Genomic DNA, 57,671 nt, shown 5'->3' on the forward strand with positions numbered 1-57,671 from the left:
GTCCGCTGCCGCTGCCTTTTGCTTCGCTATATCCGTTTCATCTTCCGCATCCGCACTTTCAGCTTTCGCCTGTTTTCGGGCCAAAGCTACAGCCTTCGCCTTGGCAGCTGCCGCTGCCTTTTGCTTCGCTAAGTCTTCCTTTTCACTCATCTATATCACCCGCTTTCCGGTTTTCGCCTCGTAACGGATTTTTTCTTTTAACTTATTGATTCCATAAATAAGTGCAGCTGGGTTTGGGGGACAACCCGGTATATATACATCGACAGGTACAATTTGATCTACCCCTTTGACCACTGAGTATGAGTGAACATAAGGCCCACCAGCAGTTGCACAGGATCCCATTGCAATTACCCATTTAGGTTCTGGCATTTGTTCATATAATCTGCTTATTATTGGAGCCATTTTTTTCGTTACAGTTCCTGAAACAATCATGACATCCGATTGTCTGGGTGATGTCCGAAAAAATGATCCAAATCGGTCCAAATCATAATGAGAGGAGCCGACACCCATCATTTCAATTGCACAGCATGCCAAACCGAAAGTCATTGGCCAGAGTGAGTTACTTCTAGCCCAGCCTTTTATTTGTTCAAGTGTGGATAAAAAAATACTGTGTCGCATTTCTTCCATTTCTGCAGGGGTAAGTTCATCTAATTTCAATTCCACTTTAACACCTTCTTTTTCCAAGCGTAGATTAGCCCTAGCATAAGGATCAGGACAAAAAACAGCATTTCAATCAATGCAAACAGTCCGAGTTCATCATAAGCGACCGCCCATGGGTAAAGAAAAACCGTTTCTACGTCAAATATGACGAACATCAATCCGAATAGATAATACCTGACATTGAATTGAACCCGTGAATCCTGAAAAGGATCGATTCCACTTTCATAAGTCGTATATTTCATATCTGTCGGTTTATAAGGCCTTAGCAGTCTACCAAGAAATAAAGCGATCACAGGCAATAAAATGCCGAGACAAAGGAAAACAAATACAATTAAATAATTATTTTGGTAAATATGCAGCTGTCCCATGTTCATCTCCCTTTATGGATAAATCATGTTAAATGGGTTAAATTTAGATTTGCTTGTCTTCTTTTTGGATACCTTTTAAATATTATGCAGGGTGACATTCTTTTAGAAGCAACGTGAAAGGAGGGGGTATGAAGCAATAATTGTAAGCGTATACATTATAACATTAGGCTAAAAGCATGTCGACGAGTTAAGGATTAAAATGGAAAATACTTTACTCTACAATTCGACTTTTTTTTCATTCTACAACCTTTTTTATTAAATATTACTATCCTCAAAAACCTTTTGGTTAAAAAAAACACCTAATCTTACCACAAATGGCTCGATCAGGTGTTTTCATCAATTAAAGTTATCGCATTTCTGCAATTTGGATTCGGTTGATGGCACGTTTAAGCGCTAAATTAGCTCTTTTGGCATCATTTGATCCATCATTGTTCTGCAATCTTTGTTCAGCACGGGCTTTTGCTGCTTGAGCACGTGCAAGATCGATAGTTTCAGCTCTTTCAGCAGATTGAGCTAAAATGGTTACCACATCAGGGCGAACTTCTAAGAAGCCACCATTTACAGCTACATAGTCTGTGTTGCTTCCATTTTTAAGACGGACAGCACCAATGGTAAGCGGGGCTACAGTTGGAACGTGTCCAGCCATGATTCCCAGCTCACCGCTTTTAGCTTTAGTGCTTACCATTTCAACTTCTGCATCATATACTGGGCCATCGGGAGTAACAACATTGACTTTAATGGTCTTCATTTCATTCCCTCCTAGGTCCCTTTAATTAAGCCATTTCTTTTGCTTTAGCAACAACTTCTTCGATGCGGCCAACTAGACGGAAAGCATCTTCAGGAAGTTCGTCATATTTTCCAGCTAGGATATCTTTGAATCCTTGGACTGTTTCTTTAACTGGTACATAAGATCCTTTTTGACCAGTAAATTGTTCAGCCACGTGGAAGTTTTGTGACAAGAAGTTTTGAATTCTACGGGCACGGCCAACGATTACTTTTTCGTCTTCGCTTAACTCGTCCATACCCAAGATCGCAATAATATCTTGAAGTTCTTTATATTTCTGTAAAGTTGATTGAACTTGACGAGCTACTTTATAGTGCTCAGCTCCAACTACTTCTGGGCTAAGAGCACGAGAAGAAGAAGCCAATGGATCAACTGCTGGGTAGATACCCATTTCAGAAAGTTTACGCTCAAGGTTAGTTGTTGCATCTAAGTGAGCGAAAGTTGTAGCTGGAGCCGGATCCGTATAGTCATCGGCAGGTACATAGATCGCTTGAATAGACGTAACAGAACCTTTATTAGTTGATGTGATACGTTCTTGTAATTGACCCATTTCTGTAGCAAGGGTTGGTTGGTAACCTACCGCTGAAGGCATACGGCCTAGAAGGGCAGAAACCTCTGAACCTGCTTGAGTGAAACGGAAGATGTTATCGATGAAGAAAAGAACGTCTTGTCCTTGTTCGTCACGGAAATATTCAGCCATTGTCAAACCACTTAGAGCTACACGCATACGTGCACCTGGTGGCTCGTTCATTTGTCCAAATACCATCGCTGTTTTCTTAATAACACCAGAATCAGTCATCTCGTAGAAAAGGTCATTTCCTTCACGAGTACGCTCACCTACACCTGCGAATACAGAGATACCGCCGTGCTCTTGTGCGATGTTATTAATAAGTTCTTGGATAAGTACAGTTTTACCAACACCGGCACCACCGAAGAGACCGATTTTACCACCTTTGATGTAAGGTGCAAGTAAATCTACTACTTTAATACCAGTTTCAAGAATTTCAACAGTTGTTGATAAGTCCTCAAAAGTTGGTGCTTGTCTGTGAATTGGATCACGACGTACTTCTGCTGTAAGTGGTTCAAATAGGTCAATGTTTTCCCCTAATACGTTGAAAACGCGGCCTAGAGTTACTTCACCTACAGGAACGGAAATTGGAGCTCCTGTATCAACAGTCTCTGCACCACGAGTTAAACCATCCGTGGAAGACATTGCTACAGTACGAACTGTATTATCACCTAGTTGAAGGGCTACTTCAAGAGTTAGTCCTGTACCAGACGCTGTATTTTCGATTCTTAACGCGTTATAGATCTTAGGAAGTTGTCCGTCTTCGAATTTCACGTCAACAACCGGACCCATAACTTGAGTAACGCGTCCTATATTCATCGTTTTCCCTCCTAACGTTGCTTATAACGACAATCAAGTTTATGGAACGGCCAAGCATCGTCCGAGCCGACCGTCCCTTTAATAATTTTATTCTAAAGCTGCTGCACCGCCAACAATTTCCGTGATTTCTTGAGTAATTGCGGCCTGACGTGCACGGTTATATTGCAATGAAAGTGAATCAATCAATTCTTTCGCATTATCGGTTGCATTTTTCATTGCAGTCATACGTGCAGAGTGCTCACTTGCTTTACCATCTAACAAAGCACCATAAATTAAACTTTCTGCGTACTGAGGTAGTAATACCTCAAGAATTTCTTCTGCATTCGGTTCAAATTCATAAGAAGTCAATGCTGTATTGGAAGTATTAAAGTCAGCTAACGGAAGGACTTGCTTTTCCGTTACTTCCTGCTGGATTGGGCTGACATAATGGTTATAGTACATATAAAGCTCATCACACAGTTCATTTAGATACAAATTAACTGTTGATTTTGCAAGGGAGCTAATGTCAGCGAAAGACGGCTGATCAGGAACCCCAATTACTTCAAGCTCTACGTGCATATTACGGCTGACAAAGAAATCACGGCCAACCCTTCCGATTGCGATAATGACGAACTCATCATTGGATTTATGGCGTTCAAGAATAGTTTTATGAACGTGGCGAAGGATACTGCTGTTGTATGCTCCTGCCAATCCGCGGTCCGATGTGATTACCAGGTAACCGGTTTTCTTCACTGGACGTGAAACAAGCATTGGATGAGATGCATCCGTGCTTCCGTTCGCAATACTTGATACTACTTCTTGAATTTTTTCCATATATGGAACATATGCTTTTGCATTAGCTTCAGCACGGTTCATTTTAGAAGCAGATACCATCTGCATCGCTTTTGTAATTTGACTCGTCTTTTTCGTTGAAGTAATCCGAGACTTAATATCGCGTAAAGAGGCCATTCATTCTCACCACCCTTTATAAATTAGTTAGACCTTATTATTCAGAAATAACGAAGTTCTTTTTGAACTCGTTAATTGCAGCAACGATAGCAGCGTCTTCAGGAAGACCTTTAGTTGTGCGAATGTGATCTAATAATTCTGGATGAGAACGATCTAGGAACACATAGTATTCTTCTTCAAAACGAAGGATATCCGATACTGGAATATCATCTAAATGACCTTTAGTTAATGCATAGAAAATCATGACTTGTTTTTCAACTTTAATTGGTTTATTTAGATCTTGCTTAAGAACTTCAACTGTACGAGCACCACGGTTAAGTTTTGCTTGAGTAGCAGCATCAAGATCAGAACCGAATTGAGAGAATGCTTCCAATTCACGATAAGAAGCTAAGTCTAGACGTAATGTACCAGCAACTTTTTTCATCGCTTTAATTTGTGCAGATCCACCAACACGGGATACGGAAAGACCAGCGTTAATCGCAGGACGTACACCTGAGAAGAACAAATCAGATTGTAAGAAGATTTGTCCATCTGTGATGGAAATAACGTTTGTTGGAATGTAAGCAGAGATATCGCCTGCTTGTGTTTCAACAAATGGAAGCGCAGTGATTGAACCGGCACCTAAAGTGTCATTCAATTTAGCTGCACGCTCAAGTAAGCGGGAGTGCAAGTAGAATACATCCCCTGGGAATGCTTCACGACCTGGAGGACGGCGAAGAAGCAAGGAAAGTTCACGATATGCTGATGCTTGTTTAGAAAGATCATCATATACCACTAAAACGTGCTTGCCAGCGAACATAAACTCTTCACCAATAGTCACACCAGCATATGGAGCTAGGTATAAAAGTGGTGCTGGTTGAGAAGCTGATGCAGATACAACAATTGTGTAATCTAGTGCACCATTTTTACGTAGTGTCTCAACTGTTCCACGAACTGTTGATTCTTTTTGACCAATAGCAACATAAATACAGATCATGTCTTGGTCAGCTTGGTTAAGGATTGTATCGATCGCAACTGATGTTTTACCAGTTTGACGGTCACCAATGATTAACTCACGTTGTCCACGTCCGATTGGCACTAAAGCATCGATAGCTTTAATCCCTGTTTGTAATGGTTCATGAACAGATTTACGGTCCATAACACCTGTAGCAGGGCTTTCGATTGGACGAGTTTTTGTTGTAGCGATTGGACCAAGACCATCCAAAGGCTGTCCTAGCGGATTCACGACACGTCCGATTAATTCTTCTCCAACTGGTACTTCCATGATTCTTCCTGTACGGCGTACTTCACTGCCTTCTTGAATGTCTCTGAATGGTCCAAGAATAACAACACCTACGTTATTTTGCTCAAGGTTTTGTGCCAATCCCATTGAACCATTAGAAAATTCTAAGAGCTCCCCAGCCATTGCATTATCTAAACCATGAACGCGTGCGATACCATCACCAACAGTGATAACCGTACCAACATCGCTTACTTTAATTTCCGACTGATAGTTTTCAATCTGCTTTTTAATCAGCGCACTGATTTCTTCAGCTTTGATGCTCATGAATTTCACCCCTATCTGTGAATATTAACCTAATAGTTGTTTGCTAAGGCGATCTAACTTACCGCTAATCGTCCCGTCATAAATGCGGTTACCGATTTGTAATTTGATGCCGCCAAGGATATTGCTATCCGTAATATTAGTAATGCGTAAATTTCTTTTGCCGATTTTCGCTGCAAAAGATGAAGACACAGCTTCCACTTCCGTTTCAGTCAATGGACGTACTGTATAGACCGTTGCATCAGCTACTGAGTTTTCTTCATTCGCAAGTTCAATGAACTCTTGTGCCATTGCTGTCACTTCATCTGTACGATGACGCTCCACCATCAACATCACAGTGTTTTGAACGGAAGAAGAAAGGCTTGCAAATGCATTTGCAATCAAAGCTGCTTTTGCATCTTTAGTCATTTTAGGATGAGCCAGAAAGCTTAATAGCTCATTATCATTTGTAAAAACTTCATTCACTATGCGAAGCTCTTCTTCAAGTTGGTTAATGAGATTTTGCTCTTTCGCAATTTGGAAAAGGGCAACGGCATAACGCTTTGCTACTGTTATATCGCTCATTTCCCTTCTCCTGCCTCTTGAATGTAGTCATTAATCAATTGCTCTTGATCTGCTTCGGATAATTCTTTTTCTATTACTTTAGAAGCAATAAGTACGGATAAAGATGCCACTTGCTCGCGTAATGCCGTAATGGCTTTTTCTTTTTCCTGTACGATTTCACGCTTAGCTGTTTCTTTGACGCGTTCAGCTTCAAGACGTGCTTGATTCACGATCTCTTCACGCTGTGCTTCACCTTGAAGTTTCGCGTTTTCTATAAGTTGTCCCGCTTCAGTGCGAGATTGTTTTACGATTTCACGTTGTTCTTCTAAATATTTAAGTGCTTCTTGTCTGCTAGCTTCAGCTGCTTGAATTTCATTTGCAACATGTTCTTCACGTTGAGTCATGATGCCCATTAGAGGACCCCATGCAAATTTCTTCAGCAACGCTAACAAAATGATAAACATTACTAATTGGTATAACATGTCTCCGCCATTAAAGCCATGAGACGTTGACCCAAGTACAAAGCTGCTTGTTAACACGCTTGGTTCACTCCCTTCACGAGTTTCACTTCTTAAAGCGTTCATTATATATGAACTTTAGAAAACTATGCTCTTAAACTGTATAAAAACAGGATTGTGGACATAAAGGAAAGGCGAAGGTTCACATGGAACGAACTTCGCCATTTTTGAACTTTTTAAAGGTTCTATTAACCACCATATACCATAAACGCAATTACTACCGCGATGATAGGCATCGCCTCAACTAAACCTACCCCGATGAACATTGTTGTTTGAAGCATACCGCGAGCTTCTGGTTGACGAGCGATACCTTCTACTGTTCTTGAAACGATAAGACCATTACCAATACCTGCACCTAGTGCTGCTAAACCAATTGCAATTGCTGCTGCAAGAAGACCTACTGAACCTGTCATTATAAATATCCTCCTTAGATTGTATCAAAATTTATTATTTTTTTAGTTCTAAATGAACTTATAATTAATGGTCGTCACTGACTTTATGAGACAGATAAACCATTGTTAACGTGACAAAGATAAACGCTTGGATGCTACCGACGAAAATACTATAGCCTTGCCATACTAATGTAGGCACAATTGCACCAATAAATCCGGCAGCTCCACTAAATGCTAGAGATCCCGCTAATAGACTCAGCAAAACTTCACCAGCATAAATGTTACCATATAGACGCAGACCAAGTGTCAAGGAGTTTGTAAATTCCTCTACAAGTGTCATTGGGTTTTTATAAGCTTTAAAGTAACCCTTGGCGCCTTTCATTTTTATAGCATAATAATGCGTTAAACCTAAAACCATGACTGCAAGAGTCAATGTGATAACTGGGTCGGCTGTTGGTGATTTCCACCAAAGCACACCATCGTAACTAATTGCAAACGGAAGACCTAGCATATTGGACACAAAAATGTACATCAGCAAAGTCATACCAAGCAGTTGAAACTGACCACCTGTTCTCCAGTCCATGTTACTATTAATAATACCCTTAACGAAATCCATAATCCATTCCATGAAGTTCTGCATGCCAGTTGGCTTCATTGCAAGCTTACGTGTACCAAGCACAGCAAGTATGAACACAACTAGGCTGGCAACTGTAATCATTAGGACGTTACTCAAGTTAAAGGTAAGACCCATAAATTCTTGTAAGGGTGCTTCATGATTCAACTATATTCACCTCTCTTCCCCGCTATCGACGTATTAATTGGATGAAAAAATCTATAAAAATGACAATATAAGCTGTCATTAATCCCCATACAACACTTATCAGATGAAAATGCTCCGGAAATTCCAATGCAATGAGTACCGCTAGACCTGCGGATGCCATTCGAGTCATCGTCCCAAGAGATTTTGTTTTCTTTCCTTCATCGAGCGCCTGACTGAACTTTTTCATTTTCTGATTGATCAGCCATAAATTGTATAAACTCAAACTCGTACCCAGTATAAGCCCAGCAAAAACGGCTTGATAACTCGTAAGTCCCCATCCAACAACATAAACCGCCAGAAGAAAAATTATATATTTACTCTGCCTGTTGAACATGATTTTCATTTCTGGCATTTTTCATTTAATCTCCTGAGAAATATTTTCGTACTGAATGAAGCATTGCTTGTAAACCTAGCAAGTCCACAAAGAAGGCCAATTACTAATAGCAGCGGTTCGAATCTTAGGTTCTGGCAAGTAAATGAAGATACCGAACAAAACTGATCCGACTATTTGAGAAAGAATCGCTGACATCAAAGTCATAGCCATTTTAGACGGCAAATCATTTGACGCAAGTTGCATCCTCGCGGTTGAATTTGGTGGAGGATAGAAAACATTTCATGCTGTAAAAATCTGCATGCCGGGCTACTGAAAACCCTCTCATTTTACATCCTTTGTTAGCATACAATAGGCTAGAATCAATGTCAATGAGTGGTTAGTGAAATTTGTCACAGGTTTGTAATTATTAACGAATTGTTCACAAATTATCTTTTTTCTTCTATTGACATCCGTTTTATTTTACTTATTGTCATCTGTTCACTCAATAAGTAACGTCTTTTCTATCCGATCTTCCCTTCCGCCCCTTCTCGCAAATATTATCGCTTTATACACTCCTTTAGGCGGCAAGTCCTTTTTCAATACATCTTTTTTGATCAAACCGGAAGGTGCCGATTTCGACCAATCCAAATATCCAGCGAATTTCAAGCTATCTTCCTCATAAAGGGCAATACCGAATTCCTCAGCCCCCCGCGGAAGGTACATTTCGTATCGATATGTGCCAGCCCGGTCCCCTTGGCCAAAATCAAATCCCATTACCCTTGGATAATCAGGCTCTTCTTTTACATATAAATAAGGAAGTGATATTCTTTTGGTTCCTTCCATTATTATGAGGTATCCATCAAAGACTCCTTTTTTAAGCTCGGCTGGGTTGACCTGCAGTCCCACTTTAATCTGTTTCTTTTCCTTTGGATTCAATGTAAGGGATTTCGGCAATTCCCAAGTGAGCCCCGTCTCTTTTAATGGGACCATAAAAGAGTACTTCCTCATTTTCGTTCCGGTATTTTCTATGACTATCGTTTCATGATGCTCTTCAATTCCTTCTTTCTTTGCATACATCCCAAAGGACAATGAGCTAGGATTCAAGAGCGTGTCCGCTTTTAATGCTTCGTCGACCTGAATGCGTCCAGCCCCCTGTTCGTATGTGTGATAAAATTGATTCGCAGATTTCCTCAATGGCTTGGAAGTGCTCATCAATGCAGATTTCACTTGATCAGGATTCCAATCCGGGTGTTTTTGCAGGATTAATGCGACTGCTCCTGCAACATGCGGTGCGGACATACTTGTTCCATCCAAGGACATATATCCTTTAGGAACGGTGCTTTCAATTTCCACTCCCGGTGCCAATACGTCAGGCTTTATTCCCCATGATACGGTTACCGGGCCCCTTGAGCTAAAATCCGCGAGCCTATCCTGCTCGTTCTTATAAACAAATTGAACGGTTTTGCTTTGCCCTTGCTCCATGATTTGCTTAAGCTGCAATCCATCTCTTCTATTAATAGAAGCAGCTGGGATGTTCATTTCCTTTTCCAAGCTTCCAGTAAAGGTACCGCTCGTATTATTATAAACAATTACCCCCTTTGCACCTGCCTTTTCTGCATTGGATACTTTCTGCTGGAAGGTAAGTGTGCCACGTTCCATCAAAACAATCTTATCCCGAACATGTTTCAGGTCTTTTTCATTACCCAGTCCTCCATATATGACATCCTCGGAAAACGTCAGGTTCCATTTTTTAGAGCCTTGAAACAAGGTTAAATGCGATTGATGCTTTTTCGATCCAAGTCCGTAAATCATATACGGAACCCTTAAGGGAGGAGTCGATGCCCCAACGGAAATCGCTTTTTCCGCTGTTCCGGGTGAGCCGACGGTCCATACAGCCGGACCGGAATTCCCATTTGATGTCACGGCAACTATGCCGCTTTCCACAGCCTTATTCAATGCAAGGGAGATAGGCAAATCAGGGCCATTGACGTTATTGCCAAGAGAGAGGTTCAATACATCCACCTTATCCTTCATGGCTGACTCAATAGCCGTCAAGACTTGATCCGTATCTCCTGCTCCACCTGGTCCCAAAGCTCGATATGCATATATCTCCGCCTCTGGTGCGACACCTTTCATTTTTCCATTGGCTGCAATGATGCCTGCCACATGAGTACCGTGTAATGTATTCAGGTCGCCTTGATTTTTAGTTTCCATCGGGTCTTCATCACCATCAACCAGATCCTTCCCACCTTTATAAGCTCGTTGTAAATCTGGATGTGTATAATCGATGCCAGTATCGATTATCCCTACTTTTACCCCTTTCCCGGTTATCCGGTGATTCTCCTTATCAAAGAACCCCCTGGCCCTGCCTCCTCCTATGTACGGGACACTTTCATCCAACACGGCTTGATAAACGGATACTTCCGTTACAGCCTGAATTTCGTCCTCCTTTTTAAGTTGTTCTATCTCATTCATCTTCCCATGAAGGGAAAATCCATTCAGGGCAACCGAATAAACATTCCGTAATTGAAGGGATGGATATTTTTCAAGCAGTTTTTCGATCTTTTTCCGTTGAAACGCCTTATCCATCGTGACAACAACCGTTACTTCCTTAGATTCTGATAGTTTTGGTAAAGGCGGCAGAATGACGGATGCCAATCCCTTTTCATTTTGATAAATAAATACAAAAAGGAAAACAAACACTAGAAACGTTTTCTTTCCCAATATAATCATCCCCTTAGCAGTTATCTTTTCTCAACAACCTTGGAGTATGCAAATAAAAAAAGGAAAAGCGCATGGCTTTTCCTTTTTTATGAGTCAAATCTAGTTGGTGGCATATTTATTTGCTTAAAATAGTAACGGATGGCTTCAGCTATGCGGACCGAAGCGTTTCCGTCCCCATATGGATTTGAAGCTTTGGACATTTTTTCATGCACCTCTTGATCCGTGAGCAATTCATGTGCCAAATTATAAATGGTTTGTTCATCAGTACCCGCCAATCTTAAGGTTCCAGCCGCAATCCCCTCAGGACGTTCAGTCGTATCCCTTAAAACCAGGACAGGTACACCAAGTGACGGTGCCTCTTCCTGGATTCCTCCAGAATCAGTCAAAATCAGATAGGCTCTTGAAGCGAAGTTATGGAAATCCAAAACATCCAGCGGCTCGATCAAATGAACCCGCGGATCGTCGCCGAGAATTTCGTTCGCCAATTCCTGTACAAGTGGGTTTAAATGGACAGGATATACCACTTGTACATCATCATGCTCAGCAATGATTCTCTTCACGGCCCAGAAGATATTCCTCATGGGTTCACCTAGATTTTCCCTGCGATGGGCGGTAAGCAAAATGAGCCTGTCTTTACCGAGTCCATTTAAAACCGGATGGGAATACGCGGACCGCACAGTCGTTTTTAAAGCATCGGTTGCCGTATTTCCCGTCACGAAGATATTATCCTTCTTATTTTCCTTAAGTAGATTCTCCTCCGCTTTCGAAGTCGGCGCAAAATGCAAATCCGCCATCGTACCGGTAAGCTGTCGATTCATCTCTTCCGGATAGGGGGAATACTTATTCCAGGTGCGCAGCCCTGCTTCAACATGCCCAATGACAATCTGATTATAAAAAGCAGCCAGACTTGCGACGAACGTTGTGGTTGTATCTCCATGTACAAGAACGATATCAGGCTTAGCTTCCTTCATTACGGAATCAAGACCATTTAATGCTCTTGTTGTAATGTCAGCAAGCGTTTGCCTTTCCTTCATTATGTCCAAGTCATAATCCGGCTGAATGGAAAATAGTTCGAGAACTTGATCTAACATTTGGCGATGCTGAGCCGTAACAGCAACGATCGGCTTGAAATGTTCTGGGTGTTTTTGAAATTCGAGTACTAAGGGAGCCATTTTGACAGCTTCTGGTCTCGTCCCGAAAATGGTCATGACTTTTATCGGTTTGTTCATTCGTGACACCTCAGCTTCTTTCCTTATTTTGTGCCGAATAAACGATCTCCTGCGTCTCCAAGACCTGGAACGATATAACCATGTTCATTCAGTTTTTCGTCAAGGCCAGCAATATAAATATCAACATCAGGATGGGCTTCTTTTAATGCGTCCACACCCTCTGGAGCTGCAATCAAACACATGAATTTAATATTCACTGCACCGCGCTTTTTAATGGAATGGATCGCTTCGATGGCTGATCCGCCAGTGGCTAACATCGGGTCAACGACAATGCATTCCCTTTCTGCCAAATCACTTGGCATTTTCGCATAATATTCAACAGGTTTCAATGTTTCAGGATCACGGTAAAGACCAACATGTCCGACCTTTGCAGCAGGAATCAGCTTAATGATTCCGTCCACCATCCCTATGCCTGCACGTAAAATCGGGACGATTCCCACTTTTTTACCAGAAAGCATTTTCACTTTCGCCGTGCTTACAGGCGTTTGGATTTCCACCTCTTCCAGCGGCATATCCCTCGTGATTTCAAATGCCATCAATGAAGCGACTTCATCCACTAGTTCACGGAATTCTTTTGTTCCTGTATTTATATCACGTATATAGGCTAATTTGTGTTGAATTAACGGGTGATCGAAAACATAAACTTTTCCCATTTAGCATCTCTCCAATTCCATTGCTTAGTTTTGCGCTTTTTTATGATTTCCCTAATCGAATAGAAAAATTTTCGTGTCTTTTTAAATTCACTTCAACCTATTTTACAGAAAAACGTTTCAATCTTCAATAAAGGTTTAGATGTCAGACCATTTTCACTATTCGGATTCTTCTCACATACTGACTCCCATAAGGTATAAAAAAACCGCTCCCTTTAGAAGGAAGCGGCTCAAGAATATTACAATGAAGGATATAATTCAAATTTGTTCGCTAATGATTCAACACGCTGTTTTGCTTCTTCAAGTTTAGCTGCGTCCTCATTATTTTTCAAAACAAGTCCGATGATTGCAGCTATTTCATCCATGTCTTCCAAGCCGAAGCCACGTGATGTCACTGCCGCAGTCCCAATACGAATACCACTTGTAACGAATGGTTTTTCCGGGTCATAAGGAATCGCATTTTTGTTAACGGTAATACCGATTTCATCCAAAACATGCTCTGCGATTTTTCCCGTTAATCCAGTAGAGCGGACATCAAGAAGAATCAAGTGATTGTCCGTTCCATCAGAAACAAGTGTGAACCCTTCTTTCTTCAAACCTTCGCCCAAACGTTTAGCATTGTCGATGATTTGCTGTGCATACACTTTAAAATCATCTTGAAGCGCTTCTCCGAATGCAACAGCCTTAGCGGATATTACATGCATCAATGGACCGCCTTGAATTCCAGGGAAGATGGATTTATCAATCTTCTTACCGAATTCTTCTTTACAGATGATCATTCCCCCGCGTGGCCCGCGAAGTGTTTTATGAGTAGTTGTCGTTACAAAGTCAGCATAAGGAATTGGGCTTTGATGTAATCCTGCCGCAACTAAACCTGCGATATGCGCCATATCGACCATTAAATAAGCACCGACTTCATCTGCAATTTCACGGAATCGCTTGAAATCAATTTCCCGTGGATATGCACTTGCACCCGCTACGATCAATTTCGGTTTGTGCTGACGCGCTTTTTCCAATACATCATTGTAATCGATACGGTGATCTTTTTCGTCTACACCATATTCAACGAAATTGTAGTTAACACCACTGAAGTTAACTGGACTTCCATGTGTTAAATGACCTCCATGCGAAAGATTCATTCCAAGCACTGTGTCGCCGGTTTGAAGCACTGTAAAGTAAACGGCCATATTAGCTTGAGCTCCAGAGTGCGGCTGTACGTTCACATACTCACCGCCGAAAATTTCTTTCGCACGCTCACGTGCTAGATCTTCAACGATGTCTACATACTCACATCCGCCATAGTAACGTTTTCCAGGGTATCCTTCTGCATACTTATTAGTTAAGACCGACCCTTGCGCTTCCATGACAGCTTCACTCACGAAGTTTTCAGAAGCAATAAGCTCAATTTTACTTCTTTGACGCCCTAATTCCAGTTGAATTGCGTTAAACACTTGCTCATCTTGCTTTGCTAAACGATTCATTCCGTAATTCCTCCTCAAATTGTGCGTGATTCGCTTTTTAGTATTTATGTGCAACATGCCTTCAAAAAAGCATGAAAAAGCCTTACCAATAATTTATTAGAAATTTCTACTCCATTTTAACATGTCTAATTTAGAAGTGATAGTCTAATTTTATCGAACATTAAATGTTTTTATATTTGTAAACGTTCGTATTTGACTTCAAAATCATGATAAATAGCCTTTTCACCCTTATTTAATGAGCGAAATCCCCATTCTATTAGCACTACAAAATGAAGATTTTTCTTGTGAACCTTATCTTGAGCTTTACGATTTTGCTCAGATTCTATTAAAAAACAGCATTCCCCATCCGAGAAATGCTGTCTCACTTACCTTAAGTACAACTCTTGTTTTCAGAGATGTCCTGATAAACGGCCCGCTCCCCGCCAATCAGTTTCGGGCGGGTTTTTGCCATGGTCACATGTGCATGCCCTATTTCTTTAATGGCAGAGCGAATTGGAACCGCCACATGCTTCAGATGCATGCCAATGAAGGTGTCCCCAATGTCTATCCCCGCATCCGCTTTAATATGTTCAACGACGACAGCATCTTTCCATTGCTGATAGGCGTACGTCGCCATCGATCCCCCCGCTGTTCTTACAGGTACAACCGAAACTTCTTCATAATCATATCGAACCGCGGTTTCCCTTTGCAAAACCAATGCTCTGTTTAGATGCTCACAACATTGATACGCAACCTGAACACCCGTTTGTTCTTGAAAATCCCTCACTACGAAAAAAATCATCCCTGCAACATCGAGCGTCCCTTCAGTACCGATCCTTTTCCCAATAACTTCACTTGTACTGCAGCCGATTACCAGTAGCTGTTTCTCTTTTAAAGCCGTCTGTTCTTGAAACTCATGTAAAAGCTCCCGAAACTGGTTTTCCCATATCTCAAGCTCATTTGAAAATGTAGCATCACTTGTCATGAAAACGCATCCTTTCAATAAGAAAACTTGCTTTCAAAAGAAAAGGGGTCTCTCCAAAAACCATAAAAATTAGCTGTGTTTACCTTCATACTCCGCGATCTTACCGATTCTGTTTTGATGACGTCCGCCTTCAAATTCCGAAGTCAGCCATGTTTGTGCAATTTCCCTGGCCAGACCCGGGCCAATGACACGTTCCCCCATCGCTAACATATTGGTATCATTATGCTGACGGGTCAACTTCGCACTATAGACATCATGAACCAAAGCACATCGAATTCCTTTGACCTTATTAGCAGCAATGCTCATTCCGATTCCAGTTCCACAGATTAAAATGCCCCGATCGAACTCACCGCGTGCCACTTTTTCAGCAACCGGCAAGGCATAATCAGGATAATCCACCGAAGTAGTGCATTCACAGCCAAAGTCCTCAAATGGAATCTGTAACTCATTCATTAAATTCTTTATTTCTTCACGGATATGCATACCACCATGATCCGAAGCAATCGCAACTTTCATCATAATCCTCCTCTAGCTTTTTCAATTGATTTTATTGTGTCACAAAATTATGAAAAGATAAAGGATGTCCATCCTTTTTTCCCCTCAAAGAAGCAGGAAACCGCCTTGGGTTTCCTGCTGTCAAGTGTGAAGCGGGTAATGGTACTGTTTAACTTTTCCGCTTGCACTTTAAGTTCCATTGCCGATTTTTCGACATTTTCCATGACTGACGCTTGTTTGCTTGTCAGCTGTCACTTCTTCCGCTCCAGCAGATGTTTCTCCTGCAATAGCAGCAACTTCTTGTGCTGCCTTGATCATACACTTTCCAATTGACGGTCAACAAGCTTAGTAATATCTTTTACTGCAGCGACCACATTATGTACCCTGCTTACTATTTAAGCCTTAAGACTAATTCTTCAATTAATTCCTGCAGCTCCCTGAACGTTTCCCGATAAATGCCTTCAGAACCGCCAAACGGATCTATTATGTCTTTATCATATTTATCGTCAATAATGAATTCTTTTAAAGTAAAAGTCTTATCGGTCATCTGGGGATATGCACGGGTAATGACCGATTTATGCCCTTCCGTCATGGTGAAAATATGAGTCGCCCATTCCATCTCCTTCTCGGATAAAGGCGTTGAATGATGATTATGCACTATGTCATTTTCAATCAATACATTTTTAGCATGCGTCGAAGCATCCTGGCCTGATGAAGCATACACGCCAGCGGACTTCACTTCAACGCCCGCAATATTCTTATTTTTCAATATCGCTTCTGCCATCGGGCTTCTGCATGTGTTGCCTGTACATACAAATAATACTCGGATCATTTATGACGCCTCCTTTTTTATTCATTATAAGCTATCGCCCGTTTATTAAAAATCACTCTCATCATGTCTTAGGAAAAAATAAAACCGCCCCGGTAATCGGAACAGTTGAGGAAGGATAGATAAGTCAAGCGGCTCAAAAAGAGAACAATAATTTCAATCCAAACGCACATAGGATGCTTCCGCCAAGAATCTCACTATACACGCCAAGCAAACCCTGCATTTTTCTACCCAGCAAAAGCCCCGTCCACGTTAATAGGGTGGCAGCAAACCCAAAACAAAGAATGGTTAAAATCGTTTTTGCACCGTAAATCCCCAGGGTTAATCCTACCGAGAAGCTATCCAGGCTTACCCCTAAAGCAAAAATGAATAGACCTTTCCCGACAGGAGCCAGCATCTTATTTTCCCTGACACCAGCCCCATCCTTTTTACCAGGGATAAACATCTGTATACCAAGAATGATCAACAATAGACCGCCGGCGTATGTAGCGAAGGTCCCGAATTTTTCTGAAATGAAACGGCCTGCCCCCATTCCAAGCAAGGGCATCCAAATATGAAAAAAGCCAACTGTCAGCCCTATAAAAAGAATTTGCCTCAACCTTAGCTTAAACATTCCCATTCCAAGGCCGACTGAAAAGGCATCCATTCCCAACGCGAATGCCATTAGCAATAAGGTGATGATTTCTCCAGCAAATGTATTCATTCCAATCCTCCCTCGGACGTGCCTACTACATGTTATGCATGTCCGAAAAGAAATAGAAGAATAAATCAGTCCTTATTACACATGTTCCTTGATGATTTGATGACCTGCAGCCTTCTCAAGCCGGTTCATGACCGCAGCCCCTATTCCATGGTCAGGAAACATTTCACTAAAAATGACATCGACCTCCAGTTCATCAAACTGTCTTAAAGCATCATATAAGCCTGTCGCAACAGTATGTAAATCAGCTAATGAACCTGGGACAACCACATAATCCGCCTTATAATCCTGTTGATGTTCACAAGCCGTTATGATACCCACCTTTAACCCGTCACTTCTTTTCTCATCCACAAGCTTCTGAAGGAAAGCTTGATTACCCTTGACTAAATATAGAGGGGCCTTCGGAGCATAGTGGGTATATTTCATGCCCGGGGCTTTTGGCGCCGTTTCCTGATTCTTCAAAGCGACATCTTGCCGGACTTCCCCTATTACAGCTTCCAGCTGTTCCAGGGTCACTCCGCCGGGCCTTAATATAACAGGGACTTCAACAGTGCAATCAAGTACTGTGGATTCTACGCCCACACCCGTAGTCCCGCCATCGACTATGCCTGCAATCCGGCCCATTAAGTCATCTTCAACATGTTTAGCTGAAGTGGGACTTGGTTTCCCAGAAGTATTTGCACTTGGAGCCGCAATGGGCAAATCACTCGCACGAATAAGGCCGAGGGCAACCTGGTGATCCGGCATCCTGACAGCCACCGTATCCAATCCAGCTGTCACAAGATTTGATAGCTGGCCCGGTTTTCGTTTCAGGATCAAAGTCAAAGGACCCGGCCAAAATTCTGCCATTAGCTTCCGGGCCTGTTCCGGAATCTCTTCTACAATACCTGACAACTGCTCTTCAGACGCTATATGAACGATTAAAGGATTATCACTCGGACGCCCCTTTGCTTCGAACACTTTTTTGACCGCCTCGTCATTTTTGGCATTCGCACCTAGTCCATAAACAGTCTCTGTAGGAAAAGCAACCACTTGGTTAGCCTTTAATAATTCAGCTGATTGTGTAATCTGGGGATAACTTTGTAAATTATCCACATTTTTATCCACTGACCAAATTTTCGTTTTCATCTTGAACATCATCGCCTTTTAACATTTCTTATTTTATATAATCGCTTTAATATGAACGATATTTTCAATTTAACGTACTAATTTCACTTAAAAGATACTTTGAAAGTATAAAAGAAGTATACACATAATTCAAGTGTTATCCACAAATTGGGGATAACCATATCGAATCCGTGGATAAGTTTGTGGATATTAATGATTAATGACAGATTTTTTTGATTTTTTGTTAATAACCCTGTGGATATGTTTTTATAATTATCTGAAAGTAAAAAAAGGGCCGCTGCCCCCTTTTTAAAATAGATCATTGAATATTTCTGCAAACAAGGACTTCACTTCCACCTCAGGCTCCTTTTCCCCTTCATATAATTGTTGACCTTGTTCATTGGATGCCGCAAGTTCAACCTTGTTTTCTTCAACATTCCCATCACTGACTTCCTCCGCCACTTGTTCCTTATCTTTTACTACCATCACTTCTTCTTTTACCTCTTGCTCTATAACCTCTTCATTTACCGTTTCTTCCGTTACTTCCTCTTTTACGCTCTCCTCCATTACCTCTTCTTCAACTTCTTCCTCAGGCCCTTTTTCCTTTTCAGCCAACACCTCTTCTTCAGTTTCTCCCTCTGCAACAGGTTCACTCTCTTCATTCGTTGCAGCATACGCCTTCCCATCCGAAGTCAGGGATCCTTCATCTTCTTCCTCGACAATCGGACTTTGACTTACAGCCGTCCCATTTGAAAAATCCAAGAAACATAATGGCGGAAATAGAACACACCACCAATTAGCGCCTTCCCCATCACCAAGTGTGATAATCACTGCTTCATAATCCCCTGCCGGATATAAATACTGCCCGTAGAGTTTTGTCGGAAATTCCGCTTGTCCAAAATCGACTTTTACTGACTGCTCCAAACCCTGTTCCTTTATAACTGCCTCAGCCGTCGCTTGGATATCCGGTAGATGCGAGGTGATCACATCCCTCGCTTCATCCAAAGAAGTAAGCTCCTCGACCCACTTTGTGATATCTTCATTTACCTCATCCCTAATAAGCCGTTTAACCGCTTGATCCTTTTCTGTATCACTATTAGCAAGTATCCGCAGACGAATCGCCTCATCCGGGATCACCTTCATATCTTCTGCACCGACCATCTCCGTTTTAGGCATATATATACTTACGATCGTTCCTATAGTTAAGATTAATAGATAGATAATGGCTAAATGTTTTGTTTTCATCGCCTTCGCCCCCTCACATGAATTAGTCTCACCATTTTCAAGCTATCTTAAACTAGCAAAAATAAAAAAAGTTGATAGCTGGAAATATAGATTCCAAAGGATAATGAGGATGGTGCCCATAAAAAAATCCGTCTCACAGAAGGGAGACGGATCACTTTAATGCAGCAAAGACCATTCGATCTTTTTCATTTATGTCATTTACAATGGATACTTCTGCGGCAGGAAAGGTTCGCTTCAATAAATCGGCAACCGCCTTGCCCTGTCCAGTGCCCACTTCAAAACCGATCAGCCCAGGCACCTTCATGATCAAAGGTAACTGCTCCATAAAGCGTCGGTAAAAATCCAGCCCATCGATACCGGCAAATAATGCACGATGTGGTTCATGTCCTGTTACGACTACTGACATGGATTTATGATCATCATCTGGTATATATGGCGGATTCGATAAAAGGATGTCCACCTTCTGGTTCATGTTCATGAAAGGCAAAAGCAAATCACCTTGCATGAACTGCACTTCGGCACCAAGTGATTCTGCATTTTTCTTCGCCACCTCAAGCGATGGTTCCGCTATGTCCGTGGCCGTCACCAACAGGTTTGATTTTTCAAGTTTCATCGTTATGGCGATTGCGCCGCTGCCGGTCCCAATATCAGCTAAATGAAGCTTCTGTCCCTCCATAAAAATGGCCGGGAGTTTACGTAATGTATAATAAATCAATTCTTCTGTTTCAGGTCTCGGTATGAGCACTTCTTCATTAACAAAGAAGGTCCGTCCATAAAATTCTTCACTGCCGATTATATATTGGATGGGCGTTCCCTCAGCATGAAGCTCAATAGCGGCCTTAAATTGCCCAAAATCCGCTTCACTAAGCTCATCATGAAGGTTGGCCAGCATTTGGGAGCGAGTTTGTTTTAAAAAGTGCTGTAACAGGATTTCCCCAGCATTGGCATCACGATCATTTTCCTTTAAAAAAGAAGAAGCCCATTTAAGGGCTTCAAACACTTTCACGGCAGAATTACTCATCTGCATTTTCCAGCCTTGAAGATTGGTCTTCCATGATTAATGCATCAACCACTTCATCCAGCTTACCTTCCATGATTTGATCCAACTTTTGAATCGTTAAACCAATACGGTGGTCGGTAACGCGGTTTTGCGGGAAGTTATAAGTGCGAATCCTTTCAGATCGATCGCCCGTTCCAACAGCAAGCTTCCTATTTTGATCATATTCCGCCTGTACTTCGCGTTGGATTTTATCGTACACCCTGGCACGCAAAACCTTCATTGCTTTTTCTTTGTTCTTGATTTGTGATTTTTCATCTTGACAGGATACAACCGTATTCGTCGGAATATGAGTCAAGCGCACCGCTGACATTGTCGTATTGACACTTTGCCCTCCAGGACCGCTCGATGCAAAGGTATCGACACGAATATCCTTATCATGAATTTCAACTTCCACTTCCTCAGCTTCGGGTAAAACGGCAACCGTGGCTGTAGATGTATGAATCCGTCCGCCTGATTCAGTTTCAGGTACTCGCTGAACGCGATGTGCTCCATTTTCGAACTTCAATTTTGAATAAGCGCCACTGCCATTAATCATGAATATGATTTCCTTATAGCCACCAAGCCCTGTAGGACTTGCTTCAATGACTTCAGTTCGCCAACCCTGCACCTCGGCAAAACGGCTATACATTCGGTATAAACTACCTGCAAATAAGGCCGCCTCATCTCCGCCTGCCGCTCCGCGGATCTCCATGATTACGTTTTTATCATCGTTAGGGTCCTTCGGAATAAGCAATATTTTCAGTTTATCCTCAAGGCCTTGTATGGTATCTTCAAGTTCATTGATCTCTTCTTTTACCATTTCACGCATATCCGCATCAAGTTTCTCCTCCAGCATCGCCTTTGCTTCCTGGAGTTGCTCACGAACCGCTTTGTATTCTTTATAAGTCGATGCGGTATCTTGTATGCTGGATTGCTCCTTAGAATATTCCCTTAGCTTCTTGGAGTCATTAATGATCTCCGGGTCACTTAATAGTTCATTCAATCTTTCATATCTATCTTCTACTGCTTGCAATCGATCAAACAAATTATTCACCTCATAAATTTTCCAAAACATCTGAAACGAATTGGAAGTAATCCATCTTTTTTAACTATAAATAAGTAGCTCAGTGCCCCAGCTCAGTTCACTTCTAGGTTAATTATAGTATAGGTGAATAATCAACGTCAAAGAGATTCAAAAATGTCGTTATTTGTTTAATTTGACATCTACATTATATTGAGGCACAACCCTGTTTATCATACCTTGTATTCGCTGCATTTCCTTATTTCTCTCTTTTTCCGTCTTGATTTTGCCTTTATCATGGACCGTAACATGTATGGTATTTCCATTAAACCAAACGGAACCTGCCTCATAATTAGTTTCTGATTCAATGACTTCGCGGATTTCATCAATTTGCTGCCCCTGGGATGGAGAATTATTGGATGTATGATGCGGTGTGTTGAGGATTTGATCCGATGGCCGTTCCGCTTCATTGTCCCAATCATTATTGGATACTTGATTTAAACCATTGCCAACAAAATCCCTGCCATCCCGGGATTGATCACCATATTCCGAATCATTATTTATTGCATTGTCATTTTGACCGCATGCCGTTAGTGCAGCAAGCAGAAAGGCTGTCATGATAAGCAGTTTTGATTTCATATTTTTACCCTCCATTTTGATTGGTTAAGAAGAACATTTCCTCGTTAGCCTTCCCAAAACAGGGCAATATTTATCTTTTATTTCGCTTCCATGTATTGGTCATACCACCTGAATAAGTCCACCCTTTATTATTATTCCCAACAAAAAAAGCACCCTACGACCTCATTGGGTCATAGGGCACCATCATTCAAATACGTTCTTTAATCCCAACAGGCTGCTTACCCGGAACTTCGTGATGATGGCGGCAGCGGGGCTCGTATGATTCCGATGCACCCACAAGGATGATCGGCTCATCATAGGAGGCCGGCTCCCCATCTATCAAGCGCTGTGTCCTGCTCGCAGGTGATCCGCACACTTCACACACAGCCTGCAGCTTAGTCACCGATTCTGCCAGCGATAATAGAACAGGCATAGGACCGAATGGTTCACCTCGGAAATCTTGATCAAGTCCAGCCATAATCACTCGATAACCGCTGTCCGCAAGATGCTGGGCAACCCCGATAATTTCATGATCAAAAAATTGCACTTCATCTATTGCAATGATATCCAGGGGCTTGTCCAAATACTTAAAGATATCCGTTGAATGGGCAATCGGTTTTGCCATCACAGAAGAGCCATTGTGTGATACGACAGCCTCTTCCGCATAGCGATTATCAATAGCTGGTTTAAATACAGCTATTTGCTCTTTAGCAAATTGAGCACGGCTGACTCGTTTAATCAATTCCTCAGATTTACCTGAAAACATGCTTCCGCAAATAAGCTCGATCCAGCCTGTTTGTTTCATTACATACATGGAAACAGCTACTCCCTTCCACCTGTCGATCCCTTGGCCATAATTGAAGTCGACCCGGCTTTATATAAATTCTTACTTGTTTTTGGAAAAGAAAAAACAGGCAAGAAAAATACTTGCCTGTTTTTTAAAAAGTCCGGCTTATTTAATACCGTATTTTTTGTTGAAACGATCAACACGTCCGCCAGCTTCAGCGAATTTTTGACGACCAGTGTAGAATGGATGGCATTCTGAACAAGTCTCAACTTTGATCTCTTCTTTAACTGAACCAGTTTCAAAAGTGTTTCCGCAAGAGCAAATTACTTTTGAAAGCTTATAATTTGGATGAATTCCAGTTTTCATTCTTTTCAGCTCCTTATGCCCTGAATCATTCGAAACAGAGTTATATACTTCAAGTTGAGGGAAAAACACCCTCACATTTATTGTAAAAACACATGAACTCATTATAACAACTTAAGACTAGTTGTGCAACTGTTTGTTTCTTACAGGGTTTAAGAACGTTTTACGCTCGCCGGCCCCTTTTTCATTTCTGACATCTCTTCATCCAGCTTACTGAAAAATTCTTCATTACCCTTTGTCTGTTTTAGACGGCGAAGGAATTTCTCCGAGAAATCAGGCGAATCCGACATCGTTTTCCTGATGGCCCATAGTTTATCCAGGCGATCTTTAGGAATTAACAATTCTTCTTTACGAGTGCCTGAGCGGCGAATATCGATTGCCGGGAAGATGCGTCTTTCGGCAAGGGCACGATCTAAATGCAGCTCCATATTACCCGTACCTTTAAATTCTTCATAAATGACATCGTCCATTCTTGAACCCGTATCTACCAATGCTGTAGCAAGGATCGTCAGGCTGCCGCCTTCCTCGATATTCCTCGCCGCACCGAAAAAGCGTTTTGGACGGTGGAATGCAGCAGGGTCAATACCCCCTGATAGTGTACGTCCGCTCGGCGGAATGACAAGGTTGTAAGCACGGGCAAGTCGAGTGATGCTGTCCATTAAAATGATGACATCACGTTTATGCTCCACAAGGCGCATGGCTCGTTCTAACACTAGCTCAGCTACCTTGATATGGTTTTCCGGCACTTCATCGAACGTTGAACTTACCACGTCTCCAGCAACGGAACGTTCAATGTCAGTCACTTCTTCCGGGCGTTCATCAATCAACAGCACAATCAATTCCGATTCGGGATGGTTTGTGGTTATCGCATTGGCAATTTCCTTGATGAGCATCGTTTTACCGGCTTTTGGCGGTGCGACGATCAGCCCACGCTGTCCAAAACCGACCGGTGCCAGGACATCCATAATCCTGGTTGATAAGTTCTTCGGTGTCGTTTCCAGTTTAATTTGCCTGTTTGGATACAGCGGTGTTAAACCTGGAAAGTGGACACGCTCTTTTGCTGATTCCGGATTATCGCCATTGACCGCTTCAACATGCAGCAATCCATAATAGCGCTCGTTTTCTTTTGGCGGCCTTACCTTACCGGACACTTTATCTCCATTTCGCAAATCGAATCTGCGGATCTGTGAAGCAGAAATATAAATATCCTCCGAGCTTGGAGAATAATTAATTGGACGCAGGAAACCGAAGCCCTCTGAAGGGATGATCTCTAAAACGCCCTCCATGAATAGGAGACCATCCTGCTCAGCTTGCGCTTTCAGGATAGCGAAAATAAGTTCCTTTTTTGAAAGTTTGCTGTAATAGGAAACTTTATATTCACGCGCGTGCTCATAGAGATCCTTTAGTTTCATGTTTTCTAAATTAGAAATAGTTAAATTCATTATGACACCACACTTTTATTAATTAAACGTTTTCACCCATACTGAAAAAGAAATGGTTTGTTAGATGGAAGAAAAACCGCAATCCATGTACCCGACCAGAGTTTTCTTAGAAAGGATGATACATTTTTACATGTAAAGAAGAAAATTAATTGAAGGCTTCTTGAAGTTTGGAGTGAAAGGGCAGATTTTAAATTATTAATAGTAGACCAAGCTTTATTTTACTTTTTTTATTTTAATTATTCAACTTAAATTTTTTAAAAGAGAAAGCGAGCGATGAAACCGCTCGCTTTTTAAAAGTGATTTTTCTAAAAAACGCTATCAGTCAATCAAACCATTCGGTTTAATCTTAAGACTGTGACGACCATCAATGAAACGAACGGTACCAGATTTAGCACGCATGACTACGGATTGTGTTTCGCCGTAATGCCCTTTAAATTGTACACCGCGTAAAAGTTCTCCATCAGTCACACCTGTTGCAGCAAAAATCGCATCATCTCCGCGAACAAGGTCTTCCATTCTGAGGACTCTTCCTAAATCAAGGCCCATTTTTCCACAGCGTTCCACTTCTTCATCACTTTGAGGAACGAGCTTGCCTTGAATTTCCCCTCCAAGGCATTTCAAGGCAACGGCTGCAATAACTCCTTCTGGAGCTCCGCCAGATCCGAATAAGATGTCAACACCGGTAAGATCGAAGGCCGTATTTATGGCTCCCGCTACATCTCCATCGTTGATCAACTTGATACGTGCCCCTGCCTCACGAAGTTCATGAATGATCTTCGAATGACGATCGCGGTTCAATACTGTTGCAACCACGTCTTGAATATCTTTATTTTTTGCCTTGGCTACCGCTTTCAGGTTGTCCAACACGGAGGCATTGATATCAATCTGACCAACAGCCTCTGGTCCGACAGCTATTTTATCCATATACATATCCGGGGCATGAAGCAAGTTCCCCTTATCGGCTATCGCCAATACAGCCAATGCATTCCAGCCGCCGGATGCAACGATGTTCGTTCCTTCTAATGGATCAACCGCAACATCCACTAGTGGCCCAAGACCGGTACCAAGTTTTTCGCCAATATAAAGCATTGGCGCTTCATCCATTTCCCCTTCACCGATTACAACCGTTCCTTGCATGGGAATAGTATTGAAAACATCCCGCATTGCAGTTGTTGCTGCATCATCTGCTTCGTCTTTCTTTCCTCTTCCCATCCAACGAGCTGAATTCAGTGCCGCCGCTTCTGTTACGCGGACAAGCTCCATCGATAAACTTCTTTCCATTTCCGGTTCCCCCTCATGTACACTAGCATGATTTATTTATATATTAGTATAACACATTATATCATATATAGTAACACAATGAGGTAACAAGAAAAGGGATCAGCTTTTAAGCTGCTCCACTTCTTCTTGCGTCATTTCTTCACGCCAAATCGTTGCTCCTAAACCTGAAAGTTTTTCAACAAGATGGCTATATCCGCGATCTATATGTTCAAGCCCGGTCACTTCTGTAATCCCTTCAGCCATTAAACCGGCAATTACAAGAGCCGCTCCGGCACGTAAATCGCTTGCCTTCACTTTTGCCCCATGAAGTTGGACAGGACCATCGACGATGCCCGCTCTGCCCTCGACTTTTATCTTCGCATTCATGCGTCGCAGTTCATCAATATGCTTAAATCGTGCCCCGTATATCGTATCGGTGACCATGCTAGAACCAGTTGCTTTTGTTAAGAGGGAAGTGAATGGTTGCTGAAGATCCGTTGGGAATCCAGGGTAAACCAATGTCTTGATATCAACGGATTTATATTGTTCTCCCGGTGAGACAAATATCTGGTCATCACCCGCTTCAATATTAATCCCCATTTCCCTTAATTTAGAAGTCAATGACTCCAAATGCTGGGGAATGACATTATCAATCAGAATTCCTTCTCCGACAGCAGCCGCTAAAATCATGAAAGTTCCGGCTTCAATCCGATCCGGTATGATCGTATGCTTACACCCATGCAAACTTTCCACACCATCAATACGAATGATATCCGTTCCTGCACCCTTTATTTTCGCTCCCATATTGGTCAACAATGTGGCAACATCGATGATTTCAGGTTCTTTCGCAGCATTTTCTATCACAGTGCGGCCTTTGGCCAAAACGGCGGCAAGCATGATATTGATCGTTGCCCCTACACTAACGACATCCAAATATATGCGTGCTCCCCTTAGCTCGTCCGCCCTAAGGTAAATGGCTCCTTGTTCATTCGTCACTTGTGCGCCCAGTGCTTCAAACCCCTTAATATGCTGATCTATCGGGCGAGGTCCTAAATGGCAGCCACCAGGCAAGCCGATCACTGCCTTTTTGAATTTACCAAGCATTGCCCCCATCAAATAATAAGAGGCACGTAACTTCTTGACCCTTCCATTGGGAAGAGGCATTGAAATCATCCTGCTGGGGTTGACTGTCATTTCTCCTTCATCAAAGGATACCTCACCGCCAATCTCCTCCATTAACGCTTTCAGCATCTGTACATCCGAGATATCAGGCAGGCCTTCAATCGTTACGGGAGAGTCCGCTAAAATTGTTGCAGGAATAAGGGCGACCGCACTATTTTTTGCTCCACTGACACGAATGCTTCCCTTTAGAGGATAGCCACCGGCAATTTTAAGTTTTTCCATAATAAACTCCCTTCCACGCTAAGCACTTAGAAGCTACAAAAAGTAATATTTTACCACAGGAAAATTGCATAATCCGACAACATTTACTATCTAGTTCTTTAGTTTACACAAAAGTAGAAAATTCATGTAAAAAAAAGAGAAAAATTTCTAATTTATGTTAATTTTATTTAAACAGTGCAATCTATAGCGACTTAGCGGCAAGGCATTATGCTTCAGTACGTGAATTCCAATCGTTCAAAAAAGCTTCAATTCCTTTATCCGTTAAAGGGTGGTGGAATAATTGCATTAAAACTTTATAAGGGATCGTTGCAATATGTGCCCCTTTAAGAGCCGCTTCAGTAATATGCATCGGATGGCGAATGGAAGCTGCAATGATCTCGGCATTGATATCATGAATCGCAAAAATGTCAGCAATATCCGAAATCAAATCCAAACCATTTTGGCCGATGTCATCCAAGCGACCTAAAAATGGCGATACATAAGTTGCTCCTGCCCTAGCTGCCAATAATGCTTGGTTTGCACTGAAAATAAGGGTGACATTTGTTTTGACACCTTGTTTTGTAAGTGCTGAAACAGCCTTCAAGCCGTCCGGAGTCATTGGCACTTTAATCGTGATATTCGGTGCAATCGCAACTAGTTCCTTGGCTTCAGCCATCATTCCTTCAAAATCAAGCGCAATGACTTCAGCAGAAACGGATTCCTTAACAAGGCTTGTGATTTCTTTCAAACGGTCATGGAAAGAAACTCCCTTTTCCCTAGCAACAAGGGATGGGTTAGTCGTAACACCTGCTAAAACGCCAAGTTCATGCGCTTGTTTGATTTCTTCCATGTTTGCTGTATCTATAAAGAATTTCATAAAATATCCTCCGTATGTAATCGATTTTTATTTCCCTTTATGCATCTGAATTCTAATTGTTCTAAAAATAGAGCCCGGATTCAGCCCTGCATCTAAAAGAAACCATTAGGGGGGAGCCCCCCAATGGAAATTGCCTTTATCATCTTACATTTAAAGGGATGGAACCCTTAAGTTACGTTTGAATTATGCTTTGCCGTTTGAACCGAATTCACGGATTTTGCCGATGACAGTTTCTTTAATCGCTTCACGGCCAGGAACGATGTATTTACGAGGATCGTACACTTCAGAATCGTTATTCAGAATTTCACGAACCGCTTTTGTGAATACAATTTGATTTTCCGTATTCACATTGATTTTTGATGTTCCAAGCGATATCGCTTTTTGGATATCTTTCGTAGGGATGCCTGTACCACCATGAAGAACAAGAGGTTTATTCGTTAAATCCCGCACTTCTTCCATTTCTTTATACCCAAGGTTAGGTTCACCTTTGTATGGTCCGTGAACGGATCCCAAAGCTGGAGCAAAGCAGTCGACATTTGTTTCTTTAACCAACTGTTCACATTCTTGAGGGTCTGCATATACGACTCCATCAGCAATTACATCATCTTCTTGTCCGCCAACCGTGCCCACTTCCGCTTCGACAGAAACATTCCGTGCGTGAGCGAATTCGACAACCTTCTTGGTTGTTTCGATATTTTCTTCTATCGGATGATGTGAAGCATCGATCATTACTGAAGTGAATCCGGCTTCGATAGCTTCCTTACATTTATCATAACTTGAACCATGGTCAAGGTGAATGGCCACAGGAACAGTGATTTTCATGTCTTCCAACAATCCTTGAACCATCATCACAGTCGTTTTAAAACCACCCATATGGCGGGCAGCACCTTCGGAAACACCAAGGATGACTGGAGATTTTTCTTGTTCTGCAGCAGCTAGAATAGCTTGTGTCCATTCAAGGTTGTTGATATTGAATTGACCTACTGCATATTTTTCATCAAGGGCTTTATTCAGCATATCTTTCATAGAAACTAAAGGCATTTGATTTCCTCCTACTAGTGGATGTTATTATTTTTAAAGTTAATTCTTTCTAGATATTCCCTAAAACGAAAGTAGCATACGCTTATAAATCAGAATATCTCTCCTCTTTTAGCATATCAATACATCAAAAAAACAGCAACAAATACACTATACCGAGCCTCAAATTTTATTCCAAAAAAACACGGCCCATCTAAAAAAAGATAGCCGCAGCAATTACTCCATCAGTAATATTAAATTTTCAAGACATTTAACTTGATTGAATCGGTAAGTATTCACGAACGGCTTTTCTAATATCATCAATATCAAACGGCTTTGCAAAGTGTGTCATTGCACCTAAATCCTTTGCTTCCTGAATCATATCAAGTTCACCGTATGCCGTCATGATTATGACCCGAATGTCCGGATCGACGACTTTCATCCTTTTCAAGATCTCAATGCCATCCATTCCCGGAATCTTCATATCCAGCAATACAAGATCAGGTGAATGATTATTTAGCACATCCAAGGCTTGAATGCCATTAGCGGCTTGAAATGTTTCATACCCTTCTTTATGTAAAACCTCGTTCAATAAAATACGAATCCCGAATTGATCATCAACAATCAATATTTTCCCTGGCATTTTATCACCTCTCCCCTTCCCGATTCATCCATTAAATATATTGGCCTACTCTGCCATGCCATATTACCCGAAAAAGGGTAGTTACATAGATTGCGTCATATGACTTTTAAGTCCAACGCATTTATTGTTCATATTCGATAATTGTAACAAAATTCCTGCTGTATGGCTAAGAGGAATTTTAATTTTTTTGTTTTTTCGACCGATTTAGTAAATTCGGCCCTTCCGGATCAAAACCCCAGAAACCTGTCATTGCAAAGGAAAGTCCTTTATAATAAGTATATTATTTTTTAAAGGAGTCCCTGACCATGTTAAAAATTTTTTCGACACAGATAAGCGGTTTATTTAAGAAAATGATTGAAAATGAAGCCTTTGAAATGGAGGATGCCGGACGCTTGCTGGCTCAGGCTGCGGTTGGGGACGGTTCTGTGTACATTCACGGTTTTGGTGAAATGCAGGGCGTCACTGCCGAGGCTTTGGATGGGGCAGAACCCTTTCCGAAGGTAAAAAGATATGAATCAGGAGAAACTATTTCCAGGGAAGATCGATTTCTCATATTCAGCCGCCATTCGGATGATGCAGAAGCATTGTTGCTGGCAAAACAACTCAAGGAAAAGGAAGTCCCATTTGTTGCGGTTTCTACATCCGTCCCTTCTGAAGAAGATTCTCTTTTGGAGTTGGCAGACGTTCATATTGATTTACGTATCCAACGGGGATTGATTCCTGATGAAACCGGAAATCGATATGGGTATCCTACCCTCATTGCCGCTCTTTTCGCTTATTATGGGATTAAATTCACTCTTGAAGAAATCATAAAAGAGTATGAAGAAGAATGATTAGTCATCTAAAAAAAAACAGCCACATGGGCTGTTTTTTTTGTTTATTAAAGTTTTTCGCTGCGCTTTAAAGACATACCGACAAAGTCACGGAATAGCGGCTGCGGACGGTTAGGGCGTGACGTGAATTCCGGATGGAATTGAGAAGCCACAAACCAAGGATGATCCTTCAATTCAACGATTTCAACTAGACGGCCATCCGGACTAGTACCGGAGAAGATGAATCCTGCCTCTTCCATTGCCTGACGGTAGTGGTTATTGAATTCATAACGGTGACGGTGACGCTCATAAACAACCTCGTCATTATACGCTTCGTATGCTTTAGTTCCTTCGATAAGCTTACATGGATACAGACCAAGACGCAGTGTACCGCCCAAATCTTCTACATCCTTCTGTTCAGGAAGAAGATCGATGATTGGATCTGGAGTATCTTCATTAATTTCAGCTGAATGAGCTTCTGGCAATCCCAGGACGTTGCGAGCATACTCAATGGACGCCAACTGCATGCCTAAGCAAATTCCGAAGAATGGTTTTTTTGTCGTGCGGGCAAATTCGGTCGCTGCAATTTTCCCTTCGATTCCACGATCTCCAAAACCGCCTGGGACAAGGATTCCATCTGCATCTTGAAGAAGTTCAGCAACATTTTCTTTTGTTACATCTTCGGAATTCACCCAGTCGATTTCAACATCTGCATCAAATGCGTAACCTGCATGCTTAAGTGCTTCCACTACAGAAAGATAAGCATCTTGCAATTCAACATATTTTCCGACTAAAGCGATTTTTGTTTTCTTTGATAAAGAAGTAACCTTTTTGACTAGTTCCTTCCAATCTTCCATATCCGCTTCGCCGCAGTCCAATTGCAAGTGATCACAAACGATTTGGTCCATATTTTGTGCTTGAAGCGCAAGAGGGATGGAGTAAAGAGTATCCGCATCAAGACATTCGATAACGGAATTTTTATCGATATCGCAGAATAAAGCGATTTTATCCTTCATATCTTGTGAAATTGGACTTTCTGTACGTGCAACGATGATATTCGGCTGAATGCCTAGACTGCGTAATTCTTTTACACTATGCTGTGTCGGTTTTGTTTTCATTTCACCAGCAGCTTTGATGTAAGGAACCAGTGTACAGTGGATATACATAACATTATTGATGCCGATATCACTCTTGATTTGGCGAATCGCCTCAAGGAATGGAAGAGACTCGATATCCCCTACAGTACCGCCGATTTCAGTGATGACTATATCGGCATTCGTTTCATTGCCTGAACGGAAAACCCGTTCTTTAATTTCATTAGTGATATGGGGAATGACTTGAACTGTTCCACCTAGATAATCGCCACGGCGTTCTTTTCTCAGGACCGTTGAATAAATTCTGCCTGTAGTCACATTGCTGTGTTTGCCAAGGTTGATATCAATGAAACGCTCATAGTGCCCCAAATCCAAATCCGTTTCAGCACCATCATCCGTTACAAACACTTCACCGTGTTGGTATGGACTCATGGTACCTGGATCCAAGTTGATATAAGGGTCAAACTTCTGGATCGTAACATTCAATCCCCTATTTTTTAATAATCTACCTAAAGAAGCGGCCGTTATCCCTTTTCCCAAGGAAGAAACTACTCCACCTGTCACAAAAATATATTTTGTCATTTTATATCCTCCTATAGAATGTTTTCTTCCAATTCTGTTCTTCACATCATTAAATCGGAACTGAATCAAATCTTCCGCCACATGAGCGGTTAAAAGCTAAAAACCGTAAACCAGTACAAACCATTAATCACTTAAAGGTCTTTAGTGAGAGTCATGCAGGATACATGAACAAGAATAAATTTCCTTAAATGACAGTAAACATAAATATGTTCTCTATAGTTTTTACAATTCTACGAGAAATCATTTTTAAAAATAAAAAAATGATGTCATTTATTCATTCCATCATTAAAAACAAAAACGCTCCGCTTACAATAAAAGTAAGGGAGCGATATAATTTAATCATTGTGTCCTTTTTTAAGGAGCCCAAAAATGATTCTACAAATTTCGCCTCAAAAAGTCAAGGGCGATTATTTATTTCTCATCCTCTTCATCCAAGTCATCCAAGTCATCTTCATCTTCGTCTTCGTCCTCATCATCTTCCAGGACAAATGCATCATCTTCGATTATTTCTTCTTCCAGATCGTCGTCATCATCCACGTCATCATCCAAAAGCACTTCGTCGATGACTGGAGAACCTAGAATATCATCATCGTCATCATCGTCATCCTCGTCCAGATCATCGATATCTTCTTCAAAGTCAAGATCTTCGTCTTCAAGTTCATCGAAATCGTCGATAACGGCAGCAGCCTTTTTGGCTTTCTTTTTCTTTTTAGGTTTTACAACATGTACGACTTCTTCTTCGATTTGGTCAACCGGGTACCATGTTTTCAATCCCCAGCGGTTGTCCCCAAGTGAAGTGAAGCGGCCATCCACATTTAAATCCGTATAGAATTGTGCAATTTTCTTTTCCACTTCCGCTTTAGATAAATGGTGCAGCGAAGCTAATTCACTTATTAAGTCTTTAAATGGAATCGGTTCATTTCTTTCCACTAACAAATCATATGCCATCTCTATTAAGGACATTTCCAATAACTGCTCTTTTGAGTATTGTTTTAAACTCAAATTCCGCACTTCCCTTCTCTATTCAAACACTGAATTCCGTGTTTTTTCACATAAAAAAATAATCTAAAACAGTAGTTCGATAAAATAACGACAATTCCTGCTAGACATATACTCCATTATAAACAATCTAAATGGGTTTATGCTAGTTCTATCTGATACTTTCACAGATTTACCTTATTGTCTATCATTCAGGAAACCAAAAGCTAAAAATCATTCACTTTCCTTTTTCGACTTCTGTCGATAGGCTGCCGTAAAAAAGACAATAGTCAGGATAAAAAAAGAGATGGCACCCAATTGATGCTCATACAGCTCAAATAAAATAATGATGGCAAGAATGTACCCTATGATCAATCCAATCATTTTCAGGTTCATTTTCTCAACTCCAATAGGGCTGATTCTTCATTTTTGCCCCTTTTCCAAATAATTATAAGGTAAAATCTTCATTTTGTTAAAAAAGAGGGAAATTATTCAAAAAAAGGGGCCCCTAAACGTTCGGAGCCCCCTTCTCAGTTTACATATTCCTTCGATATTGACCGCCTTCATCATATAGCGCCCTCGTTATCTGACCAAGACTGGCCACTCTGACGCAGTTCATGAGTTCAGCAAAGATATTTTCCCCATTCATGGCTGCTAATTTCAGTTTAGTTAGCGCCTCATCCGTGAACTCCTTATTTCTTTCCTGGAATGCCCGGAGATTTATGATTTGCCCTTCCTTTTCTTCCTTTGTTGCACGGGCAATTTCCATGCTGTTCACCGCTTCTTCGGAAGGAGGATTTGGATTCAAATACGTGTTGACACCAATGATCGGCAATTCTCCCGTATGCTTTTTCATTTCGTAATGCATCGATTCATCCTGGATTTTCCCGCGCTGATACTGCGTCTCCATTGCACCCAGCACACCGCCTCGATCATTGATGCGATCGAACTCCTGCAGTACGGCCTCTTCAACGAGATCCGTCAATTCCTCTACGATGAAGGCTCCTTGCATCGGGTTTTCATTTTTTGAGAGCCCATGCTCCTTTGTAATGATCATTTGTATGGCCATTGCCCTGCGCACGGATTCTTCAGTAGGCGTCGTGATGGCTTCATCGTACGCATTAGTATGCAGGGAATTACAGTTGTCCTGTAGCGCCATTAAAGCCTGAAGTGTCGTTCTGATATCATTGAAATCAATTTCTTGCGCATGAAGGGAGCGCCCTGAAGTCTGTACATGGTATTTGAGCTTCTGGCTGCGGTCGTTCGCACCATATTTATCCCGCATGACCGTAGCCCAAATCCTTCTTGCCACCCTCCCGATAACCGTATATTCCGGGTCGAGCCCATTTGAGAAGAAGAACGACAAATTCGGGGCAAAGTCATCAATATTCATTCCGCGACTTAAATAATATTCGATGTAAGTAAAGCCATTCGCTAATGTAAAAGCAAGCTGTGAAATGGGATTGGCACCCGCTTCTGCAATGTGATAGCCGGAAATGGATACAGAGTAGTAGTTCCTGACTTTTCGATCGATGAAATATGCTTGAATGTCCCCCATTAACCTTAAAGCAAATTCCGTAGAGAAGATGCATGTATTTTGGCCTTGGTCCTCTTTCAGAATATCCGCTTGAACAGTTCCTCGTACCGTTTGAAGGGTATAAGCCTGCACTTCTTCAGCTTCTGCATCCGTAAGGGGACGGCCTAACTCTTCTTCTTTCCGTTGAATCTGCTGATCGACTGCCGTATTCATATACATGGCCAAAATGATTGGTGCCGGTCCATTGATGGTCATCGATACAGAGGTTGAGGGGTGGCAAAGGTCAAAGCCTGCATACAGCTTTTTCATGTCATCCAACGTACAGATGCTGACTCCGCTTTCCCCTACCTTTCCATAGATATCAGGCCGGTGATCGGGATCCTCGCCATATAAAGTTACCGAATCGAAAGCCGTACTTAGCCGTTTTGCATTATCATCCTTTGACAAATAATGAAAACGCCTGTTGGTTCGGTCGGGTGATCCTTCACCGGCAAATTGCCGCTTCGGGTCCTCCCCTTCACGCTTGAATGGAAAGACTCCCGCTGTGTAAGGAAAGAAGCCCGGAACGTTCTCTCGGAATACCCATCCTAAGATCTCTCCATAATCCACATACTTAGGCAGTGACACTCTCGGAATCATTAAACCTGATAAACTTTTAGTTTTCAGCTTTGTGACGATTTCTTTATCCCTGACTTTCGTTACAAACTGCTCTCCTGTATACTTTTCTTTTAATTCCATCCATCCAGAAAGTATTTTTTTAGATTCAGGTGATAAATTCGAAGCGGTTTCCTTTTTCAGTTTTTCTAAAGAAGCCACCATATCTTCGTTGTTATCATTTTCCTTAATTGCATCAATTGCTCCTTCAAGCTGGAATAGCCTGCGGGCAATACGTACTTGTTCAGCCGCACGCTTATGATAAGATCTGACCGTATCACTGATTTCACGTAAATAATACCGACGGTCAGTAGGTATGATGACATTTTGCTTGTAAACATCCGCTTCTTTCGAAAAGGCGGTACTCCAACCCGTCCCTGATTTTTCATTAAGCTTTTCAATCAGTGCAGCGAACAATGCATTGGTGCCTGGGTCATTGAATTGGGAAGCGATGGTACCGTATACTGGCATTTCAGATGGATCTTGATCAAAAAGTGTACGGCTTCTTTGGTATTGCTTTTGAACTTGGTTTTTTGCATCCTCTGAGCCTTTGCGCTCGTATTTGTTAATGACTATCAAGTCTGCATAATCAATCATATCGATTTTTTCAAGTTGCGAAGGAGCACCGAATTCACTCGTCATTACATACATGGATACATCGCATATCTCGGCAATTTCTGCATCTCCCTGACCAATTCCGCTCGTTTCAACGATGATTAAATCGAAGCCAGCTGCCTTCACGACTGAAATGGCATCTTTTATCGCCAAAGACAACTCACTTTTTGAATGGCGCGTGGCTAGGCTCCGCATATAAACACGCTCTGAAAAAATCGAGTTCATTCTAATCCTGTCACCAAGCAGGGCACCGCCCGTTTTCTGTTTAGTCGGGTCTACAGATAAAATGGCGACCCTCTCGTCTGGTATTTCGTTAATGAACCTTCGTATCAATTCATCAGTCAATGAACTTTTTCCAGCACCGCCAGTCCCTGTAATCCCTAGAACAGGAACCTTCTTTTCGGAAGTCTTGATCTGCTCAAAAAGACTCTCCACCGCTGCCGCTGATTCCTGTGAAGCATCGAGTCTGTTTTCGGCAAAGGTAATGAATTGGGCAATCGCATTTGTTCCCCCAGCAATCAATTCATCAAAACGTTCTTGTAAAGATGGTTTGACTGTCGAGAAATCACACTCCTCCATCAATACGTTTATCATTCCTTGAAGCCCATATTCCCGCCCTTCATCAGGAGAAAAGATCCGGGCAATCCCATAATCATGGAGTTCTTTAATTTCCCTGGGGATGATGACCCCGCCGCCGCCGGCAAAAATACGAATGTGCCCGGCTCCCTTTTCCTTCAGCAGGTCATACATATATTTAAAATATTCCACATGTCCGCCTTGGTAAGATGACATGGCTATGCCTTGAACATCTTCCTGGATAGCCGCATTCACGATCTCTTCCACCGAACGATTATGACCTAGATGAATGACTTCTGCGCCGCTGGACTGAAGGATTCTCCTCATAATATTGATAGATGCATCATGTCCATCGAATAAACTCGAAGCAGTAACGAATCTAATATGGTTCTTCGGTTTATACACCTCAACTGTACCCATTGAGCTCCTCCTTATTGAAACGAATTTAACTCAGTATTTTTCTGAAGCGATATATTTTGAATCAATAATTGCGTCTGCAGTTCGACATATTCTTGAAGCGTATACTCTTTATGCAATGCCCACCTTCTAAAACTCCACATCTGTCCCTGAACGAAAATATTATGAGAAACAAGGCTTATTTGTTTTGCCGTCAACGATAGCTCCCCATTCTCAACACATTTCGTTATCACCTTTTCAAACATGCCGACCATCCGCAGTTCTTTATTCAATACATAAGGTAAAGCATCTTTCGTCAGTGCTTTCACCTCTTGATACATGACCAGCACTTCGTCCTGCATATCATCCATCACTTTATAAAAATAGGCGATCGTAAGCTTCAAGCTTTCAAGTGTCCCATCGCTCTGATCTATTTCTTTCTGAAGCTTTTCCTGGACTTCATCGTAGATAAAGTCACAAACGAGATATAATATATCTTCCTTTGTCCGGATATACTCGTATAACGTGCCAATACTAAAGCCGGCCGCTTTGGCAATTTCCCTGGTAGTCGTACGATGAAATCCCTTTTCCTTAAAAAGGGTCACCGCTCCTTTAATCATTTGTGTACGTCTTTTTTCAACCAGCCGTTCATCTTTTACAGATGCAAGAACCTCTCTTTTTTCCATTTTCAAACTCCTTTTAATAAGCCCCTCATTTAATTGCCAAAGACATTCTGAAGAAATTGAAAAGGGTATTCCGGTAAAGGCAATGCCTCATCGGAAAACCTCAATTTCAATCTTATTTAGTAATCATCCGTGAGATGACCAGCTTTTGAATTTCCTGTGTACCTTCATAGATTTGGGTGATTTTCGCATCACGCATATACCGTTCTACAGGATAATCCTTTGTATATCCATAACCTCCAAAGACCTGCACGGCTTCTGTCGTCACTTTCATGGCTGTATCTCCAGCAAAAAGTTTGGACATGGCTGACTCTTTTCCATAAGGAAGGCCCGCTGATTCCAACCAGGCAGCCTGATAGGTTAATAGCCTTGAAGCTTCAACACCCGTTGCCATATCCGCCAATTTAAAACCGATTCCTTGCTGTGCAGAAATTGGCTTCCCAAATTGGACGCGCTCTTTTGCATAATTAACTGCGGCATCCAATGCACCTTGGGCTATGCCTACAGCCTGGGCTGCAATCCCATTACGACCGCCATCAAGCGTCATCATCGCTATCTTAAAGCCCTCTCCTTCTATTCCAAGGAGATTTTCTTTAGGCACTCGGCATTCATCAAAAATGATTTCCGTGGTCGGTGATGAACGGATTCCAAGCTTCTTCTCTTTTTTGCCGACACTAAAACCCGGGAAGTCCTTTTCAACGATAAATGCACTCGTTCCTTTTTGTTTGGATGCTGGATCCGTCAATGCAAAGACGACATATGTATCCGCAATCCCGCCGTTCGTAATGAAGATTTTTGAACCGCTGATAATATATTCATCACCTACAAGCTTTGCAGTCGTTCTCATACCGCCTGCGTCAGAGCCTGAGCTAGGCTCGGTCAGCCCATATGCACCGATTTTTTCACCCTGTGCCATTGGACGAAGGTATTTTTGTTTTTGCTCTTCAGATCCAAACTTATATATTGGCCATCCTGCAAGGGAAGTATGGGCTGATAAAGTCACCCCAGTGGAAGCGCAAACGCGGGAAAGTTCCTCAATCGCTATGCAATACGCTAAATAATCACTTCCAATTCCGCCGTATTCCTCAGGCCACGGAATCCCAGTCAGTCCAAGTTCAGCCATTTTATCGAAGATCTCACGGTCAAATCGTTCTTCTTCATCCCTCTCGGCAGCTGTCGGAGCCACTTCATTCTGGGCAAAATCGCGCACCATTTTCCTGATCATTTCATGCTCTTCCGTTAGTTTAAATTGCATGTCTATGCCTCCTAAATATTTCGTGAATTATAGATTCTTACTGATGACCATTCTCTGTATTTCACTGGTTCCTTCATAAATTTCAGTTACCTTTGCATCCCTGAAATAGCGTTCGACAGGATATTCCGTCGTGTATCCATAGCCTCCGAACACCTGGACTGCTTCTATCGCCACATCTACAGCCGTCCTCGAAGCGAATAGCTTAGCCATTGCCGCCTCTTTACCGCACTTCAATCCCTGTGAGCGTAAAAACGCCGCGCGATAGACAAGTAACCTTGAAGCTTCTATACTCGTTGCCATTTCAGCAAGCTTGAAACCAATCCCCTGTTGTGCTGAAATAGGTTTGCCGAATTGAACTCTGTCTTTTGCATATTGGACAGCATGTTCCATGGCGCCTTCTGCAATTCCCAGCGCTTGAGCAGCAATGCCTATCCTTCCAGCATCCAAGTTGGCCATTGCAATCTTAAAGCCTTCCCCTTCTTTGCCAAGGAGATTGGCTGCAGGCACTTTCATATCCTCGAACGTCACCTGTACGGTGCTCGAGCCATGAAGGCCCATTTTACGTTCATCTTTACCGATGATTAAGCCTGGCGTCCCTTTTTCTACAATAAAAGCAGAGATTCCCTTGCTTCCCTTCTGAGGGTCAGTCGAGGCAAAGACAATGAATACATCCGCTTCCCCGCCATTGGTAATAAAAACCTTGGACCCATTTATTCGATATTTTCCGTCTTCCTTTACTGCCACTGCCTTCGATTTCAAACTCGCAGCATCGGAACCTGAGCTTTGCTCAGTCAAGCAAAAGGCGCCTAAATATTTACCAGCGGCTAACTTAGGCACATACTTTCGCTTCTGCTCTTCCGTTCCAAAATAAACGATTGGATTTGTTCCAACAGAAGTATGAACGGACAATATAACACCGAGAGTTGGACTAACTTTGGAAATCTCATTGATGGCGATGATATAAGACATGAAGTCCATACCCGCGCCACCGTATTCTTCTGTAATCGGGATTCCCATCAAACCAAGTTCACCCATTTTTTGCAGAATCGTTTTTGGAAACACGCCTGTTTCCATTGCCTCGATATGAGGGGTAATCTCATTCTCCGCAAAAGCGCTTACCATTTTCCGCATCATTTCCTGTTCTTCTGTAAACTTGAAATCCATGCTTCATTCCTCCCTAGCTGCACATCTTTCTAAGATTAGTTATATTCGTAAAAGCCCCGTCCTGATTTCTTGCCTAGCCATCCAGCTTTTACATATTTCCTTAACAGCGGACACGGTCGGTATTTATCGTCTCCGAGCCCTTGGTGAAGGGTTTCCATTATATACAGGCATGTGTCCAGTCCAATGAAGTCAGCTAGCGTAAGCGGGCCCATCGGATGGTTCATTCCCAGCTTCATCACGTCGTCAATCGCCTCTTTAGTGGCAACGCCCTCATAAAGGGTATAAATGGCCTCATTGATCATCGGCATCAAAATCCGATTCGCTACAAAACCCGGGAAATCATTGACTTCCACCGGTACCTTGTTCAAGGATTCAGCCATCTCTTCAACTTCTTTATAAACTTCATCCGCTGTAGCCAGGCCACGGATGATCTCAACCAGCTTCATGACTGGAACGGGGTTCATAAAGTGCATGCCAATTACCTTTTCCGGCCTTTTCGTGGCAGCGGCTATCTCTGTAATCGGAAGCGAAGAAGTATTGGATGCAAGAATGACATGTTGTGGCGTGATTTCATCCAAATCGGCGAATATTCTTGTTTTTATTTCCATGTTTTCCACCGCCGCTTCAATCACCAAATCCACCGCAGCCGCATTATTCAAATCCGTCGATGAAGTCAGCCGGGAAAGGATTGCATCTTTTTCCTTGGCTTCCATTTTTCCTTTTTCAACCTGCCGGGAAAGGTTCTTGGTAATTGTCCCTAACCCCTTTTCTACATATTCATCTTTTAAGTCATGTAAAAGAACTTCATAACCGCTCATTGCACAGACCTGGGCAATGCCAGATCCCATCTGTCCAGCACCAATGACCATCACTTTTTGAATGCCCATGAAAAATCCCTCCTCATGTATCTATCTATGAAACTATTATCCTTGCTTAGGCACTTCAATTAAAATGGCATCTCCCTGACCGCCGCCACTGCAGATCGCTGCGATGCCCAATCCCCCTCCGCGGCGTTTCAGTTCATGCATCAGCGTAATGATGATGCGGGCACCACTCGCCCCGATCGGGTGACCTAATGCTACAGCCCCTCCGTTTACATTCACTTTTCCCGGCTCTATGTTGGCAATTTTCCCACTGGCCAGCGCAACCGCAGCAAATGCTTCGTTCACTTCAAACAAATCAATTTCCTCTATCGATTTACCTGTCTTCTTCAGGAGCTCATTTATGACCAAACCTGGCGTTTTAGGGAAGTCCTTTGCTTCAACTGCCACTTCTGCATGAGCTAAAATATAGGCAAAAGGCGTTTTCCCTTCCTTTTCCGCACGTTCCTCACTCATCAATACGAGTGCACCTGCCCCATCATTGACACCTGGTGCATTACCTGCCGTAATGGTTCCCTCATTATTGAAAGCTGGACCTAATTTAGCTAACTTCCCGGCAGATGTATCTTTTCTTGGGGCTTCATCATGTTCAACGGTAATTGGTTCGCCTTTCCGCACCGGCACCTGTACGGAAATGATTTCTTCTGCAAGGATACCGCCATCGATTGCTTTTATCGCTTTTTGATGACTCTCGTAAGCCCAGCTATCTTGTTCCTCACGGGTGATTTCAAGGTCCTCGGCTGTACTGTTTCCGTAAGTCCCCATATGCACGCCCGTAAAGCTGCAGCTAAGTCCATCCGAAATCATCGTATCCTTAAGCTCTCCATCACCCATCCTTAGGCCCCACCTTGCTTTCGGAAGTATATAAGGAGCATTGCTCATCGATTCCATTCCGCCGGCAACAATGATTTCTTCTTCACCTAAGCGAATGATCTGATCAGCCAATGTCACACTGCGAAGTCCTGATGCGCATACTTTATTAATGGTTTCCGTTTTCACTTCCCATGGCAATCCAGCATGACGGGCTGCCTGGCGGGAAGGTATTTGGCCTTGGCCAGCCTGAAGCACATTCCCCATGATGACCTCATCTACTTGGCTGCCTTCAATCCCTGCCCGAACAAGTGCCTCTTTGATTGCTATTCCACCAAGTTGTGATGCCGTCAAACTGCTAAGGCCACCGCCAAATTTACCAAAAGGTGTTCTCACACCGCTAATAATCACTGTTTTCGCCATCATTATTTCCCCCTATAAGTAACATTGATTGAACGCTCGCTCAATATGGAGTTAAAAAAATAGTGTTGTAAGCGCTTAATATTATAATATATTACACATTTTTCTCAAAAATGAAAATATTTAGTTTATAAATATTGAAAAAAATTACCTGCTCCCTTTTGTTTCATCCTTTATAAAAGAAGCAGGCATTTCCATTTAAATTAAGAGGCAATCGTTTTATTTTCACCAATGACCGCTTTTTCGAGTAGTTCCGCTACATCATACGTTTTGACATTTTCCTCAACTTCTATTGCTTTCGTCCCATCGGATAGCATGGTCAGGCAATAAGGACATCCTGAACTGATCACTGTTGGACTGACGGCCAGAGCTTGTTCGGTACGGGCCACATTAATGCGGTTTCCTGTTTCCTCTTCCATCCACATCAAACCGCCTCCAGCTCCACAGCACATACCCTTTTCACGGTTACGCTCCATTTCAATAAGTTTCACACCAGCAATGGATTGCAAGATTTCACGCGGCGGGCTGTAAACTTCATTGTACCTTCCCAAGTAACAGGAATCGTGGAATGTAATCGTCTCATTCACCGGATACTGAGGGACCAACCTGCCTTCACTGACAAGTTTGGCTAACAATTCAGTATGGTGATACACTTCCGCTTCCAAGCCAAAATCCGGATACTCATTCTTAAAGATATTGTATGCATGCGGATCGATCGTAACGATTTTCTTGATTTCATTCTTCTGGAATTCTTCTATATTTTTCATTGCAAGCTCCTGGAAAACAAACTCATTACCCAATCGACGCGGAGTATCCCCTGAGTTTTTCTCCTTATTTCCGAGAATTGCAAATTTAACGCCTGCTTCATTCAATAATTTAGCAAAGGAAAGGGCAATCTTCTGGCTTCGGTTATCATACGACCCCATTGACCCCACCCAGAATAAATACTCGAATTCTTCGTCTGCCTTTTTTAATTCCTTCACGGTTGGGACGCTGACATCTTCCCGAAGGCTTCGCCAATCTTCTCTCTCTTTACGGTTCAGTCCCCACGGGTTCCCTTGACGCTCAATATTCGTCATGGCACGTTGCGCATCAGGATCAAGTCTTCCTTCCGTCAACACTAGATAACGGCGCATATCGATGATTTTGTCAACATGTTCATTCATTACCGGGCATTGATCTTCACAGTTCCGGCATGTGGTACAAGCCCAAAGTTCTTCTTCCGTAATGACTTCGCCAATCAGGCTCGGACTGTAAGCTTCTATTGCTGCAGCTGATTCCTGCGCCCCCTGCGCGGCACCAGCCAAAGCGATCTTATTTCCTTTCGTATTTCCAAAAACAAAAGATGGCACCCATGGCTGCTTCGTAGTAACCGCAGCGCCTGTATTTGTCAAATGGTCACGCATCTTGATTATGATATCCATCGGTGACAGCATTTTACCGGTACCTGTAGCCGGGCACATATTCGTACAGCGCCCGCACTCCACACAGGCATAGAGGTCCACCATTTGATATTGCGTCAAGTCTTCGATATATTTTGCACCATAATATTGATTTCCTTCTTTGTCGAGAATCTCTTCTTCCAAATCTACCGGTTTCAATTTCCCGGGATTGTCCAGGCGATTCAGGAATACATTTATCGGACCGGCAATCAAGTGAGCGTGCTTAGATTGCGGGATATAAACAAGGAAAGATAATATGATCAGTAAATGCAGCCACCAAGCTACATAAAAAACGACGGTTGCCGCTGTTGTCCCCATCCAGCCGAATAGGAAAGCGATGCTTGATGCGACTGGCTCTGACCAAGTTGCATCGTGTCCATGCCAGATCATTCCCATTCCATTCCCCAGCAATACGGTAATCATGATACCGGTAATGAAGATGACAACCAGGCCTGCTTTGAAATCCCTTTTCAAGCGAACGAGCTTTTCGACATAACGACGGTATGCCGCCCATAGGATTGCAACAAGAACGGTAAGCGTCACAATTTCCTGGAAGAAAGTAAAGGCCGGATAAACAGGGCCAAACGGTAAATGCCACCCCGGTCTTAAGCCTTTAACGAAAAAGTCAAGTGCGCCAAATTGCACTAAGATGAAACCATAAAATAACAAGGCATGAATGATCCCGCTCTTTTTATCTTTAAAGAGCTTCTTCTGTCCAAATACATAAACCCCAATTTTAACAAGACGATCTTTCACACGGTTATCGAATTCCACTTTTTTGCCAAGTTTTATATAAGCTATACGAGTCTTTATCAAATAGACAAATAAACCGGCGGCGTAAGCGGTTACAAGCAGGAATGCAACTAAGTTGATCCACAGTAAGCCATTCATTTCCATGCAGTCTTTCCCCCTCTTTAGTAAATTGCAAAATGCCAGGTACCATTATGGGAAATTTGGCATTTTTCTGAAATTTGATTAACTCCATTATATAATGAATGAGCATTCAGTCAACTTTTTTCTTTCTAAAATCAATTTAATTTTTCGGGACTTAATATATAATTCGACAATTCCGTGTATTACCCTTCTTCATTCTAAAAAAATGAGGACCCTTTCTCCGCTTTTTAATGGTTACTGACAGGGAATTAGAGCCAAACTAAATATAATCATTTAGGGGGGATTTTTTTTGAAGATAATCACTACGATTGCCTCTATATTTTTATTGATCTTCTCTTGGTGCTGGGTTGATCTTAAGGTAGGGCATAAACGTTATTTGAAGCACGCAACCAACATTAAATATCCGCCTCGGAAAAGCGAAATGACTGTATTCACATCAGGGAAAATCCTGTTTGAAGATTATATTAAGGAAGTCAGGCAAGCTCAGGATTCCATCCATATCCTTTTTTATATAGTAAAAAATGATAAATTCAGCAAGGACTTTTTGAAGTTACTGCAGTCAAAAGCGGAAGCGGGCGTGGAAGTGCGGCTTTTAGTCGATTGGGTAGGAAGTAAACAGCTGTCCCGCCAAACCATCCAGGAGCTGACAAAAAGCGGCGTTCATTTTTCTTTCAGCTTTAAACCGAAACTCCCCTTCCTTTTCTATACAATACAAAAAAGAAATCACCGTAAGATCACGGTAATAGATGGAAAAATCGGCTATCTTGGCGGCTTTAATATCGGTAAGGAGTATATAAACCAAGGGGAGAAGCTGAACCCATGGAGAGATTACCATTTAAAAATGACCGGTGAGGGTGTAAAGGACCTTCAGGAAGTCTTTCTCTCGGATTGGTTCTGTGATACAAATGAGGATTACAGAGGAACACCTGCCTATTTCCCGACATTGACTCCCGGGACGCAGGCACATCAGTTTGTCGTCACGAATGGCAGTGATCTTGAACAGTCACTGACATACATGATTCGGCAAGCCACTAAAAAAATCATTATCGGGACTCCATACTTCATTCCCAGTGAAACTTTATTTAAAGAATTAAGGGAAGCCCTTGCACGCAATGTTTCCGTTACGGTCATCGTGCCTGAAATTTCAGACCATGCCCTTGTCAAGGAAGCTTCTTTTCCCTACTTCCGGGTACTAATAAAAGACGGGGCTGAAATCATGCAATTTCAAAGAGGGTTCTACCATTCTAAAGTGATACTGATTGATGATATAATGTGTGATATCGGTACGGCTAATTTCGATAAACGCAGTTGTTTTTTAAATAGTGAAATGAACTGCATCGTATTTGACCGGACATTTATAAAAGATGTAGAAAAGGAATTGGCAGTGGACCTGGCCGAATCCAAGCCCCTAAATGGGGACGCGCTTTCCAGCATGAATGTAGTCCGTTCAGCAAAAGAATCGCTGGCTTCCATCCTATCTCCTTTTCTTTGACATCCTGTTGCTCAAGGAGAAAAATAAAATGAAAATAAGATTTGGATTCGTATCCAATGCCACCTGTTTATGGGAAGCTTCTCCGGCTAAGACACTTACTTTCAAGCGATATAGCACACTTGGCCCAGAAAAAGGAATGGAAAAACTCCTGGATGTGACAAGACAGAACATTGAAAATACCTTAAGGGTCCTTCAATATAACACGGCACACCAAATAGAAATATACCGGATGTCCAGTTCCATCGTTCCTTTAGCCACACATCCCGAAATAGAATGGGATTTCGTTACTCCTTTTAAAAAAGAATGGAAACAGCTTGGCGATTGGGCCACTGCACACAAGATGAGGATCAGCTTTCATCCAAATCAGTTTACGCTGTTTACCAGCCCAAAACCCGAGATTACACAAAATGCCGTAAAAGATATGGAGTTCCATTACAAAATGCTTGATGCAATGGGCATAGCGGACACCTCTTTCATCAATATCCATGTCGGTGGAGCCTATGGTGATAAAGAGTCCGCCCTTGTAAGGGTTCATGACAACCTTAAATCGCTTCCTATGCACGTCAAGGAAAGAATGACTTTGGAAAATGATGATAAAACCTATACAGCATCTGAAACCCTGAGCGTATGTATGAAGGAAGGCATCCCACTTGTATTCGATTACCACCATCATCTCGCAAACCTTTCAGATGTGCCGCTTAACGAGCTGCTCACCGAGGTGTTCACCACTTGGAGTCAGGCAGGGGCGGTACCAAAGATTCATATTTCATCCCCAAAATCGGCAGGTGAATTTCGCTCACATGCAGATTATATCGATTTGGAGTTCATCCTGCCCCTCTTTAAAGTGCTTAAGGATCTTGGACAGGACGTGGATTTCATGATCGAGGCCAAGATGAAGGACCGGGCAATGCTGCAGCTGATTGAAGATATAGCAAAGGTTCGTGGTGTAAAAAGGGTGAGCGGCGGTGCCGTCGAGTGTTAATTAACCTAAAAAAAGCGGCTGTTTCGCAAGAAACAGCCGCTTTTGCCATTACATTTTTTCCGGTGCCGAAACCCCAATGATGGCTAATGCATTCTTTAAAGTAATTTGAACGGATTTGACCAGTCCTAGACGCGCCTTACTTCTTTCCATCTCTTCAACATCCAGAACCTTATCTGCATTGTAGAAACTGTGGAATGTAGAAGCCAGGTCAAATATATAATTCGTCATGCGGTGAGGCATCCTTTTTTCGGCTGCTTCCGCTATTGCCTGCGGGAATTCTCCTAATTTCTTCAAAAGTTCCACTTCTTTTTCAGTAGATAGGGCAGAGAAATCAGTGACTCCTTCATAGCTGATCCCTTGTTCAACACCTTGGCGCAAAATGCTGGAAATACGGGCGTGGGCATACTGTGCATAATAAACCGGGTTTTCATTGGATTGTGAGACCGCAAGATCCAAATCGAAATCCATATGAGTATCCGCACTTCTCATCGCAAAGAAATAACGTGTTGCATCCAGACCTACTTCATCAATAAGGTCACGCATCGTAACTGCTTTACCTGTACGCTTGCTCATCTTCATTTTCTCGCCATCCTTGTACAGGTGAACAAGCTGGATGATTTCGACTTCAAGCTGCTCGCGATTGTACCCTAATGCTTCGATCGCCGCTTTCATACGCGGGATATAGCCGTGGTGATCTGCACCCCAGATATTGATCAGTGTTTCAAAGCCGCGTTCCAATTTATTACGGTGATAGGCAATATCCGGTGTCAGATATGTGTAAGACCCATCCTGCTTAATAAGCACCCGGTCTTTATCATCGCCTAATTCCGTAGAGCGGAACCATGTAGCACCATCTTCCTCGTAAACATGGCCCCTTTCCCTCAACACTTTAAGTGCTTCATCAATTTTACCGTCTTGATAGAGGGATGTTTCGGAGTACCATACATCAAATCCGACACGGAAATTACCCAAGTCCGTTTTCAATTTTTCCATTTCATATTTCAAGCCGTACTCACGGAAAAATTCAAAACGTTCCTTCTCATCGGCATTTACATATTTATCCCCATATTCACTTGCAAGCGTCTTACCGATGCCAATGATATCTTCGCCATGATAACCGCCCTCAGGCATATCCTTTTCAAGGCCAAGAGCCTGGAAATAGCGGGCTTCTATGGAAAATGCCAAATTATTGATTTGGTTTCCTGCATCATTGATATAGTATTCACGTGAAACATCGTAACCTGCTTTAGAAAGGATATTACATAGCGTATCACCTACTGCTGCACCACGTGCATGACCAAGATGGAGATCACCGGTTGGATTCGCGGAAACGAACTCCACTTGGATTTTTTCTCCTTTTCCAAAGTCACTTTCCCCATATGCTTCATCCACTTTCAAAATGACAGGAACCAATTCTGTCAAATAGGCATTATTCATGTAGAAGTTGATGAAACCTGGTCCTGCAATTTCAATTTTTTCGATGGATGCTTTTGAGTTGTCAAAGTTTTCGATGATCGCCTCTGCTATCATCTTTGGTGCTTTCTTTGCAATCTTCGTTAATTGCATGGCCATGTTCGTGGAATAATCTCCGTGTGTCTTATCTCTTGGCAGCTCCAATACAACATTTGGAATCTGCTCTTCCGTTGCTAAACCAGCTTTAATGACTGCCGCTTTAATCTCTTCTTTCAGTTTTTCCTGTACCTCTTTTACTATATTCATGCGCTATGCTTCCTCCTTGTAGGAAATCGTCATCTCATATTGACCGGGTTCGCTTCCCTGCATATGTAACGTATATTTAAGGACGAGTTTCCCTTGTTTGGTCTGCTCATCCCATTGATGATGTATCTTCTTCGCGGTCGTCCGTAATCCTAACCTGCCATATATACTTTCGTAATGTCCATTTGTCGCTTCCTTCAGGCGGAAAAGCTGCCTCATTTTAATGGCACCATTTCTAAGCAGGATCGTTTCATCCGGTTTGTGCTTGATGGTCGTTTGTGTTTGACCGGCTTCATTTTCCTCTTTATATTGCAAATATAAATCTGCACCTTTATACATTTTTGTACCAAATGTGACCAGCTCATACGTTTCCGTTTCTGAGCCGTGCTTGATTTTTGTCTGTAAAGTCACTTTAATCGCTTGCTTATCTATATCATGAAGAGTCAAAGCTACACTTCCTTCATCATGTCGTTCTTAACTTTATAAGTATAAATATTCTTCAAGGAAGTTTCAACTTGGAGCGGAAAATAAAATGTAAATCAAAAAAAGTGAGGATAAACTGTCGAAATCATGTTGTTGCAATTCATTTGAATTTAACACAATAATGACTCATCGGGGCGGAATTATTCAAATAGAGTCCATCAGACGTGAAATTCTTTCCCGGAATGGATAAAAAAAGACCATTCCCGCTAAAAAACAGGAACAGTCAAGTCAAAGTCTTACATCCATTAACCTTTTTGAACCCAACCTAAAATCATTTCGCGAATCAGCTTGCTCGCAGTGTTCGCAGTTTGCTCGGATGGATCATAAATCGGTGCCACTTCTACCAAATCGCAGCCGACTACATTAATTTCAGACCGTGCTATCTCATGAATCGAAGCTAAAAGCTCTTTGGAGGTGATGCCCCCACAATCTACTGTGCCTGTTCCCGGGGCGTGCGCAGGATCAAGAACATCGATGTCGATCGTCACATATACAGGACGGCCAGCTAACTGCGGCAGTACTTCTTTCAGAGGTTCAAGAACTTCAAATTTAGAGATGTGCATGCCATTTTCTTTTGCCCATTGGAATTCTTCCTTCAAACCGGAACGAATGCCGAAAGAGTAAACATTTTTTGGACCGATAAGGTCTGCGGATTTACGGATGATTGACGCATGGGAAAGCGGCTCTCCTTCATAATCCTCACGTAAATCTGTATGGGCATCCATATGGATGATGGCCATATCGGGATACTTTTTGAACATGGCTTTGATGACAGGCCATGTTACAAGATGTTCCCCTCCCATACCTATTGGGAACTTACCTGCATCCAACAAGCTGTCGACGAATTTTTCAATCATATCGATACTGCGCTGCGGATTGCCGAATGGTAATGGAATATCCCCGGCATCAAAGAATTTAACTTCCTCTAATTCACGATCTAAATACGGGCTGTACTCTTCCAAACCAATCGAAACTTCACGAATTCGGGTAGGGCCGAAGCGGGAACCCGGACGGAAGCTTACCGTCCAGTCCATCGGCATGCCGTATAGCACAGCTTCCGATTCCTCAAAAACAGGATGGCTTTTAATGAATACATTGCCTGAATAGGCTTCATCGAATTTCATGGTCCATGCCTCCCTTATTTCACTAAATCTTGAACGAATTTAGGCAGAACGAAAGCTGCTTTATGAAGTTCTTTTGTATAATATTTCGTTTCTAATTCATGGAAGCGATCTTCAGTCACTTCTAATGGATTATATTTTTTCGATCCGATCGTGAACGCCCAAAGGCCGCTTGGGTACGTCGGGATATTCGCTAAATACAAGCTGGTGATTGGAAATATTTCTTTTACATCACGTTGTACATCACGAATTAAGTCCGCTTTAAACCAAGGATTGTCGGATTGTGCCACAAAAATCCCGTCTTCTTTCAAAGCCTTGGAAATCCCGGCATAAAAACCTTTAGTAAATAAATTGACAGCAGGTCCGACTGGTTCAGTTGAGTCAACCATGATCACGTCATATTCATTTTCACTTTTGGCGATGTGCATGAAGCCATCCCCAACTTGTACGTCTACACGCGGATCTTCAAGCATGCCTGCAATTTCAGGCAGGAATTTCTTTGAGTATTCGATAACTTTCCCATCGATATCCACCAATGTAGCTTTTTTTACGCTTGGGTGTTTTAGGATTTCACGGATAACTCCTCCGTCCCCTCCTCCTACAACCAAAACGTTTTCTGGATTAGGATGGGTAAATAAAGGAACATGGGCTACCATTTCATGGTACACGAATTCATCACGCTGTGAAGTCATTACCATGTCATCCAGCAACAGCATATTGCCCCACTCTTCCGTTTCAATCATATCCAGCTTTTGAAACTCAGTTTGCTCCGTATGTAAAGTACGATTCACTTTCATCGTAATACCAAAATTCTCTGTTTGTTTTTCAGTAAACCAAATGCTCATTTATTAACGCTCCTTTTCCATTTCATATTGTCAGTCACCTTATAGGTTCCCCAAAATCGGTATAGTCATTAGCTAGAAAAATTATAGACGAATCTAGCAGAATTGCAAGATAAATTTCTTAAATGCAGTTCTTATGTTTAAAATTTTCTTTTTTTTCCATAATAGTAATAGATACTAGATTCTTACCTGATAAGAGAGGTGAAAGCAATGGAATTGATTCCAAGCGAACGATTTAAAAGGACAACTAAATATGTACGGGCCTTCATTATCCTTGCCACAATCGGGCTCACGATACTCTTTGTATTGCTCCTCTCTTTACTGATTTATGCAAAAATATTAGGCCCGCCTCCTTTGGTCGTGCCGCAGTCCACTCTCTATTATAGTGATAATGGAAATGTGATCGGTGAAACCGATAATGGCCAGAAACGTTATTGGGCCGGAATGGAGTCAATTTCACCAGAGCTCATCAAAGCGACTGTCGCCGTTGAGGATCGTCAATTTTACACTCATAATGGATTTGATATAAAGCGGATCGGCGGAGCCATCCTTGCTGATATTAAGGCAATGTCCAAAGTCCAGGGTGCAAGCACCATTACCCAGCAGTATGCCAGGAACCTGTTTCTCGGGCATGACAAAACGTGGTCGCGTAAATTTAATGAGGCCTTTTATACGATACGTTTAGAAATGAACTACTCCAAAAAGGAAATTCTAGAAGGCTATTTAAATACGATTTACTATGGCCATGGTGCCTATGGAGCCCAAGCTGCAAGTCAGTATTACTTTGGCAAGGATGCCAAGGATTTGACCCTTCCTGAGGCGAGCATGCTGGCCGGAATACCAAAAGGGCCGTCAAACTATTCTCCATTGGATAACTTTGAAAAGGCCAAATCAAGGCAGAAAGTTGTCCTGCAAGCCATGAAAAACAAAAACTACATTTCAGGAAAAAATATCGCGGAAGCGGTGCGAACACCCCTTACATTAAAAGGGGAGCATGGAACGGTCACCAATAAGACCGCTCCCTATTTCCAGGATGCCGTCAAACAAGCTTTAAAGTCTCAGCTTCATTTGGATGACCGGACGATCGAGCTCGGCGGCCTTAAGGTCTATACCACACTGGACGAAACCCAGCAGGACGCTGCCGAAGAAGTTCTTTCCAATACCATACCCAAGTCTTCAGGCATTCAAGCCTCGATAGTGGCAATGGATCCGGATACCGGGGAGGTCCGTGCGCTGGTCGGAGGGAAAGATTACTCCGAGTCACCATTCAATCGGGCCACACAGGCCGTTCGCCAGCCTGGTTCAACCATGAAGCCCTTGCTATACTATTCAGCACTGGAGAATGGTTTCACACCGTCCACCACCTTAAAAAGCGAGACAACTACATTCTCTTTCGATGATGGTCACTCATCTTACACACCGCATAATTACAACCATCAATATGCGGAAGGTGAAATCACGATGGCTCAGGCCATTGCTCTTTCCGATAATATCTTCGCCGTAAAAACGCACTTGTTCCTTGGGGAACAGACATTGGTCGATACGGCGCATCGTTTCGGCATCACGGCAAAGATGGATGCGGTTCCTTCCCTGGCACTCGGTACGTCAGGTGTAAGGGCGATTGAAATGGTGAACGCATATAGCATTCTGGCTAACGGCGGCAAGAAGGTTGAACCCGTGTTTATCAAAAAGGTTGAAAATCAAAAAGGTGAAGTGATTTTTGATGAAAATGAGAAACCGGAACAGATTTTGGATGAGGATAAGGCATTTGTCATGACCCAGATGCTTACAGGGGTTTTCGACGAAACCTTAAATGGCTATACGAAAGTGACCGGCAGCACCATCAGTTCCCAGCTGTCCCGCCCATATGCCGGCAAATCAGGCTCCACCCCGACTGATAGCTGGATGATCGGTTACACACCGGAGCTTGTAGCAGGAGTATGGACTGGATATGATCAAGGCAAAAAGATCGAGATCCCTGCTGAAAAAGGCTATGCAAAGAAAATCTGGGCTTCCTATATGGAAAAAGGCCTGCAAGGGAAACCGGCAAAACCGTTTAAGGAAACCGAAAACGTAATCGGGGTAAACGTGAACCCCGTTAGCGGAAAATTGGCCACAAAGGACTGTCCTGCCTCAAGATTGACTTATTATGTTAAAGGAACCGAACCTGTCGAATACTGTGCCGAGCACTTTAAGGGTGAGAGTCCGAAACATGCCCCAAAAGAAGAAGAACATAAAAAGGCCCCATGGTACAAAAAAGTCTTAAAACCTTGGGGATAACGAAAAACCCCCGAAGCCGGCAGCGGCTTCGGGGGTTTTTCTGTCCTAGTTCCACAGTGACTAAACTGCTGTCTTTAAGTTTACTGATTTTATCGCTTTCCTACAAGTGCATTTTTCACTAAACTTAACATTTCACCCATTAATCGAATTTCAAACCGTCAATGACTCCTTCAGCAGATCTGAAGAACGCTCCCACATCCCTGCATCATGATTTTTCAGGAAGTCTGCAAGCACACGCTTTGATTTATCGTCCATGTCCTCGACGATGATTTTTCGTTTCAGCGATTTATCCATCCGGTTAACATGCTCCGGGAGCGATTTGTAACCGCGTCTAATTGACCTGTCGACCATCATTTCACATGCTGTCACTCCTGCATAGTGCGGACCGTTTTGAGTGGCTTCAATGGTCACCCAAACAAGCCAGTAAGGTTTGGCATTCGGGACCTCCTCTTTAGTCTTTAAAAACTTGATCCCTTTTTCCACTGCACTTCTGGCATGCATCGCGCCGATATCGACCTCTGCTTCACCTGCATCCACATCGATGATGACCGGGGAAATATTATCGAGCGTTAAAACCCCTGCTCCATATCCGCCATGACCTTCTGTTGGGTCGTTTTTTATAATATTAAAGCCTACCTTTTTCTTTGGTTGTTCATCCATGCTTATATCCCCCTTTATCGATTGTCATTCCTTATTATTGGTTAAAAAAACAAAAGTGAAAAAAATTGATTCAAGGTGCTTCCTACAAATTTAATGCCAGTATCCAAAATCGGTCTAATTGTATATTGACTCAGAGGTGTGATGATCAGGATCAAAAAAATAAGCGAGCCGTATTGTTCATACTGGGTCATTTTTGCCCGCAAGTCTGCTGAAACAAGATCCTGTACGATCCTATAACCATCGAGCGGCGGCAGCGGTATCAGATTAAATACAAATAAAAGGACATTTAAATTTATGAGCATACTTAAGAATGGCTCGACGAAAAACGGTAAATCAGGTCCAACGCCTGCGGCAAGCAATCCGTAGAAAATTAAATACCCCAAAATTGCAACAATCAAATTACTGAACGGACCGGCAAAAGAGACGAGCACTCCTGCCAATTTTGGATTCTTGAAATGAAAACGATTGACCGGTACAGGTCTCGCCCAACCAAATCCGGCAATTAATATCAGCAATGTTCCGATCGGATCCAAATGGGAAATCGGATTCAATGTGACTCTTCCTTCATTCTTTGCAGTCGGATCACCGAACTTATAGGCCACATAAGCATGGGAAAATTCATGAACCGTAAAGGCTATTAAAAGTGACACGATGACATATGGAAGTTCTTCCAATCTATAAGCCAAAAACCCTTCTATTTGCTCCAATAGCTTCTCCCCCAATATATATTACCGTTAGTATACATCAAAAGATCAAGAAGTGAAAAAACTCTGACTTCCGTGTCTTGCATTTCTTTTTCCATTGTGAAACACTACAAGATAAGAGAGGAAGGGGGGAAAAGAGATGCCATATGTAACAGTCAAAATGCTTGAAGGCCGTACAGACGAACAAAAAAAGGCTTTAGTCGAAAAGGTGACTGCAGCCGTTACGGAAACAACTGGAGCACCAGCTGAAGCCGTGACGATTTTCATTGAAGAAATGTCAAAAAATCATTTAGCAGTAGCCGGTGTCCGTAAAAGCGATTTATAAGATTTACATAATGGGGAAAAGCTAAGCCATCAATTCGGCTTAGCTTTTGTTTTTAGCTGCTCAATATATTCATATGCCTCATCAATTTCTTCAAGCGTATATTTTTGTTTGCTTTTCAGCGTGAAAATTTTCTCGGTGACTTCCTCTTTTTCAAGCGTGTCAAAGTATAATACCGTTGAAACCAGCTCCAAAAACCTGGCATTCTGTTCGTTCATATCCTGTAAGCATGCCTCAAGTGCCGGCATCTCCACTTCCTGTATGGATAGGAAATCCCGGCCTGCATCCGTTATCGAATAACAATATTGATAATAGCCTGCTTTTTTTTCCCTTACTTCATTCAAGTAGCCCATTTCGCAGAGCTCTTCGATACGTAAGGTCAACTCCTCCGAGTACGGTCCATAAAAGTGAAACTGAAACTTTTCATGAAATGGGAAGGACAGCTTCTTCGCGATATAAACGATCTTTTGTAATTTTTTCCGACCCGAGATTTCACCGGCAGTAGAAATTGCATTGATAATGTTTGCATGATCCTTAAACAAGGCTCGTCACTCCTCACCAAAAATGTACCACTTTAATCCGATAGCTCCAAAAGCTTTCGAATCTGTTTTTTTATATTTTTCTTCGTAGATTCATCACGCAATAAATCCGCTGGATAATACAACTTATGATCCGTTCTTCTTTTCCCTGAAATTGCATCGACAATTTCGGATTCACGCGATAATTCACGAATTTCGCCATTATTTTTCAGCAAGTGAATCGGCAGTCTCTCCTCTTCCTCACCTGGCCGGTAAAAATCATACGGCAGATCTGATGAAGAATCGACGACAAGATAATAATCCGGATCGATGCCTGCCTTCTTGAATAGCGTCCTTAACTCCATCAACCTGTTCATTTGACTGTTCGATGGATGGAATTCCACATATTTAAATAGTTTACGGTTAACGAAGCGAGTGCATAAATCTTTTAAAATCGCATCGTTTTCGTCTTCCCATGCTTCGAAATAATAGAGCATCACCGATTCATCCATTTTCAAGTAGTCCGTTAAAGTCACTTCTCCCCTGAACAATGAATAAAAATGGTGTGGTTCTTGGGCAAACTCATAACCGGATTCATATAAATGTTTCGCTCTATGTAGAATCTTGGTAAGTATAACCTCCGCACTTCTCGTAACTGGATGGAAATAAACCTGCCAATACATTTGGTAGCGACTCATGATATAATCCTCAACCGCATGCATCCCGCTTTGTTTTATGACGGCATGTTCTTCCCTTGGCCTCATTACACGCAAAAGCCTTTCCATATCGAAATGTCCATAACTCACGCCAGTGAAGTAAGCATCACGCTGTAAATAGTCCATTCTATCAGCATCGATCTGACTTGAAATCAGGCTGACTACTAATTTGCCTTTATAGGTTTTCGCTATGACTTCTGCCACTTTTTTAGGAAAAGAACGTCCAACCCTAAGGAGGATCTTATTCACTTCCGTATCGCCGAGGATTATCTGCCGCGTGAATTGCTCATGATCCAGGTCAAACACCTTTTCAAAAGAATGAGAGAAAGGACCATGACCCAAATCATGCAGAAGTGCTGCGCACAAGGATAGTAACCGCTCCTCTGGTTTCCATTCGGGTCTGCCCTCGAAAACATCATCCACGATTCTCCGAACAATCTCGTATACTCCAAGCGAATGGCTAAGCCGACTATGTTCCGCACCATGAAAGGTTAAATAAGTCGTTCCCAGCTGTTTGATCCTTCGAAGTCGCTGAAATTCCTTCGTCCCTATTAAATCCCATATAACCCGGTCGCGAACATGTATATATCGGTGCACCGGGTCCTTGAATACTTTTTCTTCTTGTAATTTTTCGCCGGAATATTCCATGAACTACCCTCATTTTCGTAATCTCGATGCACTCATTATAGCGTGTTTTGACAAAAAAACCTAACTTCCACCTTGCTAGTAAGAGAGGTCATTTTGTAAGAAAACGGAAGTTTCAGTCCGATTTTGTCTTGAAATTAAAGAAATAAAAAATCACCGCAGTGTGTCGAATCTGGGTGATGATTACTTGTTTCATTTATCTTAAGCAAACAATCCACTCTAACTATATATCATGGATCCTACTTTA

57 protein-coding genes (1 of these 57 only partly in view) are annotated in these 57,671 nt (G+C 42.3%); 5 read left to right on the forward strand and 52 right to left on the reverse strand.

Going from position 1 to position 57,671, the window contains the following annotated elements; translation table 11 throughout:
* Positions 1 to 150: 150 nt before the first annotated feature.
* From ACIQZD_RS16215 to ACIQZD_RS16375, 33 genes are all read right to left on the reverse strand, one after another.
* Positions 151 to 627, reverse strand: coding sequence for a NuoB/complex I 20 kDa subunit family protein (locus ACIQZD_RS16215; protein WP_170946902.1), 477 nt, complete (start codon positions 625 to 627; stop codon positions 151 to 153).
* Positions 628 to 653: 26 nt separating this feature from the next.
* Positions 654 to 1,028, reverse strand: a complete 375-nt coding sequence (locus ACIQZD_RS16220) for an NADH-quinone oxidoreductase subunit A (RefSeq protein WP_137017336.1) — start codon at positions 1,026 to 1,028, stop codon at positions 654 to 656.
* A 346-nt stretch (positions 1,029 to 1,374) separates the two neighbouring features.
* Complete coding sequence (locus ACIQZD_RS16225) at positions 1,375 to 1,776, reverse strand: F0F1 ATP synthase subunit epsilon (protein WP_048685840.1); 402 nt, start codon at positions 1,774 to 1,776, stop codon at positions 1,375 to 1,377.
* 25 nt (positions 1,777 to 1,801) lie between these two features.
* The gene (atpD, locus tag ACIQZD_RS16230) at positions 1,802 to 3,199 is read right to left on the reverse strand and encodes a F0F1 ATP synthase subunit beta (protein ID WP_377394418.1); all 1,398 of its coding nucleotides are present in this window, start codon (positions 3,197 to 3,199) and stop codon (positions 1,802 to 1,804) included.
* 87 nt (positions 3,200 to 3,286) lie between these two features.
* Positions 3,287 to 4,147: a F0F1 ATP synthase subunit gamma gene (locus ACIQZD_RS16235; RefSeq protein WP_402904521.1), complete on the reverse strand. Its 861-nt coding sequence runs from the start codon at positions 4,145 to 4,147 to the stop codon at positions 3,287 to 3,289.
* A 37-nt stretch (positions 4,148 to 4,184) separates the two neighbouring features.
* On the reverse strand, positions 4,185 to 5,693 hold the full coding sequence (atpA, locus tag ACIQZD_RS16240; protein ID WP_377394422.1) for a F0F1 ATP synthase subunit alpha: 1,509 nt from the start codon (positions 5,691 to 5,693) through the stop codon (positions 4,185 to 4,187).
* A gap of 24 nt (positions 5,694 to 5,717) precedes the next feature.
* Positions 5,718 to 6,254, reverse strand: coding sequence for a F0F1 ATP synthase subunit delta (locus tag ACIQZD_RS16245; RefSeq protein ID WP_101223834.1), 537 nt, complete (start codon positions 6,252 to 6,254; stop codon positions 5,718 to 5,720).
* Entirely contained in the window at positions 6,251 to 6,772 is a 522-nt protein-coding gene (gene atpF / locus ACIQZD_RS16250) for a F0F1 ATP synthase subunit B (protein ID WP_048685855.1), read from the reverse strand. Before atpF ends, ACIQZD_RS16245 begins: the two co-directional genes overlap by 4 nt.
* 167 nt (positions 6,773 to 6,939) lie before the next feature.
* Entirely contained in the window at positions 6,940 to 7,164 is a 225-nt protein-coding gene (gene atpE / locus ACIQZD_RS16255; protein ID WP_048685857.1) for a F0F1 ATP synthase subunit C, read from the reverse strand.
* Positions 7,165 to 7,228: 64 nt separating this feature from the next.
* Positions 7,229 to 7,924 (reverse strand): F0F1 ATP synthase subunit A, encoded by a 696-nt coding sequence (gene atpB / locus ACIQZD_RS16260; protein ID WP_137017338.1) that lies wholly within the window; start codon positions 7,922 to 7,924, stop codon positions 7,229 to 7,231.
* Between the two features lie 22 nt (positions 7,925 to 7,946).
* The gene (locus ACIQZD_RS16265) at positions 7,947 to 8,315 is read right to left on the reverse strand and encodes an ATP synthase subunit I (RefSeq protein WP_048685860.1); all 369 of its coding nucleotides are present in this window, start codon (positions 8,313 to 8,315) and stop codon (positions 7,947 to 7,949) included.
* A 459-nt stretch (positions 8,316 to 8,774) separates the two neighbouring features.
* Positions 8,775 to 11,000 carry a S8 family serine peptidase gene (locus tag ACIQZD_RS16270; protein ID WP_402904524.1) on the reverse strand — a complete coding sequence of 742 codons (2,226 nt, stop codon included), beginning with the start codon at positions 10,998 to 11,000 and terminating at the stop codon, positions 8,775 to 8,777.
* 86 nt (positions 11,001 to 11,086) lie between these two features.
* Entirely contained in the window at positions 11,087 to 12,229 is a 1,143-nt protein-coding gene (gene wecB, locus ACIQZD_RS16275; protein ID WP_402904526.1) for a non-hydrolyzing UDP-N-acetylglucosamine 2-epimerase, read from the reverse strand.
* Positions 12,230 to 12,252: 23 nt separating this feature from the next.
* Positions 12,253 to 12,882: a uracil phosphoribosyltransferase gene (gene upp / locus ACIQZD_RS16280; RefSeq protein WP_101223839.1), complete on the reverse strand. Its 630-nt coding sequence runs from the start codon at positions 12,880 to 12,882 to the stop codon at positions 12,253 to 12,255.
* A gap of 236 nt (positions 12,883 to 13,118) precedes the next feature.
* Positions 13,119 to 14,360, reverse strand: a complete 1,242-nt coding sequence (locus tag ACIQZD_RS16285) for a serine hydroxymethyltransferase (protein ID WP_053536892.1) — start codon at positions 14,358 to 14,360, stop codon at positions 13,119 to 13,121.
* Positions 14,361 to 14,730: 370 nt separating this feature from the next.
* Positions 14,731 to 15,324: a TIGR01440 family protein gene (locus ACIQZD_RS16290; protein WP_402904529.1), complete on the reverse strand. Its 594-nt coding sequence runs from the start codon at positions 15,322 to 15,324 to the stop codon at positions 14,731 to 14,733.
* Positions 15,325 to 15,393: 69 nt separating this feature from the next.
* Positions 15,394 to 15,840: a ribose 5-phosphate isomerase B gene (rpiB, locus tag ACIQZD_RS16295; protein ID WP_402904531.1), complete on the reverse strand. Its 447-nt coding sequence runs from the start codon at positions 15,838 to 15,840 to the stop codon at positions 15,394 to 15,396.
* A 168-nt stretch (positions 15,841 to 16,008) separates the two neighbouring features.
* On the reverse strand, positions 16,009 to 16,137 hold the full coding sequence (locus tag ACIQZD_RS16300) for a hypothetical protein (protein WP_402904533.1): 129 nt from the start codon (positions 16,135 to 16,137) through the stop codon (positions 16,009 to 16,011).
* Between the two features lie 73 nt (positions 16,138 to 16,210).
* On the reverse strand, positions 16,211 to 16,651 hold the full coding sequence (locus tag ACIQZD_RS16305; RefSeq protein ID WP_402904535.1) for a low molecular weight protein arginine phosphatase: 441 nt from the start codon (positions 16,649 to 16,651) through the stop codon (positions 16,211 to 16,213).
* 133 nt (positions 16,652 to 16,784) lie between these two features.
* Positions 16,785 to 17,351, reverse strand: coding sequence for a manganese efflux pump MntP (locus ACIQZD_RS16310; RefSeq protein ID WP_402904537.1), 567 nt, complete (start codon positions 17,349 to 17,351; stop codon positions 16,785 to 16,787).
* 75 nt (positions 17,352 to 17,426) lie between these two features.
* Positions 17,427 to 18,476, reverse strand: a complete 1,050-nt coding sequence (locus ACIQZD_RS16315) for an L-threonylcarbamoyladenylate synthase (RefSeq protein WP_402904539.1) — start codon at positions 18,474 to 18,476, stop codon at positions 17,427 to 17,429.
* Between the two features lie 288 nt (positions 18,477 to 18,764).
* Positions 18,765 to 19,700, reverse strand: a complete 936-nt coding sequence (gene spoIIR / locus ACIQZD_RS16320; RefSeq protein ID WP_402904541.1) for a stage II sporulation protein R — start codon at positions 19,698 to 19,700, stop codon at positions 18,765 to 18,767.
* Between the two features lie 151 nt (positions 19,701 to 19,851).
* Positions 19,852 to 20,721 carry a peptide chain release factor N(5)-glutamine methyltransferase gene (gene prmC / locus ACIQZD_RS16325; protein WP_402904543.1) on the reverse strand — a complete coding sequence of 290 codons (870 nt, stop codon included), beginning with the start codon at positions 20,719 to 20,721 and terminating at the stop codon, positions 19,852 to 19,854.
* On the reverse strand, positions 20,714 to 21,784 hold the full coding sequence (gene prfA, locus ACIQZD_RS16330; RefSeq protein WP_402904545.1) for a peptide chain release factor 1: 1,071 nt from the start codon (positions 21,782 to 21,784) through the stop codon (positions 20,714 to 20,716). Before prfA ends, prmC begins: the two co-directional genes overlap by 8 nt.
* 159 nt (positions 21,785 to 21,943) lie before the next feature.
* Positions 21,944 to 22,399 carry a hypothetical protein gene (locus ACIQZD_RS16335; RefSeq protein ID WP_402904547.1) on the reverse strand — a complete coding sequence of 152 codons (456 nt, stop codon included), beginning with the start codon at positions 22,397 to 22,399 and terminating at the stop codon, positions 21,944 to 21,946.
* Between the two features lie 187 nt (positions 22,400 to 22,586).
* On the reverse strand, positions 22,587 to 23,192 hold the full coding sequence (locus ACIQZD_RS16340) for a thymidine kinase (RefSeq protein ID WP_101223848.1): 606 nt from the start codon (positions 23,190 to 23,192) through the stop codon (positions 22,587 to 22,589).
* A 138-nt stretch (positions 23,193 to 23,330) separates the two neighbouring features.
* Positions 23,331 to 23,531 carry a 50S ribosomal protein L31 gene (rpmE, locus tag ACIQZD_RS16345; RefSeq protein ID WP_034315847.1) on the reverse strand — a complete coding sequence of 67 codons (201 nt, stop codon included), beginning with the start codon at positions 23,529 to 23,531 and terminating at the stop codon, positions 23,331 to 23,333.
* Positions 23,532 to 23,680: 149 nt separating this feature from the next.
* Positions 23,681 to 24,970: a transcription termination factor Rho gene (gene rho / locus ACIQZD_RS16350; protein ID WP_034315849.1), complete on the reverse strand. Its 1,290-nt coding sequence runs from the start codon at positions 24,968 to 24,970 to the stop codon at positions 23,681 to 23,683.
* Between the two features lie 318 nt (positions 24,971 to 25,288).
* Positions 25,289 to 26,251 (reverse strand): class II fructose-bisphosphatase, encoded by a 963-nt coding sequence (gene glpX / locus ACIQZD_RS16355; RefSeq protein ID WP_214744235.1) that lies wholly within the window; start codon positions 26,249 to 26,251, stop codon positions 25,289 to 25,291.
* 99 nt (positions 26,252 to 26,350) lie between these two features.
* Positions 26,351 to 27,634 carry a UDP-N-acetylglucosamine 1-carboxyvinyltransferase gene (locus ACIQZD_RS16360; RefSeq protein WP_101223850.1) on the reverse strand — a complete coding sequence of 428 codons (1,284 nt, stop codon included), beginning with the start codon at positions 27,632 to 27,634 and terminating at the stop codon, positions 26,351 to 26,353.
* Between the two features lie 205 nt (positions 27,635 to 27,839).
* Positions 27,840 to 28,490 (reverse strand): fructose-6-phosphate aldolase, encoded by a 651-nt coding sequence (gene fsa, locus ACIQZD_RS16365; RefSeq protein WP_034315855.1) that lies wholly within the window; start codon positions 28,488 to 28,490, stop codon positions 27,840 to 27,842.
* A gap of 183 nt (positions 28,491 to 28,673) precedes the next feature.
* Positions 28,674 to 29,531, reverse strand: coding sequence for a class II fructose-bisphosphate aldolase (locus ACIQZD_RS16370; protein WP_350300693.1), 858 nt, complete (start codon positions 29,529 to 29,531; stop codon positions 28,674 to 28,676).
* Positions 29,532 to 29,778: 247 nt separating this feature from the next.
* Positions 29,779 to 30,150, reverse strand: coding sequence for a response regulator (locus ACIQZD_RS16375; protein WP_101223852.1), 372 nt, complete (start codon positions 30,148 to 30,150; stop codon positions 29,779 to 29,781).
* Between the two features lie 305 nt (positions 30,151 to 30,455).
* Between ACIQZD_RS16375 and ACIQZD_RS16380 the strand changes: the two genes are divergently transcribed.
* Positions 30,456 to 30,983 (forward strand): DUF2529 domain-containing protein, encoded by a 528-nt coding sequence (locus tag ACIQZD_RS16380; RefSeq protein ID WP_402904551.1) that lies wholly within the window; start codon positions 30,456 to 30,458, stop codon positions 30,981 to 30,983.
* 47 nt (positions 30,984 to 31,030) lie between these two features.
* Here ACIQZD_RS16380 and ACIQZD_RS16385 read toward each other — a convergent pair whose 3' ends face one another.
* The 10 genes from ACIQZD_RS16385 to ACIQZD_RS16430 all read right to left on the reverse strand — a co-directional run bounded on the left by ACIQZD_RS16385 (position 31,031) and on the right by ACIQZD_RS16430 (position 44,940).
* Positions 31,031 to 32,638: a CTP synthase gene (locus ACIQZD_RS16385; protein ID WP_101223854.1), complete on the reverse strand. Its 1,608-nt coding sequence runs from the start codon at positions 32,636 to 32,638 to the stop codon at positions 31,031 to 31,033.
* A gap of 411 nt (positions 32,639 to 33,049) precedes the next feature.
* Positions 33,050 to 33,640, reverse strand: a complete 591-nt coding sequence (gene rpoE / locus ACIQZD_RS16390) for a DNA-directed RNA polymerase subunit delta (RefSeq protein WP_402904554.1) — start codon at positions 33,638 to 33,640, stop codon at positions 33,050 to 33,052.
* A 210-nt stretch (positions 33,641 to 33,850) separates the two neighbouring features.
* The gene (locus ACIQZD_RS16395) at positions 33,851 to 34,012 is read right to left on the reverse strand and encodes a hypothetical protein (RefSeq protein WP_241589609.1); all 162 of its coding nucleotides are present in this window, start codon (positions 34,010 to 34,012) and stop codon (positions 33,851 to 33,853) included.
* A gap of 139 nt (positions 34,013 to 34,151) precedes the next feature.
* Positions 34,152 to 37,418: a fused isobutyryl-CoA mutase/GTPase IcmF gene (gene icmF / locus ACIQZD_RS16400; protein WP_402904558.1), complete on the reverse strand. Its 3,267-nt coding sequence runs from the start codon at positions 37,416 to 37,418 to the stop codon at positions 34,152 to 34,154.
* Positions 37,419 to 37,429: 11 nt separating this feature from the next.
* Complete coding sequence (locus ACIQZD_RS16405; protein ID WP_101223857.1) at positions 37,430 to 38,080, reverse strand: TetR/AcrR family transcriptional regulator; 651 nt, start codon at positions 38,078 to 38,080, stop codon at positions 37,430 to 37,432.
* A gap of 112 nt (positions 38,081 to 38,192) precedes the next feature.
* On the reverse strand, positions 38,193 to 39,332 hold the full coding sequence (locus ACIQZD_RS16410; protein WP_402904560.1) for an acyl-CoA dehydrogenase: 1,140 nt from the start codon (positions 39,330 to 39,332) through the stop codon (positions 38,193 to 38,195).
* Positions 39,333 to 39,359: 27 nt separating this feature from the next.
* Positions 39,360 to 40,496 carry an acyl-CoA dehydrogenase gene (locus tag ACIQZD_RS16415; protein ID WP_402904562.1) on the reverse strand — a complete coding sequence of 379 codons (1,137 nt, stop codon included), beginning with the start codon at positions 40,494 to 40,496 and terminating at the stop codon, positions 39,360 to 39,362.
* Between the two features lie 35 nt (positions 40,497 to 40,531).
* Positions 40,532 to 41,383, reverse strand: coding sequence for a 3-hydroxybutyryl-CoA dehydrogenase (locus ACIQZD_RS16420; protein ID WP_402904564.1), 852 nt, complete (start codon positions 41,381 to 41,383; stop codon positions 40,532 to 40,534).
* Positions 41,384 to 41,419: 36 nt separating this feature from the next.
* Positions 41,420 to 42,610: an acetyl-CoA C-acetyltransferase gene (locus tag ACIQZD_RS16425; protein ID WP_402904839.1), complete on the reverse strand. Its 1,191-nt coding sequence runs from the start codon at positions 42,608 to 42,610 to the stop codon at positions 41,420 to 41,422.
* A gap of 200 nt (positions 42,611 to 42,810) precedes the next feature.
* A complete protein-coding gene (locus ACIQZD_RS16430) occupies positions 42,811 to 44,940 on the reverse strand; it encodes a (Fe-S)-binding protein (RefSeq protein ID WP_402904841.1) in 2,130 nt (709 codons plus the stop codon).
* A 292-nt stretch (positions 44,941 to 45,232) separates the two neighbouring features.
* On the opposite strand from ACIQZD_RS16430, the gene cls reads away from it, so the two are divergent.
* Together cls and uvsE are read left to right on the forward strand one after the other, a co-directional pair.
* Positions 45,233 to 46,435 (forward strand): cardiolipin synthase, encoded by a 1,203-nt coding sequence (gene cls, locus ACIQZD_RS16435; protein ID WP_402904566.1) that lies wholly within the window; start codon positions 45,233 to 45,235, stop codon positions 46,433 to 46,435.
* Between the two features lie 28 nt (positions 46,436 to 46,463).
* Entirely contained in the window at positions 46,464 to 47,417 is a 954-nt protein-coding gene (gene uvsE / locus ACIQZD_RS16440) for a UV DNA damage repair endonuclease UvsE (RefSeq protein ID WP_402904568.1), read from the forward strand.
* 48 nt (positions 47,418 to 47,465) lie between these two features.
* Here the strand turns inward: uvsE and argS are convergent, their stop codons facing one another.
* The 4 genes from argS to speE all read right to left on the reverse strand — a co-directional run bounded on the left by argS (position 47,466) and on the right by speE (position 51,582).
* Positions 47,466 to 49,136: an arginine--tRNA ligase gene (argS, locus tag ACIQZD_RS16445; protein ID WP_402904570.1), complete on the reverse strand. Its 1,671-nt coding sequence runs from the start codon at positions 49,134 to 49,136 to the stop codon at positions 47,466 to 47,468.
* Positions 49,137 to 49,139: 3 nt separating this feature from the next.
* Positions 49,140 to 49,580: a YwiB family protein gene (locus ACIQZD_RS16450; protein ID WP_402904572.1), complete on the reverse strand. Its 441-nt coding sequence runs from the start codon at positions 49,578 to 49,580 to the stop codon at positions 49,140 to 49,142.
* 281 nt (positions 49,581 to 49,861) lie between these two features.
* Positions 49,862 to 50,740: an agmatinase gene (gene speB, locus ACIQZD_RS16455; RefSeq protein ID WP_402904574.1), complete on the reverse strand. Its 879-nt coding sequence runs from the start codon at positions 50,738 to 50,740 to the stop codon at positions 49,862 to 49,864.
* Between the two features lie 14 nt (positions 50,741 to 50,754).
* Positions 50,755 to 51,582 (reverse strand): spermidine synthase, encoded by an 828-nt coding sequence (speE, locus tag ACIQZD_RS16460; protein WP_101223866.1) that lies wholly within the window; start codon positions 51,580 to 51,582, stop codon positions 50,755 to 50,757.
* A gap of 207 nt (positions 51,583 to 51,789) precedes the next feature.
* Between speE and ACIQZD_RS16465 the strand changes: the two genes are divergently transcribed.
* Positions 51,790 to 53,859: a transglycosylase domain-containing protein gene (locus ACIQZD_RS16465; RefSeq protein WP_402904576.1), complete on the forward strand. Its 2,070-nt coding sequence runs from the start codon at positions 51,790 to 51,792 to the stop codon at positions 53,857 to 53,859.
* A 150-nt stretch (positions 53,860 to 54,009) separates the two neighbouring features.
* Here ACIQZD_RS16465 and ACIQZD_RS16470 read toward each other — a convergent pair whose 3' ends face one another.
* Positions 54,010 to 54,519: a YwhD family protein gene (locus tag ACIQZD_RS16470; RefSeq protein WP_230176101.1), complete on the reverse strand. Its 510-nt coding sequence runs from the start codon at positions 54,517 to 54,519 to the stop codon at positions 54,010 to 54,012.
* Positions 54,520 to 54,560: 41 nt separating this feature from the next.
* Positions 54,561 to 55,217, reverse strand: a complete 657-nt coding sequence (locus ACIQZD_RS16475; protein WP_402904843.1) for a site-2 protease family protein — start codon at positions 55,215 to 55,217, stop codon at positions 54,561 to 54,563.
* Between the two features lie 145 nt (positions 55,218 to 55,362).
* On the opposite strand from ACIQZD_RS16475, the gene ACIQZD_RS16480 reads away from it, so the two are divergent.
* Positions 55,363 to 55,548, forward strand: a complete 186-nt coding sequence (locus tag ACIQZD_RS16480; protein WP_034315897.1) for a 2-hydroxymuconate tautomerase — start codon at positions 55,363 to 55,365, stop codon at positions 55,546 to 55,548.
* Between the two features lie 29 nt (positions 55,549 to 55,577).
* On the opposite strand, the gene ACIQZD_RS16485 is transcribed toward ACIQZD_RS16480, so the two are convergent.
* From ACIQZD_RS16485 to ACIQZD_RS16495, 3 genes are all read right to left on the reverse strand, one after another.
* Positions 55,578 to 56,087, reverse strand: coding sequence for a YwgA family protein (locus ACIQZD_RS16485; RefSeq protein WP_098185024.1), 510 nt, complete (start codon positions 56,085 to 56,087; stop codon positions 55,578 to 55,580).
* Between the two features lie 32 nt (positions 56,088 to 56,119).
* Entirely contained in the window at positions 56,120 to 57,427 is a 1,308-nt protein-coding gene (locus ACIQZD_RS16490; protein ID WP_402904579.1) for an HD domain-containing protein, read from the reverse strand.
* A gap of 236 nt (positions 57,428 to 57,663) precedes the next feature.
* A protein-coding gene (locus tag ACIQZD_RS16495; RefSeq protein ID WP_048683566.1) for a YuzB family protein crosses the window boundary here: on the reverse strand, positions 57,664 to 57,671 show its end. Its footprint extends 214 nt past the window's final position; the window shows 8 of its 222 coding nt (coding positions 215-222); the start codon falls outside the window, past its right edge; the stop codon is at positions 57,664 to 57,666.

It is taken from the genome of Peribacillus sp. NPDC096447 (assembly GCF_044762725.1).
Lineage (GTDB): Bacteria > Bacillota > Bacilli > Bacillales > DSM-1321 > Peribacillus.

Excerpts from the sequence above, each read along its gene's own strand:
- rpmE (WP_034315847.1), bottom strand. The coding sequence starts at position 23,531 with ATGAAAACTGGAATTCATCCAAATTATAAGCTTTCAAAAGTAATTTGC.
- ACIQZD_RS16470 (WP_230176101.1), bottom strand. The coding sequence starts at position 54,519 with ATGGATGAACAACCAAAGAAAAAGGTAGGCTTTAATATTATAAAAAAC.
- atpD (WP_377394418.1), bottom strand. The coding sequence starts at position 3,199 with ATGAATATAGGACGCGTTACTCAAGTTATGGGTCCGGTTGTTGACGTG.
- glpX (WP_214744235.1), bottom strand. The coding sequence starts at position 26,251 with ATGGAAAGAAGTTTATCGATGGAGCTTGTCCGCGTAACAGAAGCGGCG.
- ACIQZD_RS16335 (WP_402904547.1), bottom strand. The coding sequence starts at position 22,399 with ATGAAATCAAAACTGCTTATCATGACAGCCTTTCTGCTTGCTGCACTA.
- ACIQZD_RS16245 (WP_101223834.1), bottom strand. The coding sequence starts at position 6,254 with ATGAGCGATATAACAGTAGCAAAGCGTTATGCCGTTGCCCTTTTCCAA.
- ACIQZD_RS16300 (WP_402904533.1), bottom strand. The coding sequence starts at position 16,137 with ATGATCAAGGCAGCACAAGAAGTTGCTGCTATTGCAGGAGAAACATCT.
- ACIQZD_RS16340 (WP_101223848.1), bottom strand. The coding sequence starts at position 23,192 with ATGTATGTAATGAAACAAACAGGCTGGATCGAGCTTATTTGCGGAAGC.
- ACIQZD_RS16425 (WP_402904839.1), bottom strand. The coding sequence starts at position 42,610 with ATGGCGAAAACAGTGATTATTAGCGGTGTGAGAACACCTTTTGGTAAA.
- atpE (WP_048685857.1), bottom strand. The coding sequence starts at position 7,164 with ATGACAGGTTCAGTAGGTCTTCTTGCAGCAGCAATTGCAATTGGTTTA.
- ACIQZD_RS16415 (WP_402904562.1), bottom strand. The coding sequence starts at position 40,496 with ATGGATTTCAAGTTTACAGAAGAACAGGAAATGATGCGGAAAATGGTA.
- ACIQZD_RS16375 (WP_101223852.1), bottom strand. The coding sequence starts at position 30,150 with ATGCCAGGGAAAATATTGATTGTTGATGATCAATTCGGGATTCGTATT.
- ACIQZD_RS16385 (WP_101223854.1), bottom strand. The coding sequence starts at position 32,638 with ATGACAAAATATATTTTTGTGACAGGTGGAGTAGTTTCTTCCTTGGGA.
- uvsE (WP_402904568.1), top strand. The coding sequence starts at position 46,464 with ATGAAAATAAGATTTGGATTCGTATCCAATGCCACCTGTTTATGGGAA.
- ACIQZD_RS16490 (WP_402904579.1), bottom strand. The coding sequence starts at position 57,427 with ATGGAATATTCCGGCGAAAAATTACAAGAAGAAAAAGTATTCAAGGAC.
- ACIQZD_RS16310 (WP_402904537.1), bottom strand. The coding sequence starts at position 17,351 with ATGAATACATTTGCTGGAGAAATCATCACCTTATTGCTAATGGCATTC.
- ACIQZD_RS16215 (WP_170946902.1), bottom strand. The coding sequence starts at position 627 with ATGGAAGAAATGCGACACAGTATTTTTTTATCCACACTTGAACAAATA.
- ACIQZD_RS16465 (WP_402904576.1), top strand. The coding sequence starts at position 51,790 with ATGGAATTGATTCCAAGCGAACGATTTAAAAGGACAACTAAATATGTA.
- icmF (WP_402904558.1), bottom strand. The coding sequence starts at position 37,418 with ATGGGTACAGTTGAGGTGTATAAACCGAAGAACCATATTAGATTCGTT.
- ACIQZD_RS16225 (WP_048685840.1), bottom strand. The coding sequence starts at position 1,776 with ATGAAGACCATTAAAGTCAATGTTGTTACTCCCGATGGCCCAGTATAT.
- ACIQZD_RS16315 (WP_402904539.1), bottom strand. The coding sequence starts at position 18,476 with ATGAAAACGAAAATTTGGTCAGTGGATAAAAATGTGGATAATTTACAA.
- fsa (WP_034315855.1), bottom strand. The coding sequence starts at position 28,490 with ATGAAATTCTTTATAGATACAGCAAACATGGAAGAAATCAAACAAGCG.
- ACIQZD_RS16410 (WP_402904560.1), bottom strand. The coding sequence starts at position 39,332 with ATGCAATTTAAACTAACGGAAGAGCATGAAATGATCAGGAAAATGGTG.
- speE (WP_101223866.1), bottom strand. The coding sequence starts at position 51,582 with ATGAGCATTTGGTTTACTGAAAAACAAACAGAGAATTTTGGTATTACG.
- spoIIR (WP_402904541.1), bottom strand. The coding sequence starts at position 19,700 with ATGAAAACAAAACATTTAGCCATTATCTATCTATTAATCTTAACTATA.
- upp (WP_101223839.1), bottom strand. The coding sequence starts at position 12,882 with ATGGGAAAAGTTTATGTTTTCGATCACCCGTTAATTCAACACAAATTA.
- ACIQZD_RS16285 (WP_053536892.1), bottom strand. The coding sequence starts at position 14,360 with ATGAATCGTTTAGCAAAGCAAGATGAGCAAGTGTTTAACGCAATTCAA.
- ACIQZD_RS16430 (WP_402904841.1), bottom strand. The coding sequence starts at position 44,940 with ATGAATGGCTTACTGTGGATCAACTTAGTTGCATTCCTGCTTGTAACC.
- ACIQZD_RS16480 (WP_034315897.1), top strand. The coding sequence starts at position 55,363 with ATGCCATATGTAACAGTCAAAATGCTTGAAGGCCGTACAGACGAACAA.
- prmC (WP_402904543.1), bottom strand. The coding sequence starts at position 20,721 with ATGAGTAATTCTGCCGTGAAAGTGTTTGAAGCCCTTAAATGGGCTTCT.
- ACIQZD_RS16395 (WP_241589609.1), bottom strand. The coding sequence starts at position 34,012 with ATGAACCTGAAAATGATTGGATTGATCATAGGGTACATTCTTGCCATC.
- wecB (WP_402904526.1), bottom strand. The coding sequence starts at position 12,229 with ATGAACAAACCGATAAAAGTCATGACCATTTTCGGGACGAGACCAGAA.
- ACIQZD_RS16380 (WP_402904551.1), top strand. The coding sequence starts at position 30,456 with ATGTTAAAAATTTTTTCGACACAGATAAGCGGTTTATTTAAGAAAATG.
- ACIQZD_RS16265 (WP_048685860.1), bottom strand. The coding sequence starts at position 8,315 with ATGCCAGAAATGAAAATCATGTTCAACAGGCAGAGTAAATATATAATT.
- ACIQZD_RS16370 (WP_350300693.1), bottom strand. The coding sequence starts at position 29,531 with ATGCCTTTAGTTTCTATGAAAGATATGCTGAATAAAGCCCTTGATGAA.
- atpA (WP_377394422.1), bottom strand. The coding sequence starts at position 5,693 with ATGAGCATCAAAGCTGAAGAAATCAGTGCGCTGATTAAAAAGCAGATT.
- rpiB (WP_402904531.1), bottom strand. The coding sequence starts at position 15,840 with ATGAAAGTTGCGATTGCTTCGGATCATGGTGGTATGCATATCCGTGAA.
- ACIQZD_RS16360 (WP_101223850.1), bottom strand. The coding sequence starts at position 27,634 with ATGGAAAAACTTAAAATTGCCGGTGGCTATCCTCTAAAGGGAAGCATT.
- ACIQZD_RS16220 (WP_137017336.1), bottom strand. The coding sequence starts at position 1,028 with ATGGGACAGCTGCATATTTACCAAAATAATTATTTAATTGTATTTGTT.
- ACIQZD_RS16235 (WP_402904521.1), bottom strand. The coding sequence starts at position 4,147 with ATGGCCTCTTTACGCGATATTAAGTCTCGGATTACTTCAACGAAAAAG.
- ACIQZD_RS16290 (WP_402904529.1), bottom strand. The coding sequence starts at position 15,324 with ATGACAAGTGATGCTACATTTTCAAATGAGCTTGAGATATGGGAAAAC.
- argS (WP_402904570.1), bottom strand. The coding sequence starts at position 49,136 with ATGAATATAGTAAAAGAGGTACAGGAAAAACTGAAAGAAGAGATTAAA.
- ACIQZD_RS16420 (WP_402904564.1), bottom strand. The coding sequence starts at position 41,383 with ATGGGCATTCAAAAAGTGATGGTCATTGGTGCTGGACAGATGGGATCT.
- ACIQZD_RS16305 (WP_402904535.1), bottom strand. The coding sequence starts at position 16,651 with ATGATCCGAGTATTATTTGTATGTACAGGCAACACATGCAGAAGCCCG.
- rho (WP_034315849.1), bottom strand. The coding sequence starts at position 24,970 with ATGAATTTAACTATTTCTAATTTAGAAAACATGAAACTAAAGGATCTC.
- speB (WP_402904574.1), bottom strand. The coding sequence starts at position 50,740 with ATGAAATTCGATGAAGCCTATTCAGGCAATGTATTCATTAAAAGCCAT.
- ACIQZD_RS16405 (WP_101223857.1), bottom strand. The coding sequence starts at position 38,080 with ATGGAAAAAAGAGAGGTTCTTGCATCTGTAAAAGATGAACGGCTGGTT.